49 protein-coding genes and 1 other RNA gene (1 of these 50 running past the window's edge) are annotated in these 57,068 nt (G+C 72.0%); 35 read left to right on the top strand and 15 right to left on the bottom strand.

What is annotated here, in order from left to right; translation table 11 throughout:
* The 3 genes in view from EIY87_RS07915 to EIY87_RS07905 are tightly spaced (at most 31 nt apart) and all read right to left on the bottom strand, a layout consistent with a single transcriptional unit that may run on beyond the window.
* Positions 1-53, bottom strand: the beginning of a protein-coding gene (locus tag EIY87_RS07915) for an AAA family ATPase (RefSeq protein ID WP_125307010.1). The gene continues 2,734 nt to the left of window position 1, outside the view; only the first 53 of its 2,787 coding nucleotides appear in the window; it begins with the start codon at positions 51-53; the stop codon falls past the left edge of the window.
* A 31-nt stretch (positions 54-84) separates the two neighbouring features.
* A complete protein-coding gene (locus tag EIY87_RS07910) occupies positions 85-414 on the bottom strand; it encodes a hypothetical protein (protein ID WP_125307009.1) in 330 nt (109 codons plus the stop codon).
* On the bottom strand, positions 411-977 hold the full coding sequence (locus EIY87_RS07905; protein WP_125307008.1) for a sigma-70 family RNA polymerase sigma factor: 567 nt from the start codon (positions 975-977) through the stop codon (positions 411-413). Before EIY87_RS07905 ends, EIY87_RS07910 begins: the two co-directional genes overlap by 4 nt.
* A 216-nt stretch (positions 978-1,193) precedes the next feature.
* Between EIY87_RS07905 and EIY87_RS07900 the strand changes: the two genes are divergently transcribed.
* The 13 genes from EIY87_RS07900 (at position 1,194) to EIY87_RS07840 (ending at position 16,142) form a co-directional block, all read left to right on the top strand.
* Positions 1,194-1,862: a DUF4142 domain-containing protein gene (locus EIY87_RS07900; protein WP_125307007.1), complete on the top strand. Its 669-nt coding sequence runs from the start codon at positions 1,194-1,196 to the stop codon at positions 1,860-1,862.
* 7 nt (positions 1,863-1,869) lie between these two features.
* Entirely contained in the window at positions 1,870-2,670 is an 801-nt protein-coding gene (locus EIY87_RS07895) for a ferredoxin (protein WP_125307006.1), read from the top strand.
* Entirely contained in the window at positions 2,667-3,878 is a 1,212-nt protein-coding gene (locus EIY87_RS07890) for an NAD(P)/FAD-dependent oxidoreductase (protein WP_125307005.1), read from the top strand. Before EIY87_RS07895 ends, EIY87_RS07890 begins: the two co-directional genes overlap by 4 nt.
* A gap of 20 nt (positions 3,879-3,898) precedes the next feature.
* Positions 3,899-4,294, top strand: an RNA gene (gene rnpB, locus EIY87_RS07885) — RNase P RNA component class A.
* Between the two features lie 66 nt (positions 4,295-4,360).
* On the top strand, positions 4,361-5,215 hold the full coding sequence (locus EIY87_RS07880; protein WP_125307004.1) for an SCO6745 family protein: 855 nt from the start codon (positions 4,361-4,363) through the stop codon (positions 5,213-5,215).
* Between the two features lie 453 nt (positions 5,216-5,668).
* Complete coding sequence (locus tag EIY87_RS07875) at positions 5,669-5,935, top strand: hypothetical protein (protein ID WP_125307003.1); 267 nt, start codon at positions 5,669-5,671, stop codon at positions 5,933-5,935.
* Positions 5,936-5,947: 12 nt separating this feature from the next.
* Positions 5,948-6,475: a hypothetical protein gene (locus tag EIY87_RS07870; protein WP_125307002.1), complete on the top strand. Its 528-nt coding sequence runs from the start codon at positions 5,948-5,950 to the stop codon at positions 6,473-6,475.
* 3 nt (positions 6,476-6,478) lie between these two features.
* Entirely contained in the window at positions 6,479-9,436 is a 2,958-nt protein-coding gene (locus EIY87_RS07865; protein WP_125307001.1) for an ATP-binding protein, read from the top strand.
* Positions 9,433-11,517 carry a magnesium transporter gene (locus EIY87_RS07860; RefSeq protein ID WP_125307000.1) on the top strand — a complete coding sequence of 695 codons (2,085 nt, stop codon included), beginning with the start codon at positions 9,433-9,435 and terminating at the stop codon, positions 11,515-11,517. Before EIY87_RS07865 ends, EIY87_RS07860 begins: the two co-directional genes overlap by 4 nt.
* Positions 11,518-11,520: 3 nt before the next feature.
* Entirely contained in the window at positions 11,521-12,120 is a 600-nt protein-coding gene (locus EIY87_RS07855; protein WP_125306999.1) for a hypothetical protein, read from the top strand.
* 2 nt (positions 12,121-12,122) lie between these two features.
* Complete coding sequence (locus tag EIY87_RS07850) at positions 12,123-13,124, top strand: C40 family peptidase (protein ID WP_125306998.1); 1,002 nt, start codon at positions 12,123-12,125, stop codon at positions 13,122-13,124.
* A 2,594-nt stretch (positions 13,125-15,718) separates the two neighbouring features.
* A complete protein-coding gene (locus EIY87_RS48295) occupies positions 15,719-15,925 on the top strand; it encodes a hypothetical protein (RefSeq protein ID WP_225439812.1) in 207 nt (68 codons plus the stop codon).
* A 31-nt stretch (positions 15,926-15,956) separates the two neighbouring features.
* Entirely contained in the window at positions 15,957-16,142 is a 186-nt protein-coding gene (locus EIY87_RS07840; protein ID WP_125306997.1) for a hypothetical protein, read from the top strand.
* Here the strand turns inward: EIY87_RS07840 and EIY87_RS07835 are convergent.
* Positions 16,139-17,083, bottom strand: coding sequence for an ATP-binding protein (locus EIY87_RS07835; RefSeq protein ID WP_125306996.1), 945 nt, complete (start codon positions 17,081-17,083; stop codon positions 16,139-16,141). The two genes, EIY87_RS07840 and EIY87_RS07835, sit on opposite strands and share 4 nt — an antisense overlap.
* A gap of 131 nt (positions 17,084-17,214) precedes the next feature.
* Here EIY87_RS07835 and EIY87_RS07830 point away from each other — a divergent pair, with 131 nt between their 5' ends.
* Both EIY87_RS07830 and EIY87_RS07825 read left to right on the top strand, forming a co-directional pair.
* Positions 17,215-18,615, top strand: coding sequence for an RNB domain-containing ribonuclease (locus EIY87_RS07830; protein ID WP_125306995.1), 1,401 nt, complete (start codon positions 17,215-17,217; stop codon positions 18,613-18,615).
* Positions 18,612-19,379 carry a helical backbone metal receptor gene (locus tag EIY87_RS07825; RefSeq protein ID WP_125306994.1) on the top strand — a complete coding sequence of 256 codons (768 nt, stop codon included), beginning with the start codon at positions 18,612-18,614 and terminating at the stop codon, positions 19,377-19,379. Before EIY87_RS07830 ends, EIY87_RS07825 begins: the two co-directional genes overlap by 4 nt.
* Here EIY87_RS07825 and EIY87_RS07820 read toward each other — a convergent pair.
* Positions 19,376-19,873 carry a hypothetical protein gene (locus tag EIY87_RS07820; RefSeq protein ID WP_125306993.1) on the bottom strand — a complete coding sequence of 166 codons (498 nt, stop codon included), beginning with the start codon at positions 19,871-19,873 and terminating at the stop codon, positions 19,376-19,378. The genes EIY87_RS07825 and EIY87_RS07820 overlap by 4 nt on opposite strands.
* 74 nt (positions 19,874-19,947) lie before the next feature.
* Between EIY87_RS07820 and EIY87_RS07815 the strand changes: the two genes are divergently transcribed.
* The gene (locus EIY87_RS07815; RefSeq protein ID WP_125306992.1) at positions 19,948-20,655 is read left to right on the top strand and encodes an MBL fold metallo-hydrolase; all 708 of its coding nucleotides are present in this window, start codon (positions 19,948-19,950) and stop codon (positions 20,653-20,655) included.
* A 1-nt stretch (position 20,656) separates the two neighbouring features.
* On the opposite strand, the gene EIY87_RS07810 is transcribed toward EIY87_RS07815, so the two are convergent.
* The gene (locus EIY87_RS07810) at positions 20,657-22,084 is read right to left on the bottom strand and encodes an aldehyde dehydrogenase family protein (RefSeq protein ID WP_125306991.1); all 1,428 of its coding nucleotides are present in this window, start codon (positions 22,082-22,084) and stop codon (positions 20,657-20,659) included.
* A complete protein-coding gene (gabT, locus tag EIY87_RS07805) occupies positions 22,081-23,436 on the bottom strand; it encodes a 4-aminobutyrate--2-oxoglutarate transaminase (protein ID WP_125306990.1) in 1,356 nt (451 codons plus the stop codon). Before gabT ends, EIY87_RS07810 begins: the two co-directional genes overlap by 4 nt.
* 102 nt (positions 23,437-23,538) lie before the next feature.
* Between gabT and EIY87_RS07800 the strand changes: the two genes are divergently transcribed.
* Positions 23,539-24,978, top strand: coding sequence for a PucR family transcriptional regulator (locus tag EIY87_RS07800; RefSeq protein WP_125306989.1), 1,440 nt, complete (start codon positions 23,539-23,541; stop codon positions 24,976-24,978).
* Positions 24,979-25,069: 91 nt separating this feature from the next.
* On the opposite strand, the gene EIY87_RS07795 is transcribed toward EIY87_RS07800, so the two are convergent.
* Both EIY87_RS07795 and EIY87_RS07790 read right to left on the bottom strand, forming a co-directional pair.
* Positions 25,070-25,783 (bottom strand): cache domain-containing protein, encoded by a 714-nt coding sequence (locus tag EIY87_RS07795; protein ID WP_125306988.1) that lies wholly within the window; start codon positions 25,781-25,783, stop codon positions 25,070-25,072.
* 33 nt (positions 25,784-25,816) lie between these two features.
* The gene (locus EIY87_RS07790) at positions 25,817-26,551 is read right to left on the bottom strand and encodes a FadR/GntR family transcriptional regulator (protein WP_125306987.1); all 735 of its coding nucleotides are present in this window, start codon (positions 26,549-26,551) and stop codon (positions 25,817-25,819) included.
* Positions 26,552-26,662: 111 nt separating this feature from the next.
* On the opposite strand from EIY87_RS07790, the gene EIY87_RS07785 reads away from it, so the two are divergent.
* Genes EIY87_RS07785 through EIY87_RS07765 form a run of 5 tightly spaced genes read left to right on the top strand, consistent with a single transcriptional unit; the run spans position 26,663 to position 32,015 of the window.
* Positions 26,663-28,084, top strand: a complete 1,422-nt coding sequence (locus EIY87_RS07785) for a gamma-aminobutyraldehyde dehydrogenase (protein WP_125306986.1) — start codon at positions 26,663-26,665, stop codon at positions 28,082-28,084.
* An 8-nt stretch (positions 28,085-28,092) separates the two neighbouring features.
* Positions 28,093-29,157 carry an ABC transporter ATP-binding protein gene (locus tag EIY87_RS07780; RefSeq protein WP_191984006.1) on the top strand — a complete coding sequence of 355 codons (1,065 nt, stop codon included), beginning with the start codon at positions 28,093-28,095 and terminating at the stop codon, positions 29,155-29,157.
* Positions 29,158-29,174: 17 nt separating this feature from the next.
* Positions 29,175-30,377, top strand: a complete 1,203-nt coding sequence (locus tag EIY87_RS07775; protein WP_125306984.1) for an ABC transporter substrate-binding protein — start codon at positions 29,175-29,177, stop codon at positions 30,375-30,377.
* Between the two features lies 1 nt (position 30,378).
* Positions 30,379-31,218, top strand: coding sequence for an ABC transporter permease (locus tag EIY87_RS07770; RefSeq protein ID WP_191984005.1), 840 nt, complete (start codon positions 30,379-30,381; stop codon positions 31,216-31,218).
* Between the two features lie 8 nt (positions 31,219-31,226).
* Positions 31,227-32,015 carry an ABC transporter permease gene (locus tag EIY87_RS07765; RefSeq protein WP_125306983.1) on the top strand — a complete coding sequence of 263 codons (789 nt, stop codon included), beginning with the start codon at positions 31,227-31,229 and terminating at the stop codon, positions 32,013-32,015.
* Between the two features lie 27 nt (positions 32,016-32,042).
* On the opposite strand, the gene pip is transcribed toward EIY87_RS07765, so the two are convergent.
* Positions 32,043-32,987 (bottom strand): prolyl aminopeptidase, encoded by a 945-nt coding sequence (gene pip, locus EIY87_RS07760; RefSeq protein ID WP_125306982.1) that lies wholly within the window; start codon positions 32,985-32,987, stop codon positions 32,043-32,045.
* Positions 32,988-33,375: 388 nt separating this feature from the next.
* Between pip and EIY87_RS07755 the strand changes: the two genes are divergently transcribed.
* A complete protein-coding gene (locus EIY87_RS07755) occupies positions 33,376-34,305 on the top strand; it encodes an undecaprenyl-diphosphate phosphatase (RefSeq protein WP_125306981.1) in 930 nt (309 codons plus the stop codon).
* 1 nt (position 34,306) lies between these two features.
* Complete coding sequence (locus EIY87_RS07750) at positions 34,307-35,149, top strand: cytochrome c oxidase assembly protein (protein WP_125306980.1); 843 nt, start codon at positions 34,307-34,309, stop codon at positions 35,147-35,149.
* Here the strand turns inward: EIY87_RS07750 and panB are convergent.
* A complete protein-coding gene (gene panB, locus EIY87_RS07745; protein ID WP_125306979.1) occupies positions 35,146-36,021 on the bottom strand; it encodes a 3-methyl-2-oxobutanoate hydroxymethyltransferase in 876 nt (291 codons plus the stop codon). The two genes, EIY87_RS07750 and panB, sit on opposite strands and share 4 nt — an antisense overlap.
* Positions 36,022-36,465: 444 nt before the next feature.
* On the opposite strand from panB, the gene lysX reads away from it, so the two are divergent.
* The 3 genes from lysX to EIY87_RS07730 all read left to right on the top strand — a co-directional run bounded on the left by lysX (position 36,466) and on the right by EIY87_RS07730 (position 41,073).
* A complete protein-coding gene (lysX, locus tag EIY87_RS07740) occupies positions 36,466-39,789 on the top strand; it encodes a bifunctional lysylphosphatidylglycerol synthetase/lysine--tRNA ligase LysX (RefSeq protein ID WP_125306978.1) in 3,324 nt (1,107 codons plus the stop codon).
* Positions 39,790-39,852: 63 nt separating this feature from the next.
* Positions 39,853-40,422, top strand: a complete 570-nt coding sequence (locus EIY87_RS07735) for a hypothetical protein (RefSeq protein ID WP_225439771.1) — start codon at positions 39,853-39,855, stop codon at positions 40,420-40,422.
* Between the two features lie 72 nt (positions 40,423-40,494).
* On the top strand, positions 40,495-41,073 hold the full coding sequence (locus EIY87_RS07730; protein ID WP_125306977.1) for a DinB family protein: 579 nt from the start codon (positions 40,495-40,497) through the stop codon (positions 41,071-41,073).
* Between the two features lie 6 nt (positions 41,074-41,079).
* On the opposite strand, the gene EIY87_RS07725 is transcribed toward EIY87_RS07730, so the two are convergent.
* Positions 41,080-41,610, bottom strand: a complete 531-nt coding sequence (locus EIY87_RS07725; protein WP_125306976.1) for a methylated-DNA--[protein]-cysteine S-methyltransferase — start codon at positions 41,608-41,610, stop codon at positions 41,080-41,082.
* An 82-nt stretch (positions 41,611-41,692) separates the two neighbouring features.
* Here EIY87_RS07725 and EIY87_RS07720 point away from each other — a divergent pair, with 82 nt between their 5' ends.
* Together EIY87_RS07720 and EIY87_RS07715 are read left to right on the top strand one after the other, a co-directional pair.
* Positions 41,693-43,030, top strand: a complete 1,338-nt coding sequence (locus EIY87_RS07720) for a S8 family peptidase (protein ID WP_225439769.1) — start codon at positions 41,693-41,695, stop codon at positions 43,028-43,030.
* A gap of 7 nt (positions 43,031-43,037) precedes the next feature.
* Positions 43,038-43,652: a VOC family protein gene (locus EIY87_RS07715; protein WP_125306975.1), complete on the top strand. Its 615-nt coding sequence runs from the start codon at positions 43,038-43,040 to the stop codon at positions 43,650-43,652.
* Positions 43,653-43,709: 57 nt separating this feature from the next.
* Here the strand turns inward: EIY87_RS07715 and EIY87_RS07710 are convergent, their stop codons facing one another.
* Complete coding sequence (locus EIY87_RS07710) at positions 43,710-45,431, bottom strand: NAD+ synthase (protein WP_125306974.1); 1,722 nt, start codon at positions 45,429-45,431, stop codon at positions 43,710-43,712.
* 117 nt (positions 45,432-45,548) lie between these two features.
* On the opposite strand from EIY87_RS07710, the gene EIY87_RS07705 reads away from it, so the two are divergent.
* A complete protein-coding gene (locus EIY87_RS07705) occupies positions 45,549-46,007 on the top strand; it encodes a hypothetical protein (protein WP_125306973.1) in 459 nt (152 codons plus the stop codon).
* A gap of 34 nt (positions 46,008-46,041) precedes the next feature.
* Here EIY87_RS07705 and secA2 read toward each other — a convergent pair whose 3' ends face one another.
* Positions 46,042-48,381 (bottom strand): accessory Sec system translocase SecA2, encoded by a 2,340-nt coding sequence (gene secA2, locus EIY87_RS07700; protein ID WP_125306972.1) that lies wholly within the window; start codon positions 48,379-48,381, stop codon positions 46,042-46,044.
* Between the two features lie 156 nt (positions 48,382-48,537).
* Here secA2 and EIY87_RS07695 point away from each other — a divergent pair, with 156 nt between their 5' ends.
* A complete protein-coding gene (locus EIY87_RS07695) occupies positions 48,538-50,100 on the top strand; it encodes an alpha/beta hydrolase (RefSeq protein WP_125306971.1) in 1,563 nt (520 codons plus the stop codon).
* Positions 50,085-51,548 (top strand): alpha/beta hydrolase, encoded by a 1,464-nt coding sequence (locus tag EIY87_RS07690; protein WP_225439766.1) that lies wholly within the window; start codon positions 50,085-50,087, stop codon positions 51,546-51,548. Before EIY87_RS07695 ends, EIY87_RS07690 begins: the two co-directional genes overlap by 16 nt.
* Here the strand turns inward: EIY87_RS07690 and EIY87_RS07685 are convergent.
* Entirely contained in the window at positions 51,545-52,201 is a 657-nt protein-coding gene (locus EIY87_RS07685; protein ID WP_125306970.1) for an LppX_LprAFG lipoprotein, read from the bottom strand. The two genes, EIY87_RS07690 and EIY87_RS07685, sit on opposite strands and share 4 nt — an antisense overlap.
* Before the next feature lie 87 nt (positions 52,202-52,288).
* Between EIY87_RS07685 and EIY87_RS07680 the strand changes: the two genes are divergently transcribed.
* The 3 genes from EIY87_RS07680 (at position 52,289) to EIY87_RS07670 (ending at position 56,678) form a co-directional block, all read left to right on the top strand.
* Positions 52,289-53,569 carry an MFS transporter gene (locus tag EIY87_RS07680; RefSeq protein WP_125306969.1) on the top strand — a complete coding sequence of 427 codons (1,281 nt, stop codon included), beginning with the start codon at positions 52,289-52,291 and terminating at the stop codon, positions 53,567-53,569.
* A 212-nt stretch (positions 53,570-53,781) separates the two neighbouring features.
* A complete protein-coding gene (gene glnA, locus EIY87_RS07675) occupies positions 53,782-55,125 on the top strand; it encodes a type I glutamate--ammonia ligase (RefSeq protein WP_125306968.1) in 1,344 nt (447 codons plus the stop codon).
* Positions 55,125-56,678, top strand: coding sequence for an amidase (locus EIY87_RS07670; protein WP_125306967.1), 1,554 nt, complete (start codon positions 55,125-55,127; stop codon positions 56,676-56,678). The genes glnA and EIY87_RS07670 overlap by 1 nt, the downstream gene beginning before the upstream one ends.
* The last annotated feature ends 390 nt before the right edge of the window (positions 56,679-57,068 follow it).

Raw genomic sequence — 57,068 nt, 5'->3', positions numbered from 1 at the left:
TTCGGTACCGAAGCCCCGCTGACGGGGTGCTCGGGATTTACTTCGGTATCCACCGTAAGGACTTTCATGTTGGGTTGGGGCAGACTACTGGAATCCGGCCGACCAGGGGAGATCCCGCGGAGCGCGGCCGGAACCGGCCACGACACGAGCGGGGGAGACGATGGACGCAGCCGATGCGAACCGGTCCGCCCCGCCCGCCGGCCCCCCGACGGGCAGCGGGTAGCCGGGACCGGCCGAGCCGCCGCGAGGCAGGTACCCGAGCCGGTCCGCCTCCGCCAGCGCGTCGCCCACCGAGCGGAACCCGGCGACCGCGACCCGGCAGCGGGCGCAGTCCCGCAAATGCGCTGCGAACTCCGCCGGGTCGTCCAGGACGCCGAGCGCGTGCGCCGCGGCGTCCCGGTGCTTCCCCCTCATCGCGCCGCCACTTCCCCGAGCGCCTTCCGCAATTGCCGCATCGCCGTGTACAACCGCGATTTCACGGTTCCCTCCGGAATTCCCAGAATTTCCGCCGCGCGCCGGACGGTGTTTCCGGCGAGGTACGTCTCGTGGATGACCGACTGGTATTTCGCGTCCAGTTCTCCCAATGCCCGAGTAATCGTTAGTGCGGCTAACGAACTGTCCGCGCGATCGGCGGACTCGGCGTTTTCCGGGATCTCCAGAGCGACCTCCTGCGGGCGGACGCGGCGATTTCTCCAGCCGTCGATGACGATCCGGCGGGCCACCGTGAGCAGCCAGCCGCGCAGCATTCCGGGCTCGCGTTCGAGGGTGTCCGAGTGCTGCCACGCGCGGATCATGGTCTCCTGCACCACGTCTTCGGTCCACTGCCGGTCGTGGTTGGTCAGGGCCAGTACCTGCGAAAACAGCGTGGCGCGGAAGTCCTTGTAGAGCAACGGGACGAGATCGTCCGCCGGGCTGGGCGCGACGGCGGACGAGGCGTAGCGGACGGGGCCGCGACTTTCTCTGCCCAGTGCTTCCATAAAGCTCGCAACCTCACCTGACTGGCGGACCGTGGGGCCATCGGAGCGTAGCGCAAAAGCACTTAATGGGCCATATGCATTAGTTTGCGTGCCCTATTGGTTCAGAATGTGTCTTGTGATGCACGTCACAGGTCACTAAAAGGTGACGGCGAGAACCGGAAGGCACCTTTCTCCCGTAGCTCCCGGTGAGGACTCCATCGCGAAGGGACAACGGGGATGCCGCTCCGATTCGTGGCGCTGCTGGCCGCCGCGGCCGCATTCGCGCTCGGCTGCGCGCTCCCGGCGTCCGCCGGCGAACTGCAGCAGACCGACCGCGCGCTGCTGACCCGGCTGAAGCAGCACACGCTGTGGGCCGGGCCGTCGAGCAGGCTCGCCGCCGAGCGGGCCACCAACCGCCGGGTCCGCGCCGTCGCCGTCCGCATCGCCGACGACCAGGCTCGCCTCGACGTCGCCCTGCGCGCGGTCGCCGACCGGCTCGCGATCACCCTGCCGGGGGAGCCGACCGGCCAGGAACGCGCCTGGGCCGACGAAATCGGCGCGGACTCCGGCGACGCGTTCGACCGCGCCTACGTCAACCGGCTGCGCGCCGAGTACGGCAGCCTCTTCGCGCTCGCCTCCGACGTCCGCGCCGGCACCCGCGACGACGACGTCCGCGCGTTCGCCCAGACCGCCGTGGACACCGCGCTCGGGCACCTGACGCTCCTGGAGAGCACCGGGCTCGCCGAGACCACGTCCCTGCTCGTTTCCGCCACCGAAGCCGACACCCTCGGCGCCGGCGACTTCACCGCCGGCGCCGTTCTCGTGGCCCTCGCCGCCGCGGCCACGTTCGGCCTGCTCCGCCTGCTCGGAACTCCCGGCAGGACCCCGCCGCGCCCCCGGAGGTAAGCCGCCCATGTCCCCCTCAGCCGCGCTGGTCCCGGTGTCGCCGCACGACACCGGGATCGCCGAGGCGGCCGCGCTGTCCGGCCGGCTCACCTACCTCTGCATGTGCCTCACCCTGTGCTGGGGCGTGCTCGCCGCCACCGGGTGGGTCCGCCGCTTCAGCGGCCAGGACGCGCTGCGCACCGGGCACGTGCTGCTCGCCGCGTTCACCCTCGCCACCGGCACCGTGCACGGGCTGACGTTCCTCTTCCTCGAGGACGACCCGTTCGGCGTCGCGGACCTGCTGCTCCCGTTCTACGACGGCGTCCCGCGGCACGCCATCGGCATCGCCGGCCTCGAGCTGGTGCTCGCCGTGTCCGTGACGGCGGGGCTGCGCCGCGGCGCGCGCGAAGCCCGCTGGCTGCGCTTCCACCAGGCCGGCTACCTCGCCGTCGGCCTGCTCGCCGTGCACGCCTGGCTCGGCGCCGTCTCGAGCGGGCACCTCGCCGTCGTCTGGCTCGCCGGGATCACCCTGCTCGTCCCGCCGGTGCTGCTGTCGGTGCTGCGGGTGCTGCCCGCCGCGGTGCTCGCCCGCGCCGGGCTGGTCACCCCGCCCGAGGCGGAGCCGTCGGCCCTGCGCGTGGACGTCGACAGCCACCGCTGCCACGCCTACGGCGTCTGCCAAAGCGAGGCCCCGCAGGTGTTCCAGCTCGGTCAGGACGGCCGGCTCGAGTACGAGGAACGCCCGGAGGCGGGGGAGGTCCCGAACGTCCGCGCCGCCGCGCGCGCCTGTCCCATGCGCGCCATCCACCTGCTGGGAGCGACCAGATGACCGAACGCATCGTCATCGCCGGAGCCGGGCTGGCCGGCCTGCGCGCCGCCGAACGGCTGCGCGAACTCGGGTTCGACGGCGAAGTCGTCGTGCTCGGCGCCGAACCCGGCATCGCCTACCACCGCCCGGCGCTGTCCAAGCAGCTGCTCACCGGCGCGGTCAGCCGCGCCGACACCCTCCTCGCCGACCCCCTCGAAGTCGACGCCGAATGGCGGTTCGACACCCCGGTCACGGCGCTGTCCCCGCACCGGCAGGTCGTCCACCTCCGCGACGAGGAACTCCGCTACGACGGCTTGATCATCGCCACCGGCGTCGAACCCCGCCGCATGCCGGGCGCGCCGCACGGCCACCCGCGCGTGGTCGTCGTCCGCACCCTCGCCGACACCGTCGCCCTCCAGCGCGCCCTGGCGGGCAACCCCGGCCCGGTCGCGGTGATCGGCGACGGCTTCATCGGCTGCGAAGTCGCTTCGAGCCTCCGCGAGACCGGCCGCGGGGTCGTCCTCTTCGGACGGTCGCGCCCACTGCTGGCCGACGTCCTCGGCCCGGACATCGGCGACTGGCTCACCGCGCTGCACACCGCCCGCGGCGTCCAGTTCGAACCCGGCACGACGATCCGCCGCTGGCGGCCGGGCCCGCGGTCGGTCGGGCTCGAGTTCGCCGACGGCCGCGCGCTCGACGTCGCGTGCGTCGTCGTCGCGGTCGGCAGCGTGCCGGCGGTGTCGTGGCTGCGCGGCGCCAAGCTGCCCCTCGACGACGGCGTCGTCTGCGAACCCACCTGCCACGTCGTCGGCTCGTCCACGATCGTCGCGGCCGGCGACGTCGCCCGCTGGCCCAACCTCCGCTACGACCCGGCGCCGCGGCGCGACGAACACTGGCTCAACGCCGTGGAGATGAGCCGCGCGGCCGCGGAGAACCTCCTCACCGGCCCGCGGGACGCCCGGCCGTACACGCCGGTGCCGCGCTACTGGTCCGAGCAGCACGGCGTCCGCATCCAGGTCGCCGGCCGCCCCGCGCTCGGCACCGACACGGTCCTGCTGGAGAGCCCGGTCCCCGGCACCCGCCCGATCACCGGCTTCGTCCGCCACGGCAAGCTGATCGGGCTCATCGGCCTCGACAGCCCCGCCGCCGTCCTGCACTGGACGGCCGAACTGGCCCGCCAGCACCCGGCACCGGCCCGCCACCACACCGAGGCGGCGGCCGGCTACTGAGCTACCATCCAGCCTGCGGACGAGCTGGCAGGGCGGTCGCGGGCCGGGGCGACCCGGCCCGAGGAAAGTCCGGACTCCACAGGGCAGGGTGGTTGCTAACGGCAACCCGGGGCGACCCGCGGGAAAGTGCCACAGAAAACAGACCGCCCCCGCTTCCGGGCGGGGGTAAGGGTGAAACGGTGGTGTAAGAGACCACCAGCGTCCCGGGTGACCGGGACGGCTAGGTAAACCCCACCCGGAGCAAGGCCAAGAGGGAGCTCACGAGCTCCTGCGCAGGCGTTCGAGGACGGCCCGTCCGAGCCTGCGGGTAGGCCGCTGGAGCCTGCCGGCGACGGCAGGCCGAGATGGATGACCGCCGCCCCGGCAGCCGCGAGGCGACCGGGGAACAGGATCCGGCTTACATGCCAGCTCGTCCGCCTCTTGGTCCCGCTGCGCGCGCAGAGCGGTACCGCGCCTGGGTTACCCGGTAGTAGGGTGCCGCTATGGCGGGTGACGAGAAGCGGTTCAAGTCGGCGTTCGATTCCTTGCACGCCCTGGCGTACTTCGCTCCCGAGGTGGACGAAGCGCTCACCGGGATCGGCCTCCGGCCCGGGCGGATGCCGTACTTCGCCGGGCGGTCCGCGGCCATGGGTGTCGTCGGGCCCGAGGTCGTCGCGGCCACCTTCTACAACTTCAACCCCGACGTCGTCGCCCGCGTGATCCCGCGCGCCTGGACCCTGGCGTCACCCGAACAGGTCCTCGAAGCCCGCGTCGACGGCGTCGACAAGGCGCTGACCCGGCTGCTCGGCGACCACGTGAAGAGCGACGAGGTCGCCGAAGCCGCGGAGCTCGCGCGCGAAGCCGCCGCCGGGTGCACCGCCGAAGGCCGGCCGCTCTACGCCGCGCACGCCGGGCTCGGCTGGCCGGGGGAGCCGCACCTCGTGCTCTGGCACGCCGTCACCCTGATCCGCGAGTACCGCGGGGACGGCCACATCGCCGCGCTGGTCCTCAACGGGCTGAGCGGCCTCGAAGCCCTCGTCACCCACGTGGCCACCGGCCGCGGGTTCCTCACCGCCACCGCCAAGCTGACCCGCGGCTGGAGCGACGAGCAGTGGGCCGCCGCCGAGGCGCGGCTGCGCGAACGCGGGCTGCTCGACGCCGAGAGCCTGCTGACCGAAGCGGGCAACGCCCTCCGCGACCGCGTCGAGGTAGCCACCGAGGCCGCCGCGCGGGGGCCGTGGGAGCGCCTCGGGCCCGAGCGGACCGCCCGGCTCGAAGAACTGGGCCGCGGGCTCAGCCGCCGCGTCGTCGAGGCCGGCGCCTTCCCGGAGGGCGTTTTCGCCCAGCGTCGCCCCTAGCGCTCAAGATCACGCTATGTAGTGAAAAACCTGTTAAGTCCGGAGCGCCCTGTGACGGACGGCGGGCGGGTTCAAGATCGACATGGCCGCCGACCGGCGGAGCGCTCGTCACAGAACGGACTCGCGCGACACGGCCGTTCGGGTCATGTCACACTGTTCCAGGCCGCACAACGGCCACGGTGCCAGTACCCACAGTGAGCAAATCCCGGGCATTGGGGTGAGTTCGTCAGCACACTGAGAAGTATGGGTGGCCGGGGTTCAACCCGAGGGCCCTTGCCGCGATGATGGTGGGCGTGGAGTTTTCGTGTGCCACGCGCACCACACCGGTTGAAGAGGCAGCCGGCATTCACGCAGCGCGCTTTGACCACTACCCCTCGTAGCCCCCATGATGTTGTTCGAAGCACCGCCTGAGCCAGAACCGCGCGGCCCCCACCGCGCACCGGGAGTATCGCGATGACGACCTTGACCACCCTCGACACGCTGGCCGCCGGCGAGCTGGGCACGGGAAACGTGCGCACCTGGCTGATCGACAACATCATTCCGCTGGTGCTGCTGGCCGTAGCGCTCCTCCTGCTCTGGCTCGGCGGCGGCAAGGGCGACAACGCCGGTGTCATGCGGCGGCTCGCCGGCGTGGTCATCGCGCTCGCCATCATCGGACTCGCGGTCAGTGGCGCCGGCGTCAACGTGGGCCAGTGGATCGCCGGCCTGTTCACCGGCTGAGGCGGGGCCCGCGTGCGCATCAGGACGGATGACGAGGTCTACCGGGTCGACGCCGTGTGGCTCGGCCCGCCGAAAGCGACTTTTCCCTGGAGAGCCCGGTACGTCGCCTGGCTCATCGGCATCCCGACGTTCTTCGTCGTGCTCGGCGTCGAGCGCTGGGCGGGGTGGAGCTTCGGGTTCTTTTCGACGGCGTGGGCGTTCGTCGCCACCATCGTCATCACCCGGCTGCTGACCGCCAAGATCAGCCACGAGCGCCCGCTCGGCGCCGTGGTCGCGATGGCGGGGCGCGAGCTCAACACCCCGAGAGAACGGACCACGGGCACGGGCGGCGCGGTGAGCGCCAGCCGGGTCCGGGTGCGGGCCGAGCGCCCGTTGCCGAAGCACCGCCGGAGGCGGCAGTACCAGCACCACGGCGGCCAGCCGGGTGCGGCTCCGCCGCTGCCACCCTCGTCGGGGGCGCGCCGCGCCACCGCGCCGGTTCACCAGGGAGCACCACGAGCGCGCCGGGGCCGCGGCAACGCGGCCCGGGCCGGGAGGTAGTCGTTGTTCGGTCGCGGCGATAGCCGAGGAAAACGGGGTCGGGACGCACACTCGGGCGCGTGGCAACCGCCCGAGCAGGTCCGCGCGCCGCGGAACGGTTCGGGCGGCAAGGGCCGGCGCCTGACCGGGGAGCAGGCGATTCCCGCGTATACCCCGTCGATCGCGGTGCGAAGCATCGACGGGCACCTGGTCCGCACCGGGTTCGAGGTCTACGCCTGGTACCGGCTCGCGCCGCAGCGCTGGTCGTTCCGCTCGGACTCGCAGCGGCGCGACCTGATCGCGGCCATCGCCGGCCAGTACGCCGAGCTGCAGGGCCGCTGGCTGCACCTGCGCGTGACGAACCGGCCGTACCCGATCCGGATGTGGGCCGAGGCGCACGTCTACAACGCCCACAACCGCCCCCAGGACGTGCCGGGCGCGATGTCGTTCGACGACTACCTGATCGGCGAGCAGCAGCAGCTCATGGGCCGCTCGATGGCCGAAAAAGAGGTCTACCTCGGGGTCCAGGTGCAGACCCGGCGGATGGTCGACCGCGCGGTCGAGCGCGCCGCGCCGGTGCTGCGCAAGATCCTGCCCGAGGCCGTCGACGCCGAGCTGACCGCGCTGGACTCCGAGGTCGAGCACCTCGACCAGGTCATCGGCAGCGCCGGGCTGGAAGGCCGTCCGGTGCACGCCGAGGAGATGTCCTGGCTGATGCACCGCTCGTGCTCGCTCGGCCTGCCCGCGCCGCGGAACATGCCCGCCGTGCCGGGTGCCGCCTGGGAGCCGGAGGACCTGGCCAGCTTCACCGACGCGGCCGACTTCTACGCCGAGCCGTACGCGCCGACGGTGACCGTCCGCGGCCGCACCGGCTCCAACGCCGGCGTCTCGCGGCACCTGGCGGTGCTGACCGTCGGGCAGATGCACGGCCTGCAGATCCCCGAGGTCGACGACCCGTGGATCCAGCACGCCGACCGCCTGCCGGCCGCGGTCGAAGTGTCCGCGCGCATCTACGTCCGGCGACCCGAAGAGGTCGCCGGCGAGCTGCAGCGGCAGATGAACAAGGTCCGCTCGCAGGTCAAGCACTACACCGACGAGCACGAGCTGGAGCCGCCGCAGTCGCTGTCCCGGCAGGCCGGGCGCGTGCTGGAGATCGACGACGAGATGACGTCGGGCTTCACCGCGCTCGCCACCCGCGTGCGCTCCTGGTGGCGGCTGGCGGTGTCCGGCCCGACTGAGCGCGATGCGCTGCGCCTGGCCCAGCAGCTGCTCGACCTGTACAAGCCGAAGATCGCCATCGAGCACCCCGAAGCCCAGTACGCGCTGGCCAGGGAGTTCATCCCGGGCGAGCCGCTGGCCTCGGCGGCGTACATGCGCCGCGGCTCGGTGGTCTGGAGCGCTTCGGCGGTCCCGACGGCGACCGCGGAGGTCGGCGACCGCCGCGGCATCCTGCTCGGCGAGACGTGCACGGCCACGCGCCGCCCGGTGGCCTGGGACCCGTGGATGGCCCAGGAGATCCGCGACGGCTCGGGCCTGACGGCGATGGTCGCCGGCCTGGGTGGTGGCAAGTCGTTCCTCGGCGGCGGCATCGTCTACAAGACGCTGCGCGCGGGGGCGAACTGGACGATCCTCGACCCGTCCGGCCCGCTGTCGCGGTTGTGCGACCTGCCGGAGCTGCGCCCGTACGCGCGGCCGATCAACCTGCTCAACGCCCAGCCGGGGATCCTCAACCCGTACCGGGTGGTCGCCGAGCCGCTGATCGAGCACTTCATGGACGAGGACGACCCCGAGCGTTCCTGGCGCCGCGAGAAGGCCCTCGCGGGCGCGACGCGGCGGCGTCTGGTGCTGGACGTGCTGACCGGTGTCCTGCCGTACGAGGTCTCGCGGATGGCCCAGACCCGGATCGTGCTGCTGCGCGCGGTGCGAGCCGTGGGTGGCCGCTTCGACGCGGACCCCGGGCAGGTGATCGACGCGCTGCGGCGGGATTCGTCGGAGCACCACGAGCACGCGGGCGTCGTCGCGGACTTCCTCGACGAGATGCGCGAGCGGATGGCGCTGCTGATCCCGGAGTCCGACGCGGACCCGTACTCGGAGACGCGCGACGACCGCCTGACGGTCCTGACGATGGCCGGGCTGACCCTGCCGAAGGACGGCGTCCCGCGCGAGTACTGGACGGACGCGGAGTCCCTCGGTGTCGAGATGCTGAACCTGGCGGCGTGGCTGACCCAGCGGTCGGTGTACGAGAAGCCGAAGGAGATGCGCAAGGGCGTCTGGATCGACGAGGCGTTCTTCCTCTCCGAGGTCCCGACCGGGCGCGTGCTGATGAACCGCTTCGCGCGTGACTCGCGGAAGTGGAACGTCAGGGTCCTGCTGTCCTCGCAGATCCCGGCGGACTTCCTGAAGATCCAGGGTTTCGTGGCCCTGCTGGACTCGGTGTTCGTCGGCCGTCTCGACGACGACGACGCCCAGGCCGACGCCCTGCGCCTGCTGAAGGTCCCGGTCGGCGTCGGTTACGAGCAGGTCGTCGCTGCTCTGGGCCGTCGTCCGGGCGCCCAGCGGGATCTTCAGCGGGACGTGGAGCCCCGCCAGTTCATCTTCGGCGACGGTGCCGGTGGTGTGGAGCGCATCCGCGTCGACTTCTCCGGCCCGCACCTGGACCACCTGCGCGCGGTCATGGACACGACCCCGGGTTCCAAGGACGCGGCCTCGCCGTCGCGGCGCCCGGGCAACGAGCTGGCGCTGCCCGCGGAGGAGAAGAAGCCGTACGTAGCGGTCCCGCCGGAGGACGACATCGAGCTGGAGCAGGACTTCGAGCTGGCGGCGGAACTGGAGGTCGGCCTCGCCGACGAGAGCCTCCTGGGCGCGCCGGACCCGCTGGCGTCCGAGACCGGGGAAGTGGAGGGCGGGGTGCAGCCGTCCAACGGGCAGCAGCAACACGCCCGCACGGGTGGAAAGGGCGGCACCGGCCGGGACGCCGCATGAACACCGTGCTGACGCTCGCGGTCCTGCTGACGGTGGCCGCGGGATGGCACTCGCTCAAGCGGCGCATCAAGGAAGGCCCGCGGCCGGGCCGTCGCGTGCCCGGACGCAAGGCGACGATGTTCGCCGTCATGCTCGTGCTGGGCCTCCAGGCAATCGCGACGGCACCGGCGGCAAGCGCGGCGGCCTGCGGGGAAGCCCCCAACCCGGAACGCCCGGGCGCGGGCATGGTCGGGGCGATCGACCCCGCCGAAGGCCACGGTGAGGCGGGCAGCGCGTACGTCGACTACAGCTACGCCGGCTTCGTCTGGAACACCTTCGAGACGAACTGCTCCGGGCTGAACCTGACGCCGCCGGGCTCGACGCTCGACACCTGGGGTGGCAACCAGCTGTTCAACCTGGGCAAGAACATCGTCGGCGCGACGAACTCGCTGCACTACACCGTGCTCGAGGGCGGCCTGCTCAACCCGATCTACAGCGCGGTGAAGTCGGGCGCGGAGAAGGTCTACAACAACATCTACGCCCAGCTGTTCGGGCTGGTCGCGCTGGTCATGTCGATCATGCTGTTCCGCAACATCTGGCGCGGTGACCTCGCCGCCGTCAGCAAACGGGCGCTGTACGCACTGGCGGGCGTCTGGCTCGCCGCGTCGTCGCTGGCGATGCTGCGGTACTTCGACCCGATCGACAAAGCGATCGTCCAGACCACGACGAACATCCAAGCCGGGTTCGTCGACGACTCCGACAACCGGGTCATCCGGCACGTGCTGCCGACGAACCTGCACAACGAGATCGTCTACAAGAACTGGGTGCGCGGGGAGTTCGGTTCGCCGACCGCGCCGCAGGCCGAGCAGTTCGGCCGACCGCTGCTGGACGCGCAGGCCTTCACCTGGGCGCAGCTGCGCAACGGCGACGACGGCAACCAGGCCGTCATCGACGGCAAGAAGAACGCCTACAAGGACATCTCCACCAAGCTCGGCCCCGCCACCGGATACTTCACCGGCGAGGCCGGCGGCCGCACCGGCGCGGGCTTCCTCTCCCTCGGCCAGGCCCTCGTCTACTCCCTCTTCCAGCTCCTCGCCAAGGCAAGTGTCCTCCTCGCCCAGGTCCTGATCCGCCTCTTCGCGCTCACCGCGCCGCTGATCGGGCTCATCGCCCTGCTGCACCCGGAGATCCTGCGCCGCGTGCTCAAGGTCGCCGGCGGGGTCGCGTTCAACCTGGTCGTGCTCTCCGTGCTCGCCGGTGTGCACGCCCTTCTGCTGCAAGCCATCTTCGACGCCGGCAACTCGCTCAACATGCTCACGCAGATGGTGCTCGCCGGGCTGATCACCGTGCTGCTGTTCATGGTCGGACGCCCCGTCCGCCGCCTGTGGCAGATGGTCGAGATGTCGGTCAGCATGGTCGGCGCCGCCGTGCCATCACCCGGGGGCGGGATCTTCTCCCGCTTCAAGCGCAACAAGAACGGGCCGACGCCGCAGGACGAGTTCTGGCAGAACGTGCGGGACACCGACGACGTCGTCGACGGGGAGCAGCGCGGGCCGCTCGGGGCGACTGCCGGGGGTGGGCGGTTCCGGCCGGAGGCCACGATCTTCGCCAACGCCCAGCGGCTCGACAACGCTTCGGGCGCCGCCCGCCCGGCCGCGGCCTGGTCCGGTGCTTGGCCGGGCGCCGTAGGAGGCGGTGGTGCCGCGGGCGCGCTGCCCGCGGGCGGCCGCGCCGGCTCGCCGGTGTTCGGCCAGTACAACCCCGCCAACGGCGACCCGGGCGACTACGTCGTCGTCGGGGCCAACGGGCGGCCGACCACCCGGGAAGAAAGCCGGCGCGTCGACACCTCGCCGGTGGCCGACCGGCGGTGGAACGACGAGCCCGAGCCCGTCGTCGTGCCGTCCGACCTGCGCGCGCCCGAATCCGGGTTCAGCGACTACCCGGCGCAGGACGCGCCCCGGACGCCGGGGGTGCGGGCCCAGCCGCGGCGCGTCGATCCGGAAGTCGTCGCCGGCAAGCCGGTGTTCGTGCTGTACCGGCCTTCGCGGGGCATCGAGGTTCGCGAGGAACCGCGGGACACCGACCAAGTCATGGGGCGGTGACGGATGCCGATCCGCACCAACCGCGGCCGCGCCGCGGTCTACCGGCGCCTGTGGGGCTGGCCGCTGCGCTCGCCGCGGCACCTCATCGGCGCGCTCGTGTTCCTCGCGATCCTCATCACCGCGCTCGGCATCGTGCTGCCCAAGGTCGTCGGCAAGCCGCAGGCGAAGGCGTCGCCCACCACCGGGACCACGACGTCGGTGACCACGACCCCGCCGGGCGTCGCCGCGCCGGTGCCGACGTCGAACCTGCCGACGCGGCTGTCCACGCCGCTGGCCACGCCGACCCCGGCCCCGCCGAACGCCGACGCCATCCGCGTCGCGAAGGAGTGGGCCGCGGCCTGGGTGAACCACCCGGCGGGCATCACGTCCGACCAGTGGCTCGCGCAGCTGAAGCCGTTCACCACCGAGGAGTACCTGCCGGTGATGGGCACGGTCGACCCGGCGAACATCCCGGCGACGAAGGTGACCGGTGAGCCGGTCGTCGGCACGTCCTACCCGAACTCGGTGCAGCTCACCATCCCGACCGACGGGCCCAAGCTCGCGATCACGGTCGTCAGCACCAACGCCGGCTGGCGCGTCGCCGACTACGACCAGGCGAGCTGAGCGTGCGGCGCCTGGGGTTGTGGCTGGGGCTGATCGTGTTCGTCGCGATCGGCGCCCTGGTCGTGACCGCGGTCGCCGCGAAGGTCGTCATCGACAACCAGCAGGCCCAGGCGGGGGGCATGTCGCTGATGAGCTGCGACGCCTCGGTCGGGCCGACCCAGCCCGGCCAGGGCGAGCGCGGCACGGTCGACGCGTCGAAGCTCGACGACGAGCAGCGCGGCATCGTCGCGGTGATCATCTCGGTCGGCAAGCAGCGGTCGCTGGCGCCGCGCGCGTGGCAGGTCGCGATCCAGGCCGGGATGACCGAGTCCGGGCTGCACAACCTCACCTACGGCGACCGCGACTCCCAGGGCATCTTCCAGATGCGCCCGTCGATGGGCTGGGGCTCGGTCGCGCAGATCACCGACCCGAACTACGCGGTCAACAAGTTCTACGACGTCCTGCTCGCGGTGCCGGACTGGGAAAACAAGCGCCCGGGCGACGCGGCGCAGGCGGTCGAGCGGTCGGGCTTCCCGGACCGCTACCACAAGTGGGAACCGATGGCGGCGACGCTGGTGGAGAACGTCGGCCAGGTCGTCGACGTCGTCGCCTGCGGCACCGGCCTCGGTCAGCTGCTGCCGCCGAGCCAGGCGGCGGCGAAGGCGATCAGTTTCGCGCTGGGCGAGCAGGGTAAGCCGTACGTGTGGGGCGCCACGGGCCCGAACTCGTACGACTGTTCGGGGCTGATGCTCCGCGCGTACGAGTCGGCCGGGATCATCCTGCCGCGCGTGTCCCGCGACCAGTACCACGCCGGCGCGTTGCTGCCGGTCCGCGAGGCGCAGCCCGGTGACCTGATCTTCCTGGCCACGGATCCGTCGGACCCGAACAGCATCCACCACGTGATGATGTACCTGGGCGACGGCAAGGTCGTGGAAGCCCAGCAGACCGGCGTGCCGGTGCACACGAGGCCGTTCGAGTTCGACGAGGCGGAAGTGGTTCCGCAGGCGGTCCGCCCCGGCGTTTAGCATGGGTCGCAGAGGGCCTTGACACGAATCGGCCGATTCACCCGACGTCGCGGCGCTTTCCACGAGCAGGCGGCCGCGTACTGGCAGAGGATGAGCACGTGGGACGTAAATTCGGCAAGCGAGGCAAGTCCGGCGGCGGCGAGCCCCGGGACCCGGCGTCGCTGTTCGGCGCGCCCCAGCCACCCCGGCAGTCGGCGCGTCCCGCGTCCAGCACGCCCCTCGCCGACCAGCTGAGCCAGGGCTACCCGGGCGTGGACGCGGGCTACGTCGTGCTGCCCAGGTCGCTGGCGGAGGGCATGTCCCTGCCGTGGCAGCACCAGATGGCGGCGCTGCTGGCCCAGTTCCACGCGGAGCACGCGCGGCTGACCTGGCCGATCTACCGGGTCGTGCCCTCGCGGTACGAGAAGCTGGCGGACCTCGACGAGGAGCAGCTCGCGGAGGCGGGCTACCTGGTGGAGATGGACGCCGACGGGGAGATGGTGTACCGCGAGCGGAGCGGCCGGAAGGTCGAGGACCCGCTGAACACGACGGTGCTGGTGTCTTCCCTGGACCCGATTCCCAAGCCGGCGGCGCGTCCTGCCCCGCCACCGCCGGGGGCGCGTCCGGCGCCGGGGCAGGCGCCGGCGCCGATGAACATCGGTCCGGCGCCGGTTTGGCGGACGGTGCCCCATCCGCCTCCGGCGCCTTCGGTGCCGGGGACGCCGGAGCAGCAGGTGCCTTGGGGACGGCCGGAGGAGGGGGGCTCGGGGTCGGTTTCCGGTTCGGGGGCGGGCTTGGGCTCGGGCACGGCGGAGCAGTCTTCGGCTCGGCATGCGGCACCTTCGGCTGCTGCGGCGCCGCCTGCCGCTTCGTCTGCTGCGGAGGTGCGGCCTGCCGCCTCACTTCCCGCGGAGGCGCCGCTTGCCGCTTCGCCTGCCGTGGAGACGCGGCCGGTTCAGCCGGACTCGGAGGCTGGGCACGTTCGTGCAGAGGCTGCCGTTGGCCCTGAGGTCGCTGCGCCGTCGGCTCCGGCGGAGGCGCCGCAGGCTGTCGCGCGTCCTGACGTAGCTGCCTCGCCGGTTCGGACGGAGGCTGCCGTTGGTCCCGAGGTTGCCGCGCCGTCGGCTCCGGCGGAGGCGCCGCAGGCTGTCGCGCGTCCTGAAGTAGCTGCGCCGTCGGGTCGAGCGGAGGCGGCCGAGGGGGCTGTCCGTCCTGAGGAGCCCGCGCACGCAGCCGAGCCCCGGCCGGCTACTTCCGCGGCTGCGGAGGCCAAGCCGGTCCACCCGATCCCGCCCGACTTCCAGGCCGGGCCGCCGACCATGCCGGACGGTGTCGCGCAGCCGCAGCCGGAGGTGCCGCACGCACAGCCGGGGCTCCCGGTCGCGCCGGAACCCTCGTCGCAGGTGGCGGCGCAGCCCGTCACCTCGCCGACCTCCGCGCCCGAGCCGTCGGAGCAGCCGCAGGAGGCCGACCCGACCTCGGCTGCCGGTTCGGAGTCACCCGGGAGCGAGCCTGAAGTGATCCGCTCGCCGCCGAGCGAACCGGATGGTGCGGTCGCAGCGTCCGCTCCTGACCAGGGGCCGGCCGCTCCGCAGGAACAACCTGGCCCCGAAGAGGGGTCGGCTGCTGCCCGGGAGCCAGTTGCCGGGAGCGTCCCGCTGAACCGCGACCCGTTGCCGGGAACGACCAGTCCGGCTCCGACGCAGGCGCCCGGCCAGGCAGCACCCGCCGCGGCTCCGTCGGTGGGCCCTGCCTCGCAAGAACCGGCTGACTCGAGCCCGGCTGCCCCGTCGGCAACCACGCACGCCACTTCGCAGGGGCCGCTGCCCGCTCCGGTTTCGTCGCAGAGCGAAAGTCCTGCGGCCGCGCAAGGACCGGCCGACTCAAGCCCGGCTGCCCCGTCGGCAACCACGCACCCCACCTTCCACGGGCCGACGCACACCCCGGTTTCGTCGCCGGGCGAGTGGCTCAGCCCCGCGGCCGCACAAGGCCCAGCCGACCCCACCCCGGCCGCCCCGCCGGAGCCGTTCCCCGGATCGGCTCCGGCTCAAGTCGCCCCGCAAGGGCCGCCTTCGGGATCGGCTGCGGCGCAGGTGACCCCGCAAGGCCCGCCTTCGGGATCGGCTGCGGCGCAGGTGACCCCGCAGGTGCCGCCTTCGGGATCGGCTGCGGCGCAAGTCGCCCCGCAGGTGCCGCCTTCGGGATCGGCTGCGGCGCAGGTGACCCCGCAAGTGCCGCCGCCGGGATCGGCTGCGGCGCAAGTGACCCCGCAAGGCCCGCCCCCGGAACCGGCTCCGGCGCAAGCCGCCCCGCAAGTGCCGTCCCCAGGGTCGGCTCCCGCGCAAGTGACCCCGCAGGGGCCGGCCCCCGCGCAAGTCACCCCGCAAGGGCCGCTCCCGCCATCGACTCCGCCGCAAGCCACTCCCCACGCGCCGCTGCCCGGATCCACACCGGCGCACGTCACCCCCCAGAGCCCGCCGCCGCCACCCACCCCGCCTCAAGCGCCGAGCCCCACTCGCCCCAAGCCCGTCTTCCCGGGTCCGGAGTCCACCCCTCAGCCGTTCCCCACCCGGCACGCCGCCCCCGCGCGCCCCGTCTTCCCCGGGCCGGGCACCATGCCTCCCGCCCCGCCCGCCGGCGCGCGCCCGGTCTTCCCCGGCAAGGACACCCCGCTACCCCAACCCACCCGCCAGGAGCCCGAAACCCCACCCCGCGGCACCCCGCGCGGGTGGTTCGACGAGCACCCCGAACAGCAGGAAGAACCCCAGGACTTCGGCCCCACCGGCCAGCCGACCGAGATCCCCTACAAGTACAAGCGCTGACAGCCGGCCCGCCACCTGCCAGGCTGGGGACATGTCCAAAGACCCGAACCCGGACCAGGGGTGGTACTACAACACCCGCACCAACCAGGTCGAGCACCTCGAACGCAGCCGCAGCGTCGACCTGCTCGGGCCCTACCCGGACGAGGCCACCGCCCGGCGGGCGCTCGACATCGCGAGGGAACGGACCCGGCAGGCCGACGCCGCCGACGACGACTAGACCGGTAGCCGCGGGCCCAGGACGAAGTCGGGGTCCACCTGCGCGGCCAGGTCCGCGCCTGCCCAGGCGTGGGCGTTGCGCAGGTGGAACTCCACGGCCTGGCGCTGGTAGCGCGCCCAGTCGCGCTGCTCCGCGTCCACCGTCGTGAGCATCGACCGCAGGGTCGAGAGGTTGCGCGGTTCCAGCTCCGTGATCGGGCGGGCCGTGCCGCGCTCCGCCGCGCGGACGTGGCGGGAGGCCGACAGCCAGCCCAGCAGGGCGTCGCCGACCTGGTCCTGCAGGAACTCGACGTCCTCCGCGTCCGTCACCTTGTTGCCCACCACCACGAGGCGGACGCCGAAGTCGCGCGCGTAGTCCGCGTACTGGCGGTACACGCCGACGCTGCGCACCGTCGGTTCGCACACCAGGAACGTCACGTCGAACCGCGTGAACAGGCCCGAAGCGAACGCGTCCGCGCCCGCCGTCATGTCCATCACCACGTACTCGCCGTCCACGTCCACCAGGTGGTTGAGCAGCAGCTCCGCGGCTCCCACCTTCGAGTGGTAGCACTTGACGCCCAGGTCGTCCTCGTCGAACTGACCCGTCACACCCAGCCGCACGCCGCCCAGCCGGCGGAAGCACGTCGAAAAGACCGGGTTGTCCTCGAACGGCCGGACCAGGCGGGAGCCGCGGCCCGGCGGCGTCGTCTTGATCATCGACGCCGCGTCCGGGATGCGCGGGTTGTCGCCGCGCAGGTAGTCCTTGATGAGGGCCATGTTGTCGCCGAGCGTCGGCCAGGCCAGCGCTTCTTCCTCGGTCGCGCCGAGCGCCACGGCCAGGTGCTGGTTGATGTCGGCGTCGATCGCCAGCACCGGCAGGCAGGCGTCGGCGAGGTACGCGACGAACAGCGACGAGAGCGTGGTCTTGCCGCTGCCGCCCTTGCCGACGAACGCGATCTTCACTTGTCGGGCACCTTTCTGGAAACGAAGACGGTTTTCATTATTGCCGGACCCAACGTACACCCGACCGGCCCGCGCCCGATCGGGCGATCATCGGCCCCTTCCGGGGTTAGGGTTGGAGGGTGCCTCCCCTGGTGATCAGGACACACTCGGCGGGCGGGGACTTCGGACCCCTGCGCGCCGAGTTTTCGCTGCCGGAGTCGTTCGGGCCCGACGTGCTGGCCGAAGCGGAGGCGGCGGTGCTCGACCCGCTCGCCGAACCCCGCGAGGACGCGACCGGCCTGCCGTTCGTCACCATCGACCCGCCCGGGTCCAAGGACCTGGACCAGGCGATGGTCGTCGAGAAGACCGCGCACGGCTTCCGCGTGCACTACGCGATCGCCGACCTCGCCGCGTTCGTCCCGCCCGGCGGCGCCCTCGACCGCGAATCCCGCCTGCGCGGGCAGACGCTCTACCTGCCCGACGGGAACGTCCCGCTGCACCCGCCGGTGCTGTCGGAAGGTGCCGCGAGCCTGCTGCCCGGCGAGGTCCGGCCCGCGGTGCTCTGGACCATCGAGACCGACGAAGCCGGCGAGCCGACGTCCACGCGGGTGCGCCGCGCGCTGGTCCGGTCCACCGAGCAGTTCGACTACGAGACGGTGCAGGCCGCGCTCGACGCCGGGAACCCGCACCCGTCGGTGGCGGCGCTTCCCGAGCTGGGACGGCGGCGGCGCGAGTTGGCCGTGCGCCGCGGCGCGGTCGAGCTGCAGCTGCCGGAGCAGGAGATCAGCGGCGACCCGGACGGCGGCTGGGTGCTCGCGCGCCGGCCGCGGACGGTCGTCGACGCCTGGAACGCCGAAATCTCGCTGCTCACCGGAATGGCGGCGGCGCGGATCATGATCGACGCGCGGGTCGGCGTCCTGCGCACGCTGCCCGACCCGGAACCCGAGGCCGTGGACTGGCTGCGCCGGTCGGCCGACGCGCTGGGCATCGCGTGGGCGCCGGAAGCGACCGTCTCGGAGTTCCTGTCCGCGCTGGATCCCGGGCAGCCGGCCTCGATGGCGCTCTACGCCGACACGACGCGGCTCCTGCGCGGCGCGGGCTACACGGCGTTCGACGGCGAACTGCCGGCGCTGACCACGCACGCGGGCATCGGCGGCGCGTACGCGCACGTGACGGCGCCGATCCGGCGGCTGGTCGACCGGTTCGCCACGGAGATCTGCCTCGCCGTCTCGGCGGGCCGCGAGGTGCCGGCGTGGGTGCGGGAGGCGCTGGCGGACGTGCCGGAGCGGATGAGCGCGTCGGACACCCTGGCCGCGAAGGTCGAGCGGGCGTGCATCGACCAGGTCGAGGCGTGGGTGCTGGCCGAGCACGTCGGCCGCGAGTTCAGCGCGGTGGTGCTGCGCGCGGACGAGAACAAGGCGGAGATCCTCGTCGAAGACCCGACGGTGATGGCGAAGTGCGCGGGGGAGAAGCTGACCGCGGGGGAGCGGATCGCCGTGCGGCTGACCGCGGTGGACGTCGAGCAGCGGAAGGTGTCGTTCGAACGCGCATGACCATCGTCGACGACCTCGGGGAGCCGGTGCCGCTGGAAGGCCCGGCTTCGCGCGTGGTGTCGCTCGTCCCGTCGCTGACCGAAGCGGTCGAGGTGAGCGCGCCCGGACGGCTGGCCGGCGCCACCGACTACTGCACGCACCCGTCCACTTTGGACGTCCCGAGGGTGGGCGGGTCGAAGTACCCCAAGCTCGACCAGGTCCTCGACCTCGCGCCGGACCTGGTACTGGCCAACTCGGAGGAGAACCGCCCGGAGGACGTGGAACGCCTGCGCGCCAACGGGATCCCGGTCTGGGTGATGGCCGCGTCGGCGTCCGTGCCGGCCGCGCTGGGCTCGCTGCGCCGGATCCTCACCCAGGCCTTCGAGCTGGACGAGCCGGATTGGCTGGTGGCGGCGGAGGAGCTGTGGCGCGAGACCCGGCCGGTGCGCTTCCACGCGGTGGTCCCGGTCTGGCGCAAACCGTGGATCGTCCTGGGCCGCGACACCTTCGGCGGCGACGTCCTGCGCCGCGTCGGCGTGGCGAACGTCTACGCGGGGTCCGAGGAGCGCTACCCGCGGCCGAACGTCGAGGAGCTGCGGGCGCACCTGAGGGCGGACGCGGACCTGCTGGTGCTGCCGGACGAGCCGTACCTGTTCACCGCCGAGGACGGCCCGGACCACTTCCCGGACGCGCGGTACGTGCTGGTCTCGGGGCGGTACTTGACGTGGTACGGCCCGTCGCTGGTGGAGGCGCACGCGGCGCTGACGGCCGCCCTGGAGAGCTAAGCCCGCAGCCAGGCTTCGAGGCGGCCGAAGTGCTCGCCGGTCAGGCCGGTGTGCGCGTCGACCGGGATCAGCTCGGTGGGCAGGCCGGCGCGCCGGTCGAGGAACGCCTGCCGCGCGTCGGGGAACAGGTCGAAGTCGTCGTCGAACCAGGCCAGCGGCCGGCCCGCGGCGAACCGCGCCACCGGCCCGAACTTCCACGACGGCTGCGGCCCGGCGAACTCGACCACCGGCAGCGGCGGCAGCCCGATCGCCGGGCCCACCTGGCGGTTCGCCCGGTGCTCCCAGCTGGTCGCCCACGCCAGCTCGGCGTTCGCGGCGCCGGCCAGCGCGAGCAGCGCCGGGCCGTGCTCCGGGTTGAGCCAGATCCGCAGCCGCTTGCGGCTCCAGCGCGAGATCCGCAGCCGGTGCTCGACGTAGCCGGCGGGTTTCGCGTGGCGCGCCGCGGCCCACGGGCTCAGCGGGCCGTCGACGTCGAGCAGGATCAGCGGTCTCACCGCTGCTTGGTAGCCGATCCCGGCCCGGGGAGCAAGAGATTGCGCCGGGCGCGATCGCCTGACACGGTGGGCCGATGCTGAACGAGGTGGCCGACGGTGTCTGGGTGCGGCAGAGCGGATGGGTCTGGAGCAACACCACCGTGATCCGCACCGGCGACGGCCTGATCGTCGTCGACCCCGGCATCGGAGGCGCCGAACTGGACGAGCTCGCCGACGACCTCGACCGGCTCGGCGCTCCCGTCGTCGCCGGGTTCTGCACGCACCCGCACTGGGACCACCTGCTCTGGCACCCCCGCTTCGGCGACGTGCCGCGCTACGCCACCGCCGCCTGCGCCCGGATGGCCGGGGAGGTCCGCGAGCGGGCGCAAGCGATGGCGGCCGAGACCGCGACGGGCGTGCCGCTGGAACTGATCGGGCTCCTCACCCCGCTGCCTGCCGACGGCGGGCCCGTGCCCGGCGAGGTCGTCGAGCACGACGCGCACGCCGTCGGGCACGCCGCGGTCCTGCTCGCGGACCGCGGCGTCCTGCTCGCCGGCGACATGCTCTCCGACGTCCTGATCCCGCTCCTCGACCCCCGCCGCACCGGGCAGGAGGAGGCCTACGAAGCCTCGCTCGACCGGCTCGCCGAGGCCGCCGAGCACGTCGACGTCCTGATCCCGGGCCACGGTGCCGTGGCCAAGGGACCGGAGATCGCCGCCCGGTTCGCCACCGATCGCGCCTACCTCGAAGCGTTGCGGCGGGGCGAGGAACCGGACGACGAACGCTGGGGGAAGCGCCGGTAGCTCAGAGCGTCAGTCCGGTCAGGACGGTCACCCGCTCCTCGGTGAAGTCCGCCATCGCCGCCGCCGGGCCCTCGCGGCCGACGCCGGAGTCCTTCACCCCGCCGTAGGGCATCTGGTCCGCGCGGAAGCTCGGCACGTCGCCGACCAGCACGCCGCCGACCTTCAACGCGGCCGACACCTCGAACGCCGTCGGCAGGTCGCGCGTGAACACGCCCGCCTGCAAGCCGAAGCGCGAGGCGTTGATGCGGGAAACGCCCTCGGCGACCGAAGTCACCCGGACCAGCGAAACCACCGGCCCGAACACCTCCTCGGCCATCACCGACGCGTCCTCGGGGACGTCCGCCAGCACCGTCGGCTCCACGGTGGCACCCGAGCGCCCGCCGCCGGTGAGCAGGCGGCCGCCCGCGGCCACGGCGGACGAGACCCACGACTCGACCCGCGAAGCCGCGGCTTCGTTGATCAGCGGGCCGACGTCGACGCCGTCGGCCCGCGGGTCCCCGGTGCGCAGCGCCTTGACCTGTTCCAGCACCTTCTCGGCCAGCGCGTCGAAGACCGAGGCGTGCGCGTAGACCCGCTGCACGGAGATGCACGACTGGCCGGCCTGGTACATCGCGAAGGTGGCGATCCGCTGCGCCGCGAAGTCGAGGTCCGTCCAATCGGGACAGACGAGGACCGCGCCGTTGCCGCCCAGCTCCAGTGCCACGTGCTTGCGCGGGACGCGGTCGCGGATGGCCCAGCCGACCGGGACCGAGCCGGTGAACGACACCACCGGCAGCCGCGGGTCCTCGACCAGCCGCGACGACGTCTCGTTGTCCACCGGAAGGATCGACCACGACCCCGCCGGGAGGTCCGTCTCCGCCAGGATCTCGCCCAGCAGCAACGCCGTCAGCGGCGTCGCGGGCGCGGGCTTGAGCACGACCGGCGCGCCCACCGCGATCGCCGGGGCGACCTTGTGCGCCACCAGGTTGAGCGGGAAGTTGAACGGCGTGATGCCCAGCACCGGCCCGCGCGGCACGCGCCGGACCAGGGCGAGCCGTCCGGTGCCGCCGGGGTCGGTGTCGAGGCGCTGCAGCTCGCCGGAGAACCGGCGGGCTTCCTCGGCCGCCCAGCGGAACGTCGAGACCGCGCGGCCGACCTCGCCGCGCGCCCACTTCAGCGGCTTGCCGGACTCGGCCGTGATCACCGCGGCGATCTCCTCGGCCCGCTTGCCCAGCGCGCGGGACACGTGGTCCAGCGCGCCGGCGCGGACGTGCGCGGGCAGCGTCGCGAACTCGTCGGCGACGTCGTGCGCGGCCTGCACCGCGGCTTCGACGTCCGACGGCGACGGGACGAAGTGCGACCCGGCGGAGGACCCGTCGTAGGAGTGCTGGATGGGGGCGGTCGCGCCGCCGGTCACCGGCTTTCCGGCGACCCAGAAGGGGTAAGTCATGCGAGAGCCTCCGTGCGGACAGCGTGTTCGAGGACCGAGAGGCCCTCGTCGAGCAGGTCGTTGGACAGGGACAGCGGCGGCAGCAGCCGGACGACGTTGCCGTAGGTGCCGCAGGTCAGCACCACGACACCGGCGCGGTGGCAGGCCGCCGCGACGCGCTTGGTGAGGTCGGCGTCCGGTTCCGAAGAACCGGGCTTCACGAACTCCGCGGCCAGCATGGCGCCGCGTCCGCGGACGTCGCCGATCACGCCCGTCTCGGTGGCCAGCGCGCGCAGCCGCGGCAGGACGACGCCCTCGATGCGCTTCGCCGACTCCGCGAGGTTTTCCGCCTTCATCGTCTCGATCGAGCCGAGCGCGGCGGCGCAGGCGATGGGGTTACCGCCGTACGTGCCCCCCAATCCGCCAGGCGCCACCACATCCAGGAGTTCGGCGCGGCCGGTGACGGCGGACAGCGGCAGGCCGCCCGCGATGCCCTTGGCCGTCGCGATGAGGTCGGGGACGACGTCCTCGTCGGTGGACGCGAACCAGGATCCGGTGCGGCAGAAGCCGGTCTGGACCTCGTCGGCGACGAACACGACGCCGTTTTCGCGGCACCACGCGGAAATCGCGGGGAGGAAGCCGCGGGCGGGCTCGATGAAGCCGCCTTCGCCCTGGATCGGCTCGAGGACGACCGCGGCGACCTGGTCGCCGCCGATCTGCTTCTCGATCCGGTCGATGGCCAGCGCGGCCGCCTCCGGACCGGAAAGGCCGTCGCGGTACGGGTACGAGCCCGGCACGCGGTAGACCTCGGGCGCGAACGGGCCGAAGCCGTGCTTGTAGGGCACGGACTTCGCGGTCATGCCCATCGTCAGGTTGGTGCGGCCGTGGTAGGCGTGGTCGAACACGACGACGGCCTGGCGCCCGGTCGCCGTGCGCGCGATCTTCACGGCGTTCTCGACGGCTTCGGCGCCGGAGTTGAACAGCACGGACTTCTTCGCGTGGTCGCCCGGCGTCAGCTCGGCCAGCGCTTCGCAGACCTCGACGTAGCCCTCGTACGGCGTGACCATGAAACAGGTGTGGGTGAACCAGCACGCCTGCTTGCGGACGCGGTCGACGACCGCGGGCGCCGAGTGCCCGACGTTGGTCACCGCGATGCCGGAGCCGAAGTCGATCAGGACGTTGCCGTCGGCGTCGGTGAGCAGGCCGCCGCTGGCCTCGGTGACGTAGACGGGCAGCACCGAGCTGACCCCGGCGGCGACGGCGTTCGCGCGGCGCTCCTGCAGCTCGCGCGAGACGGGGCCGGGGATCTCGGTGCGCAGCCTGCGCTGCCGCGGGGACGGTGCCTGCGGCTCGGCGGTGGTGCTTGCGGTCACGGCGTGCTCCTGGGGAAGTCGGGGGACGTCCTCAGGATGAGTGGTTACCGGACGGTCGTCAGGTGGCCGACTTGTCGATTTGTGGGCGTAGAATTGGCCGTTATGGCACTCACGTTGGCCGGATTGGCCGCCGACCGCCCGCTGGGTCTGCGGGTGCTGACCGGCGACGACGTCCTGGATCGCCCGATCGGGTGGGTGCACCCGACGGAGCTGACGGACCCGCAGGCGTTCCTCGAAGGCGGCGAGCTGCTGCTGACCACCGGGCTGGCCCTGGACGAGGAGACGTCACCGGCCTACGTGCACCGCCTGGTGGCTGCCGGGGTCGCCGGGCTCGGCTTCGGCGTCGGGCTGAGCCACGCCGGCGTCCCGCGCTCGCTGGTGGCGACGGCGGCGTCGGTGGGGCTCCCGGTGCTGGAGGTGCCGCGCGAGACGCCGTTCATCGCCATCACGCGCGCGGTCTCGCGGGCGGTGGCGGCCGACGAGTACGCGGCGACGGTCCGGATCGGGCGTGCCCAGCAGGAGCTGACGCGCACGGCGGTCGGCAAGGGCGGGCCGCCGGGGGTGCTGCGCAAGCTGGCGAAGCTCGTCGACGGCTGGGTGCTGCTCTTCGAACGCACCACGGTCGTCGAAGCCGCTCCGGCGAGCGCGCGGGCGTACGGCGCTTCGCTGCGCGAGGAACTGGAGCGCCTTCGCACGGGCACGCGGGTTGTCGTCCTCGACGAGCAGGAAGTCGTGCTGCAGACGCTCGACACGAGCACGCGCCGGGTGCTCGCCGTCGGGGCGTCGCTCGACACGGCGGGGCACCACATCGTCACCGCCGCGGTGTCGGTGCTTTCCCTGGCGCTGGAACAGGATCGCGCGCAGGCCGCGGCGCGCCAGGCGTTGCGCACGGGGGTGCTGGAGCTGCTCGCCGGCGGCCAGGCCGACCTGGCGCTGCGGGTGCTGACCGAGTCCGGGGCCGAGACGCCGCCCGCGCCGTGGCCGGTGCTGGCGTTCACGGGCGCGCCCGCCGCGCGGCGCAAGCTGCTCGGCGCGCTGGAGAACGAGCCGGTCTTCGCGGCCCGCCGGGGTTCGTCGGTGGTCGCGTTCGGCCCGGCCGACACCGTGACGGAGGCGGCCCGGCGGATCGGCGGCCTGCACGGCGGCCTGGCCGGCCCGGTGTCCCCAGCCGACTTCGCGGCCGGCCTGGAGCAGGCGGAGCTGGCGGCCGGGGTGGCGGCGGCGGAGGGCAAGCTCCTGGTGTCGGCGGCGGAGCACACCGGCCGCGGCCTGCTGTCGCTGATCGAACCCGCGGTGGCGCAAGCGTTTGCGCGCGGAGTGCTGGCCTCGTTGCGGGAGCACGACGCGACCGGTCGCGGCGACCTCGTGGAGTCGTTGCGCTGCTGGCTGGAACACCACGGCCACTGGGACACCGCGGCGGCACGGCTCGGCGTCCACCGCCACACGCTGCGGAACCGGATCAAGAAGGCGGAGGACCTGCTCGGCCGCGACCTGGATTCCCCGGGCGTGCGCGCGGAACTGTGGGTCGCGCTGCAGGCTTGAGCCCCAAGCGCCCCAAGGTGGCCTTCGGTGCGTCAGACGCACCGAAGGCCACCTTGGGTGCGTCAGACGCAACCAAGGCCACCTTGGGGCGCTAGGTGCCCGTCACCAGCACGATCGGCGAGTCACCGCAACGCCGCAGCGCCGGGCCGGGTTCCGCGCCCGCCGACCACCACGCCGGGACGTCGGCCTCCCGCACCAGCGAGCCCGTCGGCTGCCGCACGCTGTTCGACACGATCACCCGCCCCTGCGCGTTCAGCAACGCCGCCCCGCGGCCCAGCGCCCGCAGCCGCGGCCGCACCGCACGCTCGAACTCGCGCACGTACACGTCCGCTCCCACCACGCCCGCGAAGGAGCCGGAAAGCAGCACCGGGATCGTGAACGTCAGCGTGTACTCGTCGGTGCACAGGTAATCCACGTACGGGCCGTTGATGTGCCGCCGCCCGGTGTCGCGCGGGACCGTGAACCACGACTGGCGCGTGTAGTCGAGGAAGTTCTCGCTCCCCGGGTCGAGGCTGATGAACAGCTGGGACGGCGCGTCCGACGCGGATCCGGTCCACCACTCGAAGCCGAACTCGGAATCGGTGAGCACGCGCGGGGCGCTGACGAAGCCCGCGCCGACGATCAGGCCGCCCAGTGCTTCGGTGACCTGCGGGCGGATCCGGTGCAGGGCCGCCGCCGACGGGGACTCCGCCAGGACCGATTCGGCCGCCGCCAGCAGGGGCTTCAGGCGTTCGAAGACCCCCTCCACCAACGCCGAGACCTGCTCGACGACCTCGTCGCCGGCCAGCGTGCGGGTGTCGTTCACGGTGCTCACCTCGATACGCGGAGTAGGGGGAGTTTACGGGGCGAGCAGGCCTAGATGCACGTCCGCGAGCCGGTCGAGGGCGCCGAGGAGGTGTTCCTCGGTGAGCTTGCGGGCCAGTTCGCCGTCGGCCGCGTCGATCGCCGCGGTGATCGCCGCGTGCTCTTCGCAGGAGTGTGCCCCAGGCTCGAACGGCAGCCACAGCAGGCCGCCCAGTTCGCTCTGCAGGTGGACTTCTTCGTGCGTCAGCCGCGGGGACTGCGCGGCCGCCGCGACCTCCAGGTGGAACTGCCGCTCCGCCCGCGTGAAGTCGATGCCGTGTGCCGTGCGGAGGTCGTCGGTCGCCAGCCGCAGCCGGGCGATGTCTTCGGGGGAGCTGCGTTCGGCGGCCAGCTTCGCGGCGGCGCCGGCGATCGCGAGGTAGTGGTCGCCGACGTCGCGCAGCTCCGACAGCGACACCTCGCGCAGCCGCGCGCGCCAGGCGTCCGACGGCGGGTCGGCCGGCGCGCGGACGAAGCTGCCGCCGCTGCGGCCCCGGCGCGTCTCGACGAGCCCTTGCTGCCGCAGCGCCACGAGCGCTTCCCGGACCGTCACGGTCGAGACGCCGAACTGCGCGGCCAGGTCGGCTTCGCTCGGTAACTGCTCCTGGTCGGCCAGGAAGCCCAGCGTGATGGCGTCGACCAGCCGCGCCGCCACCGCTTCCGCCCGCCCGACCTGGCCGAGCGGCGCGAACATGGCGGACCGCGCGCTGTGCGACATGCCCTTGCGCATCGTGACCCTTCGCGTCGGCGATTACCCGTTCGCACCAATCTTGCCTGATCCCCTTGTCCTATTACATATGAACTCATATGTTTTAGCTCCCGCCAGCACCGAGGAGACACCGTGCAGGAGCTGAAGCACTACATCGGTGGCGCGTACGTCGAGTCCAAGTCGGGCCGGACGGCCGAGATCGCCGACCCGGTCACCGGGCGGCCCTACTGCACCGCGCCGATCGCCGGACCCGAGGACGTCGACCACGCGCTGCAGGTCGCCGCGACCGCGTTCGAAACCTGGCGCGAGACGACCCCGGCCCAGCGCCAGCTCGCGCTGCTCAAGATCGCCGACGCGCTCGAAGCCCGCGCCGAGGAGATCGTCCGCGTCGAGTCCGCGAACACCGGCAAGCCGATCGCGCTGACCCTGGCCGAAGAAATCCCCATGGTCCTCGACCAGGTCCGCTTCTTCGCCGGAGCCGCGCGCGTGCTCGAAGGCCGTTCGGCCGGCGAATACATGGAAGGCCACACGTCGTTCGTCCGCCGCGAGCCCGTCGGGGTCTGCGCGCAGGTCACGCCGTGGAACTACCCGCTGCTGATGGCCATCTGGAAGATCGCGCCCGCGCTCGCCGCCGGCAACACGATCGTGCTCAAGCCGTCCGACACCACGCCGGCGTCGACGCTGCTGCTCGCCGAGATCGCCGGCGAGTTCCTGCCGCCGGGCGTGTTCAACGTGCTCTGCGGCGACCGCGACACCGGGCGCGCGCTGGTCGAGCACGACATCCCGGCGATGGTGTCGATCACCGGCTCGGTCCGCGCCGGCATCGAAGTCGCGAAGTCCGCCGCCAACGACGTCAAGCGCGTGCACCTCGAACTCGGCGGCAAGGCGCCGGTCATCGTCTTCGGCGACGCCGACCTCGAAGCCGCCGCCGAAGCCATCGCCGTCGCGGGCTACTTCAACGCGGGCCAGGACTGCACCGCCGCCACCCGCGTCCTGGTCGCCGACGACGTCCACGACACGTTCGTCGCCGCCCTCACCCGCCAGGCCGAGGCGGCGAAGACCGGCAAGCCCGACGACGAAGACGTCGCCTTCGGCCCGCTCAACAACGCGGCGCAGCTGGAGAAGGTGTCCGGGTTCATCGAGCGGCTCCCGGACCACGCGACCGTCCACTGCGGCGGGCACCGCGTCGGCGACGAGGGCTACTTCTTCGAAGCCACGGTCGTCTCCGGGCTCCGGCAGGACGACGAGATCAGCCAGAACGAGATCTTCGGCCCGGTCATCACCGTCCAGCGCTTCACCGGCGAAGCCGAAGCGCTGAAGGCCGCCAACGCCGTCCAGTACGGCCTGGCTTCCTCGGTCTGGACCCGCGACCACCAGCGCGCCATGCGCGTCTCGGCGAAGCTCGACTTCGGCTGCGTCTGGATCAACACGCACATCCCCCTGGTCGCCGAGATGCCGCACGGCGGGTTCAAGAAGTCCGGCTACGGCAAGGACCTATCGCTCTACGGCCTCGAGGACTACACCCGCGTCAAGCACGTGATGAGCGCACTGTGAGGCTCGCGATGCCCAACCAAGCACCGTCCGAGACGCGGGAAGAGCCCGCGGCGCCGGAAAGCACGCGCCCGGCGATCCGGCTTTCCGGGCTGCGCAAGCACTTCGGCGACGTCCACGCGGTCGACGGCGTCGACCTCGACATCCCGCCCGGCGAGTTCTTCTCCATGCTCGGCCCGTCCGGCTCCGGCAAGACGACGGTGCTGCGCATGATCGCCGGCTTCGAGCTGCCCACCGCGGGCACGATCGAGCTGGACGGCCGGGACGTGAGCCGCCTGGCGCCGTTCGAGCGCGACGTCAACACGGTGTTCCAGGACTACGCGCTGTTCCCGCACATGACCGTGCAGCAGAACGTCGAGTACGGCCTGAAGGTCAAGCGCGTCCCGAAGCAGCAACGCCGGGAGCGCGCGCTCGAAGCGCTGAAGACCGTGCGGCTGGCGGACTACGGCGCGCGCAAGCCCGCGCAGCTGTCCGGCGGGCAACGCCAGCGCGTCGCGCTCGCCCGCGCGCTGGTCAACCGGCCCAAGGTGCTGCTGCTCGACGAACCGCTCGGCGCGCTGGACCTCAAGCTGCGGCAGACGATGCAGCTCGAGCTCAAGCAGATCCAGCGCGACGTCGGCATCACGTTCGTCTTCGTCACCCACGACCAGGACGAAGCCCTCACCATGAGCGACCGCATCGCGGTGTTCAACGACGGCAAGATCGAGCAGGTCGGGCCGCCCGAGGAGGTTTACGAGCGTCCGGCCAGCGCGTTCGTGGCCGGCTTCGTCGGGACGTCGAACCTGCTCGGCGGGCGCGGTGCCGAGTCCGTGATCGGCAGGCCGGGCCTGTTCAGCATCCGGCCGGAGAAGATCCGCATCGACGGCGAGCTGTCCGAGCCCGCCGCGGTGGGGGACACCAGCGCGACCGGCACGGTCACCGACGTCGTGTACGCCGGGGCGACCGTGCGGTACGCCGTCGCGCTCGACGCAGGGGGACAGCTCTCGGTCGTCCGGCAGAACACCGACGACACGGCGTTCGCCGACGGGCGCGTCCGGCTGAGCTGGCGCGACGAACACAGCTTCCAGGTCCAGTAGTACTCAGAAGGGTTGCCATGAAGAACAGGAAGACGCGGCTTGCCGGGATCCTCGGCGCCAGCCTGCTGTTGGCTGCATGTGGCACGTCGGGCTCGAACTCGTCCGCGCCGCCCGGCGCGCAGGGGTTCACCCCGCCGAAGCTCGAAGCGCTCAAGGCGCTCGGGCAGCCGGAGGGCCAGCTGAACGTGCTGGCCTGGCCGGGGTACGCGGAGAACGGCTCGAACGACCCGAAGGTCAACTGGGTGACGCCGTTCGAGCAGCAGACCGGCTGCAAGGTGAACGTCAAGCCGTTCGGCACGTCCGACGAAGCCGTGACGCTGATGAAGACCGGGCAGTACGACGTCGTGTCCGCCTCGGGTGACGCGTCGCTGCGGCTGGTCGCCTCCGGGGACGCCGAGCCGGTGAACACCGCGCTGGTGCCGAACTACGCCGACGTCCAGCCGTTCCTCAAGGACAAGTCGTGGAACAGCGTCGGCGGCGTCTCCTACGGCATCCCGCACGGCTGGGGCGCGAACCTGCTGACCTGGCGCACCGACAAGGTGAGGCCGGCGCCGGCGTCGTGGTCGGTGATGTTCGACGCGAACTCGCCGTACAAGGGCAAGGTGATCGCCTACGACTCGCCGATCTACATCGCCGACGCGGCCCTGTACCTGATGGCGCACCAGCCGGACCTCGGTATCAAGAACCCGTACTCCCTGGACGACAAGCAGTTCACCGCCGCGGTCAACCTGCTGAAGCAGCAGCGGCCGCTGGTGAGTGAGTACTGGTCGGACTACCTCAAGGAGTCGCAGGCGCTGAAGAACGGCGACGCCGTCGTCGGGACCGCCTGGCAGGTCACGGTCAACCTGACCAAGGGCGAAGGCGCGCCGCTGGAGGCCGCCGTGCCGAGCGAGGGCGCGACCGGGTGGTCGGACACCTGGATGGTCGCGGCGAAGTCGCCGCACAAGACGTGCGCGTACAAGTGGCTCGACTACATCGTCAGCCCCAAGGTCAACGCCCAGGTCGCCGAGTACTTCGGCGAGGCGCCGGCGAACCCCAAGGCGTGCGCGGAGATGACCGACAAGACGCTCTGCGACACCTACCACGCCAACGACGCCGGGTACGCCTCGAAGATCGCGTACTGGACCACGCCGATCCAGCAGTGCCTCGACGGCCGCACGGACGTCAAGTGCAAGGACTACGGCGAGTGGACCAAGGCCTGGACCGAGATCAAGGGCTGACATGACCGCCTTGTCGGCTTTCTTCTACAGGAAGCCCAGGCTGCGCTTGGGCTTCCTGCTCTCGGCCCCGCTGCTCTGGCTGGGCCTGGCGTACCTGGGCGCGCTCGCCGCGCTGTTCGTCACGGCGTTCTGGCACACCGACGCGTTCACCGGCCAGGTCGTCATCGAGTGGTCGCTGGACAACTTCAAGACGTTGTTCACCGACGCGGTCTACCGCACGATCACCTTCCGCACGGTCGGGATCGCCGCGCTGGTCACGGTGATCGACGCCGTCATCGCGTTCCCGATGGCGTACGCGATGGCCAAGCTCGCTTCGCCGCGGGCGCAGCGGATCCTGGTGATCGCGGTGATGACGCCGCTGTGGGCCAGCTATCTGGTGAAGGCGTACGCGTGGCGCTCGATGCTGTCGGGCAACGGCGCGCTGAGCTGGCTTTCGCCGGGGTACGGCGTCACGGCCACGATCATCACGCTGTCCTACCTCTGGCTGCCGTACATGATCCTGCCGATCTACGCGGGCCTCGACCGGCTGCCGGATTCTCTTGTGGACGCTTCGGGCGACCTGGGCGCTAAGTCGCTGAGGACGTTCCGCTCGGTGATCCTGCCGCTGACGTTCCCGGCGATCGTGGCCGGCTCGATCTTCACGTTCTCGCTGTCGCTGGGCGACTACATCGCGGTGAAGATCGTCGGCGGCACGTCGCAGATGCTCGGCAACGTCGTCTACGACAACATCGGCGCCGCCAACAACCTCCCGTTCGCGGCGACGGTGGCGACCGTGCCGGTCGTGATCATGCTCGGGTACCTGGCCGCCGTGCGCCGCACCGGCGCACTGGACAACCTCTAGGAACGCTCATGCGAACGCTGTTGTGGACGGCGCTGGGGCTCGGTCTCGCGGTGATCTACTTCCCGCTGGTGGTGGTGCTGCTCAACTCCTTCAACGCGGACACGACGTTCGGCTTCCCGCCGACCCGGTTCACGCTGGAGTGGTGGAGCCGCGCCGCTTCGAACGACGGCGCGCTGCACGCGCTGTGGACGAGCGTCGAGGCCGGCCTGGCCGCGACGGCGATCGCGCTGGTGCTCGGCACGATGGCCGCGTTCGCGTTGCAGCGCTACCGGTTCTTCGGTCGCAACCCGGTGTCGCTGCTGATCATCCTGCCGATCGCGCTGCCGGGGATCGTCACGGGCATCGCGCTGAACAACGCGTTCCGGACGATCCTGGGCGTCGACCTCGGCCTGCTGACGGCGATCGTCGCGCACGCCACGTTCTGCATCGTGGTGGTGTTCAACAACGTCGTCGCGCGGCTGCGCCGGATGGGCGGGAACCTCGAGGAAGCGTCGATGGACCTCGGCGCGACCGGCCTCACGACGTTCCGGCTAGTGACGTTCCCGATGCTGCGCTCGGCGCTGCTGGCCGGCGGGCTGCTGGCGTTCGCGCTGTCGTTCGACGAGATCATCGTGACGACGTTCACCCTGGGCACGGGCATGGAGACGCTGCCGATCTGGATCTACAACAACCTGTTCCGCCCCAACCAGGCCCCGATCGTCAACGTCGTCGCGGCGGTGCTGATCGTGGCTTCGACGGTCCCGGTCTACCTGGCCCAGCGCCTCTCGGGCGACACGGCTTCCGGCGGCCGCCTCTGACCGAGAGGCGTAGCTTTCACGTGAAAGCTACGGCCGGAACGAGTCCGTCGCGGCACGCAGGGCCGCCAGCATGCCCGGGTCGGTCACCGCGTGCCCGGCGCCCTCGATGAGCTTCAGCTCCGACCCCGGCCAGTTGCGGTGCAGCTCGTACGCCGTGATCGGCGGGCACACCGCATCGTAGCGGCCCTGCACGATGACGCCGGGGATGCCGGCGAGCTTGCCCGCGTCGCGGACCAGCTGGCCGTCGGCGAGCCACGCGCCGTGGCGGAAGTAGTGGACCGCGAGGCGGGCGAAGGTCAGCGCGAACGCCGGTTCGGCGTACTGGCGGACGAAGGACTCCTGCGGGACCACCGAAACCGTCGCGCCCTCCCAGGTGCTCCACGCGACCGCGGCCCGGTGCCGGACCTCCTCCGACGGGTCTTCGAGCAGCTCGGCGTACGCCGCCAGCGGGTCGTGCCGCAGGGAAACCGGGATCGGCGCCAGGAAGGCTTCCCACTCGCGCGGGAAGAGGTTGGCCGCGCCGCCGCGGTAGATCCAGTCCAGCTCGCTCGGCCGGACGGTGAACACGCCGCGCAGGATGATTTCGCTGACGCGCGAAGGGTGCGTCTCGGCGTAGGCGAGGGCGAGCGTCGCGCCCCACGAGCCGCCGAAGAGCTGCCAGCGGTCGATGCCGAGCCGTTCGCGCAGGAGTTCCATGTCGGCGACCAGGTGCCACAGGGTGTTGGCGCGCAGGTCGTCCGCGCCCGGCGTCGACTGCCCGGATCCGCGCTGGTCGAACAGGACGATCCGGTACGCCGCGGGGTCGAAGTGCCGTCGCGCCATCGGCGCGATCCCGCTGCCGGGCCCGCCGTGCAGCACCACCACCGGCTTGCCGTCCGGGTTGCCCGCCTCCTGGCACCGGATCCGGTGGCCGTCGCCGACGTCCAGGAACCCTTCGGCACGCGGGGGAATCGGCGGGTAGAGCTCGTCCATGCCGTCACTTTGCCGCACGGGACCCGGCCGTCGTCCCGGCACCCCGCCGCCAGGGACCGGAACGACGGCCGGAGAAGGTGGGAGCCCGCCCCCGCCGCCGGGCTGAGCGGGCTCCCGGATCGAGGGGCGTCAGCCGCCGGGGGAGCGGGAGAACCGCGCACGCATTTCCCGTCCTCCTCGTCGAGGTTCGTTCCTTCGCGTCGTGGCGGCGACGGGCTAAACGCTAAGCCACAAGTCGAACACCAGTCAAGAACATGACTGATGTTCATGGATGTGAACGCCCGCTGTGAGGACGCTGAGTGGCCCCGTCCCCCTTGCCCGGCGTTAACGAATGGCGCGGTACTTTCCGGTGTCGGCGGTGCTGGAAAAGGGTTCGGAAAGGCACGGAATGTCCGCGGTGACCTATGTCGAGGCGATTGTCGTCGGCGCCTTGCAAGGGGTGTCGGAATTGTTTCCGGTGTCCAGTCTCGGCCACAGCATCCTGCTGCCGGCCTGGCTCGGCGGCCAGTGGCAGCGGGACCTGAGCATCGGGAAGGACTCGCCGTACCTCGCGGTGCTCGTCGCGATGCACGTCGCCACCGCGCTCGCGCTCGTCCTGTTCTTCCGCAAGGACTGGGTCCGGATCATCGGCGGCCTGTGGACGTCGATCCGCCACCGCGAGGTCCGCACCCCCGACCAGCGGCTCGCGTGGCTGCTCGTGCTCGCCACGATCCCGGTCGGGCTGGCCGGCCTGCTGTTCGAGGGGTTGCTGCGCGACTTCCTGGGCAAGCCGGTGCCCGCGGCGATCTTCCTCGCGCTCAATGGCGGTGTGCTCTACGCCGCCGAGAAGTTCTCGCGACCCAGCAAGAAGGCGGCCGAAGAGGACACAGTGGACTTCTCGGCCGAGGACACGTTGGTGCTGCGGGCGGTCACCGTCGAAGAGGCCACCGACGTCCGGCTGGCGAAGCTGCGCGTGGGTGAGGCGGTGCTGATCGGCGCGGCGCAGATCCTCGCGCTGCTGCCCGGCATCAGCCGCTCGGGCATCACGATGGTCGCCGGCCTGCGCCGCGGCCTGGGGCACGAGGACGCGGCGCGGTTCGCGTTCCTGCTCGCCACGCCGGTGATCCTCGCCGCGGGCGTGCTCAAGATGCCGACGCTGTTCGCCCCGGAAAACCACGCGTCGCTCGGCCCGGCGCTGGTCGGCAGCGTCATCGCCGGGATCGCTTCGTACATTTCTGTCCGGTTCCTCACTGGATACTTCGAAACGCGCACTCTGACCCCGTTCGCCATTTACTGCGTGGTCGCCGGAATCGGCAGCCTCGTCTTCTTCGCGGTCTGACGTGCTCGACGTCCCGGCGCTCCTCGTCGTGCTCGTCCTCGGCACGCTCTACGTCCGCGCGGCCCGCGGCCGGGGCTGGCCGCCGGGCCGGACGACGGCGTTCCTCGCCGGGCTGGCGACGATCGTGGTGGTGACGTGCTCACCGCTGGCGGTCTACGACACGACGTACTTCTGGGTCCGCGCGGTCCAGACGGTCACGCTGCTGATGATCACGCCGCTGCTGCTGGCCCTGGGCGCCCCGATCCGGCTCCTGCTCGACACGCGGCCCGCGGTCTGGCTGCGGCGCCACGGCCGCGGCAAGGTGGCCCGCGCGCTGACCTTCCCGCCGGTCGTCACGCTGGCGCTGGTCGTGCCGGTGCTCGTGCTCTACCTGACCCCGCTCTACGACCTCGTGCTGCGGTCGCCGGTCGCCGACGGCCTGGTCCGGGTGGTGCTCGTCCTGGCCGGGTTCACGTACTTTTGGACCCGCCTGGGCCTCGACCCGACCCCGCGGCAGGACCCGCACCTGGTGTCGGTGTGGATCGCGTTCACCGAGGTGATCTTCGACGGCGCCCTCGGCCTGGTCCTGTGGCTCGGCCAGCTGCTGGCGCCCGCGCACTACGCGGCCGCCCACCCGGGCCACGGCCCGGACCCCCGCACCGACCAGATCATCGGCGCGGGGGTGCTGTGGATCGGCGGTGACGTCGCCGGCCTGCCGTTCGTCGTCGCGTTGTTCGTGCGGTGGGCCCGCGACGACGAACGGCGCGCGAAGCAGCTCGACGTCCAGCTGGACGAAGCCCCCGCGACAGGGTTGTGGTGGGAGAACGACCCGGCGCTCGCCGAGCGGTTCCGGAACCGGGGTTAGTCGTGGAAAGCGTGTTCCGGCGCCGGGAACTCGCCGCGGCGGACGTCCTCCGCGAACGCCGTCGCCGCGTCCTGCAGCACCGTCGCCACGTCGGCGTACCGCTTCACGAACCGCGGTGCCTTCCCTCGCCGCAGGCCGGCCATGTCCTGCCAGACGAGCACCTGCGCGTCGCAGTCCGGGCCCGCGCCGATGCCGACGGTCGGGATCTTCAGCTCCGCCGTGACGCGCTTCGCGGCTTCGGCGGGCACCATCTCCATCACCACCGCGAACGCCCCGGCCTCCTGCAGGGCCAGCGCGTCGGCGAGCAGCGCGTCCGCTGCTTCGCCGCGCCCCTGCACCCGGTAGCCACCGAGGTTGTGCTCGCTCTGCGGGGTGAAGCCGATGTGGCCCATCACCGGCACGCCCGCCGACGTCAGCGCCTCGACGTGCGCGGCGAATCGCCGCCCGCCTTCGAGCTTCACGGCGTGCGCGCGGCCCTCCTTCATGAACCGCACCGACGTCTCCAGCGCCTGCTGCGGCGACAGCTGGTAGGAGCCGAACGGCAGGTCGGCGACCACGAGGGCCCGCTTGACCGACCGGGTGACCGCCCGTACCAGCGGCAGCAGCTCGTCGACCGTGACCGGCAGCGACGTGTCGTAACCGAACACGTTGTTGGCCGCGGAGTCGCCGACGAGCAGCACGGGGATCCCGGCTTCGTCGAACAAGGCGGCGGTGTACATGTCGTAGGCGGTGAGCATCGGCCACGGCTCGCCGCGCTCCTTCAGCTCACGCAAGTGGTGCACGCGGACTTTCCGGCCCGTCGCCGGCTTGGTGCCGGGTCCGGTGCCGTAGGGGGCCGCCTCTTCGGCGGGCCCGTTCGCGGGGGCAGACATCGTCGTCGACCGTCCTTCCCTCGAGGCCTCCGCGGAGGTCCCCGGGTCGTGGAGCAGGGGCGTCTCAGAGCGTGGCACGCGCGCGGGCGGGCCCCCAACCTCCTGGGACCAGCTTCACACCCTCGGGGACCAGGGTCCCGGCAAAGTCGCGGCGGTTTGCCCGGCGGCGGCTTCGCCGACGTCTTGAATGACTCATTCAGGTCTTCGGAGGTCCTGAATGACTCATTCAAGACACCACAGGGCCGCCCGGCGCCACTCGCCGCGGCCGGCGCCGGTCGGTTCAGATCGAGCGGTCGGCCCTCGGCGACTTTGCCGGAGCCACACCCTCGGGGACTACGCACCGTCAGCCTTCAGGTTGATGCCCGGGGACAACCAACCTGTGTTCACTGACGTCAAGAAGACGGCATGCGCACCGATCGGCCGCGAAAGGCGACGAAAGCAACGATGGGAACCCTCGCGAGCACACGCCCGCGCCTCCCGAAGTGGAAGGCGAAGGCGGGCGGCATCGTCGCCACCGTGGTCCAGCTGGCCGCGGTGTTTTCGGTGATCCTGCTCTTCACGAACGGCCCGCGCGGGCGCCTGCTCAACGGCATCGACATGGCGTTCTCCGGCCTGAGCGTGCCGACCAGTTCGAGCCTGGTCATGGTGCTGCTGCTGGTCGTGCTCGGCGGGGCGCTGCGGCGGCGCAAGGCGGCGGCGCTGTACACGCTGGTGCTGTTCCAGGTCGGCGGCCTGGTGCTCACCCTGGCCCTGCAGGCGACGCTGCTGTGGTCGCCCGAGCTGCTGACCCTCGGCCCGAAGCAGGTCCGGCACATCCCGGCCCAGCTGTGGGTGCTGACCATCGCCGACGTCGTTTCGATCGCGCTGATCGTGTTCCTGCTCGCGCTGCGCCCGGCCTTCCCGGCCCGGCTCGCGCCGAGCGCCTGGCGCGACGGCCTGACCGCGCTGTTCGGCGGGTTCGCCGTGGTCATCCTGGTCGGCTGGGGGCTCGCGGAAGCGTTTCCCGGGCACCTCGGTGACACGTGGGAGCGCTTCGCCTGGGTCGTGAACCACGCCACCGGCGAGAACCTCCAGCTGCGCCGGATCGGCGTCGGCGAAGGGCCCGCCTGGCTGGACGTCTTCATCGACCTCAGCGCGACGGCGGTCGCCACCGCGGCGCTGTACCTGCTCTTCCGCGGCGTCCGCAGCCGCCGCCTGCGCACCGACGAAGAGGAGCTGCGCGTGCGCAAGCTCCTGGCCGAGCACGGCGAGGACGACTCCCTCGGCTACTTCGCGACCCGGCGCGACAAGAGCGTCGTCTTCGCGCCGAACGGCCGCGCCGCGGTGACCTACCGCGTGCTCGGCGGCACCAGCGTCGCCAGCGCCGACCCCATCGGCGACCCCGAGGCGTGGCCGGACGCGGTCCGCGCGTGGCTCGACGAGACGCGCACGTACGGCTGGACCCCCGGCGTGCTCGGGGCGAGCGAGAGCGGCGCGAAGGCGTACACCGACGCCGGTCTGCGGGCGCTGGAAATCGGCGACGAAGCGGTGCTCGACGTCCGCGAGTTCAGCCTCGCCGGGCCGGAGCGGCGCTCGGTCCGCCAGGCCGTCAAGCGCATCGAGCGCGCCGGCTACACCTCGCGGGTCCGCCGCCACGGCGAAATCCCGGACGAGGAGATGGCCGACCTGCTGGCCAGGGCCCAGGCCTGGCGCGGCGCCGAGACCGAACGCGGGTTCTCGATGGCGCTGGGACGCCTCGGCGACGCCAGCGACGGCCGCAGCGTGATGGTCGAGGCCTACGACGCCCGCGGCGACCTGCGCGGCCTGCTGTCGTTCGTCCCGTGGGGCCGCCGCGGCCTCTCCCTCGACCTCATGCGCCGCGACCGCGACGCCGAGAACGGCCTCAACGAGTACATGATCGCCGAGGTCGTCGCGGCCGCCCAGCACCTCGGCGCGCAGCGGATCTCGCTCAACTTCGCGATGTTCCGCGCGGTGTTCTCCGAGGGCGAGCGCATCGGCGCCGGCCCGGTCCTGCGGGCCTGGCGCGGCATCCTGAGCGTCTTCTCGCGCTTCTTCCAGCTCGAGTCGCTGTACCGGTCCAACGCCAAGTACGGCCCGGACTGGGTGCCGCGGTTCCTCTGCTACTCCTCGGCCCGGCGGCTGCCGCGCGTCGGCATCGTCGCGGGCGCGCTCGAAGGGTTCGTCCCGACCGGGCGGTCGCGGTCGCTGCGGCTGGAGACGGTCGGCGACGACTTCGTCGCCCGCGCGAAGGAGATCGAGGAGTCGGCGGCGGTGCCGGCCCCGAAGCAGGTGCGGCGCCCCGAGCAGGTCCGCGTCCGCATGGCCAAGCTCGGCAAGCTGCGCGAGGCCGGCATCGACCCGTACCCGGTCGGGTTCCGCCGCGACGACCACATCGGCGACGTCGTGAAGAAGTTCAGCGACCTGGCCCCGGACACGGCCACCGGCCACCGGGTCCGGATCGCCGGGCGCGTGCTGAACCTGCGCATCCTCGGCGGGCTGTGCTTCGCCCGCGTCAAGGACTTCAGCGGCGAGATCCAGCTGATGCTGGAGGCGGGCGAGCTCGACCTCGCCCGCTGGCGGACCGGCGTCGACCTCGGCGACCACGTCGGCGTCAGCGGCCAGGTCGTGACGTCGAAGCGCGGCGAGCTCTCGGTGCTCGTCGACGAGTGGACGGTCACCGCGAAGTGCCTGCACCCGTTGCCGGACAAGCGGAAGGGCCTCACCGACCCGGAGACCCGCGTCCGGCAGCGCTACCTCGACCTCGCCGTCAACCCGGACTCGACGAACATGCTGCGGCTGCGCTCGACGGTGGTCCGCGCGGTGCGCGACCGGCTGCACCACGCCGACTACCTCGAAGTCGAGACGCCGATGCTGCAGACGGTGCACGGCGGCGCCAACGCGCGCCCGTTCGTCACCCACATCAACGCCTACGACATGCGGATGTACCTGCGGATCGCGCCCGAGCTGTACCTCAAGCGGCTGTGCGTCGCCGGGGTCGAGCGGGTCTTCGAGCTGAACCGCAACTTCCGCAACGAAGGCGTCGACGCGACCCACAACCCCGAGTTCACGATGCTCGAGGCGTACCAGGCGTACGCGGACTACGACACGATGCGGACGCTGACCCGCGAGCTGGTCCAGCACGCGGCCGAAGCGGCGTACGGCGCCCAGGTGGTGCGGCGGCCGGACGAGAGCGGGAAGCTCGTCGAGTACGACATCTCCGGGGACTGGCCGGTGGTGCCGGTGCACGAAGCCGTCTCCGCGGTCTTCGGCGAGCGGATCGACTCGGGGACGTCGGTGGCCGAGCTGCGCCGCCTGTGCGCCGCGGCCGGGGTGCCGGTGGCGGAGGACCCGAGCCACGGCGACCTCGTGCTCAAGGCGTTCGAGCACCTCGTCGAGGGCGCGACCGTGCTGCCGACCTTCTACACCGACTACCCGACCGACGTCTCGCCGCTGACCCGCCAGCACCGCGAGGACCCGCGGCTGGCCGAGCGCTGGGACCTCATCGCGTTCGGCTCCGAGGTCGGCACCGCCTACACGGAGCTGACCGACCCGGTCGAGCAGCGCCGGCGGCTGGAAGCGCAGTCCCTGCGCGCGGCCAGCGGCGACGTCGAGGCGATGGAGCTGGACGAAGACTTCCTGCTCGCCCTGGAGCACGGCATGCCGCCGACCGGCGGCCTCGGCCTGGGCGTCGACCGGCTGCTGATGATGCTCACCGGCGCGTCGATCCGCCAGACGGTCCTGTTCCCGTTCGTCCGCCCGCACGCGTAACGAGTCAGCCGACAGGCAAGCGTCACACCGCCAGGACGCGGCCGTTCGCTTACTGTGTGCCTCGTGCGCACGGCTCGGATCGCCTCGGCCCTCCTGATGGGGGTGGCCGTCCTCGGGTATTCGGGGTGGCTGCTGGAGTTCTTCCTCCCGACGGGCGTCTCGCCGGTCCACGACCCGGTCGAGGCGCTGCCGACGGCCGGACCACCGGTCTTCCGGATCCTGCTGGCCGTCTCGGGGGCCGCGTTCCTGCTCGCCGGCCCGCCGCTGAACCGCCTCGGCCCGGTCCACTGGACGGCGCGGCTCAGCTCCGTCTCGGTCAGCGCGTTCGGCCTGGTCGTGCTCGTCCAGGCCGCGTACCCGGAACGCGGCGACCTGCTTTCGTCAGTGCTCAGCGTGGTTCTGGTGGCCGGCGTGATCAGCCTGATCCTGTGGTGGCCACCGGGCTGGCGCGCGGTCGCGGTCGCCGGGCTGGTCGTGGTGATGGCGACCTGGCTGGCCGTGGTGCTGTCGCGGCAGCTGGACGCCTACGAAGGTGTCTTCACGCGGGTCCAACTGGTGGTGCGGGCCGCGCTCTACGGCGTCGGCGGCGTGTACGCCTTCGTGAAGCCCGCGCCCCGGCACGCGCACCGATAGCGCGGTTTCCGCCCGGAATGTCGGTGCCCGGTGGCACGATCCCCGCAGGAGTCCCTTTGCGGAAGGATCGACATGGCGGGAAACGTGCGCCCGGTGGCCGACGAGCGTGACGGGCTGCTGAGCTTCCTGGAGCAGCAGCGGTACGTGCTCAAGTTGGCGGCACACGGGTTGACGGACGAGCAGGCGAGAACCGCGTCGACGAAGAGCTCGCTGTCGGTGGGCGGGCTGATCAAGCACGCCGCGGCCACCGAGGACAGCTGGCTGGACACGATCCTGCAGGTGCCGCAGAAGCCGTTCGCGGAAAGCATCGCCGAGTACCAGTCGGCGCACACCCTGCTCCCGGACGAGACGCTGGCGGGCGTGCTGGCCCGCTACGACGAGGTCGCGGCGCGCACGGCCGAGGTCATCGGCGGGATCGCCGACCTCGGACAGGCGGTCCCGGTGCCGAAGGACGTGCCGTGGTTCCCGAAGGACGTCGACGCCTGGTCGGTCCGCTGGGTCCTGCTGCACCTGATCCAGGAGACGGCCCGGCACGCGGGCCACGCGGACATCATCCGCGAGCACATCGACGGCGGCACCGCGATGCCCCTGATGGCGGCGGCCGAGGGCTGGCCGGAGTCCCCGTTCATCAAGCCGTGGCAGCCTGCCTGAGCACTTTCAGAACAGGGTGGGCTCGTCGGCCAGCGCGCCTTCGATCACGAGCATCCGGCGTTTCGTTTCGACGCCGCCGCGGGCGGAGAAGCCGCCGTCCTTGCCGCCCGCGGCCAGGACCCGGTGGCACGGCACGATGATCGGGAAGGGGTTGTGCCCCATCGCCTGCCCGACGGCCTGCGCCGACCCGGGCTGCCCGAGCCGGTGCGCGATGTCGCCGTAGGTCAGCGTCTTGCCCGGCGGGATCGTCCGCGCGACCTCGTACGCCCGGCGGTTGAACTCCGGCACCGCCGAGAAGTCCAGCGGGATCGACGTCAGGTCCGGGCGCGCGCCGCCCAGCAAGGCCACGATCCCGTCCACCGCCGCTTGAACCGCGGCCGGCGGCGTCCCCTCGACGGCGTCCGGGAAGCGCTTGAGCAGCCAGGCGCAGGTGCGCGCCTGGCTGCCTTCGGGCAGCGACGTGCCGACCACGACGTCGTCGCGCCAGGCGAGCCCGCACACACCGATCGCCGTGTCGAACACCGTGAAGCCGGTCATCCCGCCAGCCTACGACTGAAGAGGGGTACCGCCGCGGCAATTGATCGCTAAGTTCGGTTTGGGCGGATCCGGAGGAGGCAGCGTGCGGCGACTGGTCTTGGTGACGGCACTCCTGCTCGGCCTCATCGCCACCCCGGCGGCGGCGGATCCGCTGGTCATGCCGCACGTCGTCGTCACGCACCACACGGGGTGGGCCGAGCAGGTCGTCCGGCACGCCGGCGGCACCGTCGTCGCGAGCTACCCGCAGATCGGCGTCGTCGTCGCGTACACCGCGAAGGACGACTTCGCCGCGAAGGTCCGTGCGACGCCGGGCATCGACGCCGTCGGCGCGACGCGCACCGCGAAGATCCCGAAGGAGTTCTTCGCGCCCCGCAAGGACGTCCGCTACGCCGGCCCGAACTCGCCGAACTCCGGCCTGGTCCCGCCCGAGGGCACCGCGTGGGACGTCCCGGCGCTGCACCTCCCCGAAGCGCACGAGGTCACCGACGGCAGCAGGCGCACCGTCGTCGGCGTGCTCGACGTCGGCGTCGACGACACCCACCCCGACCTGGCCGGCGCCTTCGACCGCGGGGATTCGGTGTCCTGCCTGTCCGGCTGGGCCGACCGGAGCCCCGGCGCCTGGCGGCCGACGCTCGACGGCCACGGCACGCACGTCGCGGGCACGATCGCCGCGGCCCGCAACGGAACCGGCGTCGTCGGGGTCGCGCCCGGCGTCCGGATCGCCGCCGTCAAGCTGGCCGAACTGGACGACACCGAGACCGCCGAGAGCATGGTCTGCGGCTTCGTCTGGGCCGCCGAGCACGGGTTCGCCGTGACCAACAACAGCTACCGCTCGATCCCGTGGCGCTACAACTGCGACGACCAGCCGGACCAGGCCGCGGCGAAGCTCGCCGTTGGCCGGGCGGTCGCCTACGCCCAGCGCCGGAACGTCCTCGTCGTCGCGTCGGCCGGCAACGCCGGGATCAACCTCGACACCCGCTCGATCGACCGCGAAAGCCCGGCCGACAGCACCCCGGTGGACCGCGCGATCGACCCGACCTGCACCCGGCTGCCGCACGAGCTGCCCGGCGTCGTCGGCACCGGCGCGCTCGACGAAAAGCTGGTCAAGGCGACCTTCTCGAACTACTCGGCGTCCTGGATCAGCGTGGCCGCGCCCGGCGCGCGCGTCTGGTCGACGTGGCCGAACGGCGAATACCGGTCGGCGAGCGGGACGTCGATGGCCGCGCCGCACGCCAGCGGCGTCGCCGCGCTGATCGCGAGCGAGCACCCGCGCTGGAGCGCCGAGCGCGTCAAGCGGGCCCTGTACGAGACGGCGGCACCGCTGCCGTGCCCGGACGCCGTGTGCGTGCCCACGCCGAGCGGCACGACGTACTACGGCCACGGGGTGGTCGATGCGGCGCGCGCGGTCGGCGCGGGATGATGGCGCCGTGCTCGATCACCTCGTCTACGCCGGCCCCGACCTCGCCGCCGCCGTCGCCCGCGTCGCCGACCTGACCGGGGTGACCCCGGCGCCGGGCGGCAGCCACGTCGGCCTCGGCACCGCCAACCACCTCGCCGACCTCGGCGCGGGGATGTACCTGGAGGTGATCGGCCCGGACCCGGCCCAGCCGGACCCGGACGTCCCGCGCCCCTTCGGCATCGACGACCTCACCGAGCCCGCGCTGGTCGCGTGGGCGGTCCGCACGACCGACCTCGACGCGACGATCGCGCGGGCCCGCGCCCACGGCTTCGACCCGGGCGACGCGCGTGAGATGTCCCGCGCCACGGCCGACGGCGAAACGCTGCGCTGGCGCCTGACCCCGCCCAGCGCGCCGGGCACGCTCCGCCCGTTCCTGATCGACTGGGGCAGCACCCCGCACCCGACCACGCGCGCCCTGCCGTCCCTGCCGCTGCTGATGGTGACGGCCACCCACCCGGACCCGGCGTCCGTCCACACGGCGACGGACGCGCTCGGCCTGGAGTTCCTGGTCCGCCGCACGGAAAAGCCCACCCTCACGGCCGCCCTCCGCACCCCCGACGGCCGCCAGGTCGCGCTCAGCTGAAAGCCGTGAAGGCCACCTTGAGGAAGTTCAAGTTCCTCAAGGTGGCCTTCACGAAGGTCAGGCCTTGCCCTCGCGCCACAGGTTGGTCATCGGGAGCCGCCGGTCGCGGCCGAAGGCCTTGAACGTGATCTTCGTGCCCGGCGGGTACTGGCGCCGCTTGTACTCGGCCTTGTCGACCATCCGCACCACGCGGTCGATGGTCTCCGCGTCGAACCCGGCCTCGATCAGGTCGGCGTACCCGCGGTCGCCCTCGACGTAGTCGTCGAGGATGTCGTCGAGCAGCGCGTAGTCCGGCAGCGAATCGGTGTCGACCTGCCCGGGCCGCAGCTCGGCCGACGGCGGCTTCGAAATCGAGTTCTCCGGGATCGGCGGGGTCTCGCCGTTCTTCACCGCTTCGGCGTTGCGCCAGCGGGCCAGCTGCCACACGTGCGTCTTGAAGACGTCCTTGATCGGGGCGAACGCACCGACCGCGTCCCCGTAGATCGTCGAGTACCCGACGGCCAGCTCGGTCTTGTTGCCGGTCGCGAGCACCAGGTGACCGTCCAGGTTGGACAGTGCCATCAGGAGCATGCCCCGCGTCCGCGCCTGGATGTTCTCCTCCGCCAGCCCGGTCAGCGCGAGCTGGTCGACGTACACCCGCACCATGTCCTCGACCGGCTCGACGCGGTAGTGCGCCCCGATCCGCCGTGCCAGGTCGGCCGCGTCGTCCTTCGAGTGGCCCGAGGAGTACTTCGACGGCATCGAGACGCCGTAGACGTTGTTGCCGCCCAGCGCGTCCGCCGCCAGCGCCGCGCAGACCGCCGAGTCGATGCCGCCGGAGAAGCCGAAGGTCACCGACGAGAAGCCGTTCTTGTGCACGTAGTCGCGCAAGCCCACGACGAGCGCGTGCCACACCTCGGCCTCGTCCGAAAGCGGTTCGCTGATCACCGGCTCGGCCGTCGGCTCGTAGGCCGGCAGCGGCTCGTCGCTCAGCACGCGGCGCCGGACCTCCAGGCCCTCGTACGCACCGTCGCCCGCGTACCCGGTCTTCGGCAGGTCCATGTCCAGCACGAGCAGGTGCTCGACGAACTGCGGCGCGCGCGCCACGACCGCGCCGTCCGCGGCGACGACGAGCGAGTCGCCGTCGAACACGAGGTCGTCCTGCCCGCCGATCTGGTTGGTGTAGACCAGCGGCGCCCCGGCTTCGGCCGCGCGGCGGGCGATCAGCGGCAGCCGCTGCTCGTCCTTCGAGCGTTCGTACGGCGACGCGTTCGGCGCCACGACGAGGTCGACCCCCGCGCGGCCGAGCGCCGAGATCGGGCCGCCGTCCTGCCAGATGTCCTCGCAGATGACCATGCCGATGTCGAGCCCGTGGAACCGGACGACGTCGAGCGTGGTGCCCGGCTTGAACCAGCGGTGCTCGTCGAACACGCCGTAGTTGGGCAGGTGGTGCTTGAACTGCCGCGCGACGACCTCGCCGCGGTAGAGCGCCGCCGCCGCGTCTCGCGGGCCCACCTCGTCGACGTCGAGGTAACCGACGTAGGTCAGCACCTCACCGCACCCGGCTTCGTCGAGGCGGCGCGCCAGCGACTCGACGCCCTGGCGGGAGGCCTCGGCGAAGGTGCGGCGCAGCGAAAGGTCCTCGACGGGGTAGCCGGTCAGGGACATCTCGGGGAAGACCACCACGTGGGCGCCGGCTTCGGCGGCCCGGCGGGTCCAGTCGACGTGCAGGTCGGCGTTGCCGTCGAGGTCCCCGACCGTGGGGTTGACCTGGGCGAGCGCGATGCGCAGTTGCGGCATGCCGCCATTCTGTCCCACGGCCACCCGCCCGGCCGAGCGAATGTGGGCGAAACGCCACGTGGGGTGCGGATCGCCGGGTACGTTGCGCTGACCGGACGAACCGGACGAGGGAGAGCCATGACGTACCCGCGGGCGAAGAAGGGCAACGGCCTGCTCGTCGGCCTGCTCGCCGCGGGCGGCGCCCTGCTGGTGGTGGTCTTCCTGATCACCGGGTTCGTCGCGCCGGGCTTCCTGGTCTCCCGCGACGACCAGCCGAGACCGCCGGTCGGCCCGCCGCTCGACCTCAACGCGGGGAGCGTCGCCGCCGGCAAGTTCATCCTGGCGGTCCTCGGCGACGACGAAGCGCAGGCGCGCGAAGCGTCGTGCTCGTCGAACGCGGAAATCGTCGCCGAATCGGCGAAGCTGCTCGGCAGCGAGAACGCGCACCTGACCGCCGGGACACCGACGCAGACCGGCCCGAACGAAATGAGCGTCCCGCTCGAAGGCAACGTCGGCAGCCGGTCCGTGGAAGGCGCGCTGCGGGTGCGGCGCAGCGAAGGGGCCTACTGCATCTCCGGCGTCACGACGCCGCACTGACCCGGGGCCCCGCGCGGGGGCCCCGGTGCCGGTGTCACTTCCGCTTGATCATGCTCCGGACCTTCTTGATGGTCTGCTCGAAGTCCGAGTCGAACGGGTTGTCGTGCACGAGGTACGTCCACGTCGTGTTCGCCCGCCGGACCCCGGCCTCGCCGAGGTCGATGCCCTCGTCGGTCAGCTCCGCCTCTTCGAGGGTCTTCGCCGCCCGCGAGTCGGCCTCGCCGATGATCTTGTGGAACTCCGGGATCGCCGCGCGGTGGAACTCGTCCAGCGGCGTCTCCCGGGCCAGCGCCCGCAGGTGGATGCTCTCCCGGACGTCGGTCAGGTACGCCAGGTGGTCCGACCACAGCTGGTCGATGTGGAACAGCAGCACCTCGCGGCACATCTGCTCCAGCTTCTCCTGGTCGTCGAGCTTCTCCTTCAGCTCGCCGAACTTCTCCGGGTGCGCCTTCTCGAGCTGCTCCGCCGCGTACGCGGTGCGAAGCACCTTGTCGCGGTGCACCAGCAGGTCACGCCGCTGCCGTTCGATCAGCCGCGTGTAGCGCCAGGTGTTGCGGTGGATCTCCAGGTCGACGCCCTCGGCCACGCGCTGGGCGTGGTTGAGCTGCCGCAGCGCCGCCGGGTCGGTGATCTCGCCGGTCTCCTCATCGTCGACGATGCCCTCGGGCACGTCCGGCGCGTTCGACAGCACGAGCTCGTCGTTCAGGCTGGCGAAGAAGATCGCGCTGCCCGGGTCGCCCTGGCGGCCGGAGCGGCCGCGCAGCTGGCCGTCGAGCCGGCTCGACGGGTACCGCGCGGTGCCGATGACGTGCAGCCCGCCCAGCTCGACGACCTCTTCGCGGGTCGCGCCGTCGGTGCCGCCCAGCCGGATGTCGGTACCGCGACCGGCCATCTGCGTGGACACGGTGACCGCGCCCTTCTTGCCGGCCTCGGCGATGATCGCGGCCTCTTCGGCGTCGTTGCGCGCGTTGAGCACGACGCATTCGAGGTCGACCTTCGCCAGCTTCTCGGCCAGCTCTTCGGACTCGGCGACGTCCTGGGTGCCGACGAGGATCGGCCGCCCGGTCTCGTGCACCGTGCGGATCTCCTCCTCGATCGCGCGCAGCTTCTGCGACGGCGAAGCGAAGATCCGGTCCTCGAGGTCCTCGCGGATGTTCGGGGTGTTCGGCGGGATGACCGCGACCTCGAGCTCGTAGAACTCGCGCAGCTGCTCGGCGACGGCGACGGCGGTACCGGTCATGCCGGCGACCTCCGGGTAGCGCGCCAGCAGCGCCTGGACGGTGATCGAGTCCAGGATCTCGCCGCGGTCGGTCGCGGTGACCTGCTCCTTCGCTTCGACGGCGGCCTGGAGGCCGTCCGGCCAGCGCTGCAGCTCGGCGACGCGGCCGCGGGCGGCGTTGATGAGCTGCACCTTGCCGTCGCGGACCAGGTAGTCGACGTCGCGGGTGAGCAGCGCGTGCGCGTGCAGGGCGACGTTCACCGCGGGCAGCCGGTCCGAAGCCGTCTCGCCGTAGAGGTCGTCGACCTCCAGGCCGAGCGACTTCGCGACGACGGACGCGCCGGCGTCGGTCAGCCAGGCGTTGCGGCCCTCGCTGTCCGTTTCGTAGTGCAGGTTGAGCCGCAGCCGCCGGACGACCTTCGCGACCTCTTCGTCGGCGTCGGTGTGGTCGATCGAGCCGGCCATCACCAGCGGGACGCGGGCCTCGTCGACCAGCACCGAGTCCGCCTCGTCGACGATCGCGACCTCGGGGTCGGGCTGGACGAGGTCGTCGACCGAAGTGACCAGTCGGTCGCGAAGCACGTCGAAGCCGATCTCGGCGACGGCGCCGTACGTGACGTCCTTGGCGTAGGCCTCACGGCGCTCTTCGCGCGAGTGCGCGGGCTCGACCCAGCCGACCGACACGCCGAGCAGGGCGTACACCGGGCCCATCCACTCGGCGTCGCGGCGGGCCAGGTAGTCGTTGACCGTGACGACGTGAACGCGCTTTCCGCGGATCGCGTAGCCGGCCGCGGCCAGCGCGCCGGCGAGCGTCTTGCCCTCACCGGTCTCCATCTGCACGACGTGCTTGGTGAGCAGGCCCATCGTGCCGAGGATCTGGACGTCGAACGCGCGCTCGCCGAGCGCCCGCCGCGCGGCCTCGCGGCCCAGCGCGCACACCTCGACCAGCTGGTCGTCGCCGAACGCGGTGTCCTTCAGCTTCTCGCGGAGCTCGCCCGCCCGCTCGGTCAGCTCCGCGTCGGAGAGCTTCTCGAGCTCGGGTTCGAGCTTCTCGACCGCGGGCAGCAGTGCTTCGTAGCGGGTCAGCTCGACGCTGCCCGGCCGCTGGATGATCCGGCGGAGCTTCTTGCCCACCCGGCTGATCAGTGCTGCCACCCCTGGTCTCCCGTTCTCTCTCGCTCGACCGGCCTTCCACCACCCAACGCGACGGTGGTGCGTTCGAGTTCCGCGGCCGGATGGGACGATCCAACCGTGTTCCCTCATCCCAGCGCCAGGTCCGGTCGTCGCCGGATCACCGCAATTGCGACATCCGTGCTGATCGCGGCCTCGCTGGCCGCCTGCACGTCCTCCGGCAAGCCGGCGCCGGTCGCGCCGACGACGGAGTCGCACCCGCCGTCCGGGCCGGTGCCGGCCGGGCTGGAGCGGTTCTACGGCCAGAGCCTGTCCTGGGCCGATTGCGCACCTTACGCGACGTCGGAGGACTCGCGGTCGGCGTTCCAGGCGAAAGACGTCCAGTGCGCCCGGCTGACCGTGCCGCTGGACTACGCGAAGCCGGCGGGGGACACCATCACGCTGGGCCTGCTCCGGCACAAGGCCTCGGACGCCGGCTCCCGGATCGGGGCGCTGGTCGTCAACCCGGGCGGGCCGGGCGCCTCGGGCATGGTCGCGGCCGCCGGGCTGGTCAAGCCGGCCACGAGCAGCGGCCTGGCCAAGCGCTTCGACCTGGTCGGCTTCGACCCGCGCGGCATCGGCGCGAGCCAGCCGGCCATCCACTGCCTGACCGACTCCGAGCGGGACGCCGACCGCGCCGACGACAGCGAGACCGACGGCTCGCCCGCCGGGGTGCTCAAGCAGGAAGCGCAGGAAAAGGACTTCGCCGCGAAGTGCGCCCAGCGCACCGACGACGGCGCCGGGATGCTGGCGAACGTCGGCACCCGGGACGTCGTGAAGGACCTGGACGTCCTGCGCTCGGTCCTCGGCGACGAAAAGTTGACCTATTTGGGCTACTCCTACGGCACCCGGATCGGGTCGGCCTACGCGGAGGCGTTCCCCAAGAACGTCCGCGCGATGATCCTCGACGGCGCGGTCGACCCCGAGCAGGACGCCGTCGAGTCGCTGGTCGCGCAGGGCCAGGGCTTCGGTACGGCGTTCACCGAGTTCGCGAAGTGGTGCGCCGCCCAGCAGGACTGCGCGCTCGGCGGTGACCCGAACGGCGCGGTCACAGCGTTCCAGAACCTCGTCCGGCCGCTGATCGACTTCCCGGTGCCGGTCGGGGACGGCCGCAAGCTCTCCTACGAGGACGCCACCACCGGCGTCATCCAGGCGCTCTACCAGCAGAGCCTCTGGGACACCCTCAACTCCGGCCTCAACGAGCTGAAGCAGCAGCGCGGCGCGACGCTGGAGAAGCTCGCGGACATCTACAACGAGCGCGACACCGACGGCAAGTACGGCACCACGCAGGACGCCTTCACCGCGATCCGCTGCGTCGACGACCCGCGCGTCACCGACCCGGCCGTCATCCTCAAGGCGCAGGAGGAGTACGTGAAGGTGGCACCGTTCCTCGACGACGGCCGCCCGGCTTCGGCGGCCCGCGACGCGTGCGCGTTCTGGCCGGTGCCCAACACGTCCGAGCCGCACGTGCCGAACGTCGAGGGCCTGGCGAAGACGCTGGTCATCTCGACGACCAACGACCCGGCGACGCCGTACCAGGCCGGCGTCAACCTCGCGAAGGGCCTGAAGGGCGCGCTGCTGACCTTCGAGGGCACCCAGCACACGGTGTTCCTCCAGGGCGTGAAGTGCGTGGACGAGGCGGGCGTGGACTACCTCGTCGACGGCACGGTGCCGCCGGACGGGACCCGGTGCTCCGGGCAGTAGCGGCGCTGGCGCCGGTCCTGCTGCTGGCGGCGTGCACGAGTGCGCCGGCACCCGCGCCGCCGCCACCACCGCCCCCCGACCTGGGGAAGTTCACCTCGCAGCAGCTGGCGTGGACACCGTGCGGGCAGGGGCTGGACTGCGCGCACCTGACCGTGCCGCTGGACTACGCCAAGCCGTCCGGGGAAACGGTGCGCGTGGGCCTGCTCCGGCACAAGGCGGCGAAGCAGCGGATCGGGTCGCTGGTCGTCAACCCCGGCGGGCCGGGCGGTTCGGGGACGGCGACGGCCGCCTCGCTGGCGAAGTCGCCCGCCGCCGCGCCCCTGCTCGACCGGTTCGACCTGGTCGGGTTCGACCCGCGCGGCGTCGGCACCAGCGAGCCGCGGCTCACCTGCCGCACCGACGCCGAGCAGGACGCGGACCGCGCGTCGGACATCGAGAGCGATTCGTCGCCCGATGGAGTGAAAAAGCAGCTCGCCGAGACGACCGCGTACGGCGCGAAGTGCGCCGAAGCGACTAAGTACGGCAAGGAGTTCCTCGCCAACGCCGGCACCCGGGACGTCGTCCGCGACCTCGACGTCCTCCGCGCCGCGCTCGGCGACGAGAAGCTCACCTACCTCGGCTATTCGTACGGGACGCAGATCGGCGCGGCCTACGCCGAGGCGTACCCGCGCAACGTCCGCGCGCTGCTGCTCGACGGCGCCATCGACCCCGCGCAAAGCCTGGTCGACTCGCTGATCACGCAGGCCGCGGGCTTCCAGGACGCGCTGAACGAGTTCACGAAGTGGTGCGCGTGCCCGTTCGCGGGCAGCACCGAAGCGTTCCAACGGCTCGTGCGCCCCTTGGTCGCGAAGCCGCTCCCGGCGGGGGCCTGGAAGCTGTCGTTCGAGGACGCGATCACGGGCACGTTCGCCGGGCTCTACTCCCGCGGTGACTGGCCCGCCCTGAAAGCCGCGCTCGAGCAGGTGTCGAAGGGCAACGGCCGGACGCTGCTCGCTTTCGCCGACGACTACTACCAGCGCGACCCCGACGGCCACTACAGCGGCGCGATCGACGCGTACTTCGCCGTCCGCTGCGTCGACCACGCCCGCGTGACCGACCGGGCCGCGATCGACCGCGCGCACGGGGAGATGCTGGCCGGCGCGCCCTTCCTGACCGGCGGCACGCCCGACACGAGCGAGCTGGACATCTGCTCGACCTGGCCGGTTCCCCCGACGTCGGCCGAGCACCCGCCGCGCGCGCCCGGCCTGCCGAAACCGCTGGTCGTCTCCACCACCCACGACCCGGCGACACCGTACCGCCAAGGCGTGTCCCTCGCGAAGGACCTCGACGGCGTCCTGCTCACCTACGAAGGCGTCCAGCACACGGTGTTCCTGCAGGGCAACGCGTGCGTGGACCGCGCGGGCATCGCCTACCTGATCGGCGGCACCGCCGCGAGCACCCGCTGCTAGCCGAGGTCGACCGGCTCGTTCTGCCGGGTCAGCGACAGCTCGATCATCACCGGGCTGAGGTGGTCCCCGGCCGGCGGGATCTGCGCCCAGAGGCGGGCGAACCGCCGCGGCCCGTCGGCCGACACCCACACCTTGACGATGACGTCCTCGGTGACCTGCGGCAGCACCCCGTGCGCGACGGCCGCGGGCACCTTGCCGCCGACGCGCAGCGCCGCGGCGCCGTCGACGTTCTCCTTGCCTTCGGTCTTGGCGTCGGTCACGCCGTCCAGGAGCCGCTTCAGCCCGGCGGACGGCCCGAGGAACGCCCCCACGGTGTACATCTCCGGCAGGCGCCCGACGTCGGGATCCGTCGTGACCTCGTCCTTGCGCACGGTGAAGCGGAACTCGGTGTGCCCGTCGCCGTCCTGGACGTCGGCCGTGCCGGTCGCGCCGCTGCCGCCGTCGAGGGTCGCGTCGCCCTCGATCTGCCGGAGCGGGAAGCCCGGGAGCACGCCGTTGACGCCGGCCGCGAAGTGCACGCTCCGGACCGCGGCGAACGACGTCGCGGCGTCGCGGACCAGGTCGCCGCCCGCGGGGAAGGGCCCTCGCGTGTCCGGTGATCCGGTGCAGCCGGCGGTCAGCAGGAGCACGAGCAGCAGGGCGAAGCGGGGCATGCCGCGAGAGTAGTCGTGGCCCGATCCTTGCGGATGATGTCCTCTCGGCCACTTTCGGCCTCTCACGCGCGCGGTGAAACTGCGTAGGTGACTGTTGAGACCCGTCCCGCCCCGAAGCTGCACCGCGCCTGGCCCATCGCCGGTGCCGCCTTCGTCGCGCTGCTCGCTTCCGCCGGCTTCCGCGCCGCCCCCGGCGTCCTCATCGACCCGCTGCACCAGGAGTTCGGCTGGTCCACGGCCACGATCAGTTCGGCCGTCTCGGTCAACCTCGTGCTCTTCGGCCTCTTCGCGCCCTTCGCGGCCGCGTTGATGGAGCGCTTTGGCATCCGCCGCGTGTCGGCGACGGCGCTGTTCGTCATCGCCCTCGGCGCGGGCGGCACGGTGTTCATGACCGCGAGCTGGCAGCTCATCCTGTGCTGGGGCGTCCTGGTCGGCCTCGGCACCGGCTCGATGGCGATGGGCTTCGCGGCGATGGTCGCGGCCCGCTGGTTCGTCCGCAGCCGCGGCGTCGTCACCGGCGTCCTGACCGCCGCGGGCGCCACCGGCCAGCTGATCTTCCTCCCGCTCATCGCGAACCTGGCGGTGAGCTCCGGCTGGCGGACGGCGTCGCTGGTCATCGCGATCGCCGCGCTCGCCGTGGTCCCGGTGGTCCTGCTGGTCATCCGCGACCACCCGGCCGACATCGGCACCACGGCGTACGGCGCCCCCGCCGACGCGGAGGTCACGCGCCCGGCCCCGACGACCGGCTCGGTCCGCCGCGCGCTCTCGGTGCTGCGCCAGGCCGCCCGCACCCGCACGTTCTGGCTGCTGGCGGTCGGCTTCGCGATCTGCGGCGCGACGACGAACGGCCTGGTCGGCACCCACTTCGTCCCGGCCGCCCACGACCACGGCATGCCCCAGACGACCGCGGCGAGCCTGCTGGCACTGGTCGGCGTCTTCGACGTCGTCGGCACGATCTTCTCGGGCTGGCTCACCGACCGCGTCGACCCGCGCGTCCTGCTCGGCGTGTACTACGCGCTGCGCGGGTTGTCCCTGGCGCTGCTGCCGCAGCTGTTCACGGACTCGGTCCAGCCGAGCATGTGGGCGTTCATCCTGTTCTACGGCCTCGACTGGGTGGCCACGGTTCCCCCGACGGTCGCGCTCTGCGTCCGCGCGTTCGGCGACGCGGGCCCGATCGTGTTCGGCTGGGTCTTCGCCAGCCACCAGCTGGGCGCGGCGTTCGCCGCCTCGGCCGCCGGCCTGGTCCGCGACCAGCTCGGCAACTACAACGTGGCCTGGTACTCGGCGGCGGTACTGGCGGTCCTCGCGTCGGCGGCGTCGCTGGCCATCACGCGGGCGAAGAAGCCCGTCCCGGTGCTCGCGACCTGACTTCGTCACCCTCGGCGCACCTGGCGGCGGCTTCGCCGGTGTCTTGAATGACTCATTCAGGTCTTCGGAGGTCCTGAATGAGTCATTCAAGACCACCTCGGGCTGCCCGGCGCCGCTCGCCACGACCGGCGTTCCGGTGCTCGCCACCTGACTTCGTCACCCTCGGCGCGTCGTGAAACATCCCGTTAACACGCTGTCGTTAGGGTGCGGCCATGGATCGCCAGCAGGAATTCGTGCTCCGCACGCTCGAGGAGCGCGACATCCGTTTCGTCCGTCTCTGGTTCACCGATGTGCTGGGGTTCCTCAAGTCCGTCGCGGTCGCGCCGGCCGAACTCGAAGGCGCGTTCACCGAGGGGATCGGCTTCGACGGCTCCGCCATCGAGGGCTTCGCGCGCGTCTACGAATCGGACATGGTCGCCAAGCCCGACCCGGCCACCTTCCAGGTCCTGCCGTGGGAGACCCCCGACGGCGGCCCGTACTCGGCCCGCATGTTCTGCGACATCGCGATGCCGGACGGCTCGCCGTCGTGGGCCGACCCGCGGCACGTCCTCCGGCGTCAGCTGTCGAAGGCCGCCGAAGCGGGCTTCACCTGCTACGTGCACCCCGAGATCGAGTTCTTCCTCCTCGCCAACCTGCCCGACGACGGCAGCGAGCCGGAGCCCGCCGACAACGGCGGCTACTTCGACCAGGCCAGCCACGCGACGGCGACGCACTTCCGCCGGCACGCCATCGAGACCCTCGAGGCGATGGGCATCTCGGTCGAGTTCAGCCACCACGAAGGGGCACCGGGGCAGCAGGAGATCGACCTCCGTTACGCCGATGCGCTGACGATGGCCGACAACGTGATGACGTTCCGCTACGTCGTCAAGGAGGTCGCGCTGACCCAGGGCGTGCGCGCGACGTTCATGCCGAAGCCGTTCACCGACCAGCCCGGCTCGGGCATGCACACCCACATCAGCCTGTTCGAAGGCGATCGCAACGCCTTCTACGACGCCGAAGACCCGCACGAGCTGTCGGCGACCGGCAAGGCGTTCGTCGCCGGCCTGCTGCACCACGCCAAGGAGATCTCCGCGGTCACCAACCAGTGGGTGAACTCCTACAAACGCCTGATCAGCGGCAGTGAAGCGCCGACGACGGTCTCGTGGGGCCGCGCGAACCGCTCCGCGCTCGTCCGCGTCCCGATGTATTCACCCGGAAAGGCGTCATCCCGGCGGGTGGAGATCCGTACGCTGGACTCGGCGTGCAACCCGTACCTGGCGTACTCGGTGATCCTGGCCGCGGGGCTGAAGGGGATCGAGAAGGGCTACGAGCTGCCGCCACCGGCCGAGGACAACATCTGGCAGCTCAGCGACTCCGAACGGCGGGCCGCGGGGTACGCCCAGCTGCCGCAGAACCTGGGGGAGGCGCTGGCGGAGATGGAGAAGTCCGAACTCCTGCCGGAAGCGCTCGGCGAGCACGTCTACGACTTCTTCCTGCGGAACAAGCGCGTGGAGTGGGACAACTACCGCAGCGCGGTCACTCCGTACGAACTCCGGACGCTCCTCCCGGTGCTCTGATGGGGCGGCGGCCGGTGTTCCTCGCGATCCTGGCCGCCGCGCTCGCGCTCGTCACGAGCGCACCCGCGACAGCGGCCCCGCCGCGCTTCGACCTCGACACGGCCGACATCCCGGCGCTGCAGGCGCGGATGGCGTCCGGCCGGCTCACCGCGGTGGGCCTGACCAGCAGTTACCTCGACCGGATCCGCTGGGTCGACGGCAAGGTCAACGCGGTGCTGGCGCTCAACCCGGCGGCGTTGGGCCAGGCCGCCGCCAGCGACGCCCGGCGCCGCGCGCACCACCTGCGCGGCCCGCTCGACGGCATCCCGGTGCTGGTCAAGGACAACGTCGACACCCGCGACCAGTGGACGACGGCCGGCTCGCGCGCCCTGCGCAGCTTCCCGGCGAAGGACGCCACGCTGATCACCCGGTTGCGGGACGCCGGAGCGGTGATCCTCGGCAAGGCGAACCTGTCCGAATGGGCGAACTTCCGTGCCGCGAAGCCGACGTCCGGCTGGTCGGGCGTCGGGGGCCAGACGAACAACCCGTACGTGCTCGACCGCAACCCGTGCGGGTCGTCCGCCGGGTCCGCGGCCGGCGTCGCCGCGACGCTGGCGCAGGTCGCCATCGGCTCGGAGACCGACGGCTCGATCGTGTGCCCCGCCGGGATGACCGCGACCGTCGGCCACAAACCCAGCCTCGGCCTGGTCAGCCGCACCGGCGTGGTGCCGATCTCCGCCGAGCAGGACACCGCCGGCCCGATCGCCCGCAACGTCGTCGACGTCGCGATGACCCTGTCGGTCCTGCAGGGGCGCGACCCCGCGGACCCGGCGACGGCGGAGTACCCGCGCACCCAGCCGACGGACTACGCGAAGCTGCTCCGCCCGGGTGTCCTGCGCGGCGCGCGGATCGGCCTGTGGCGGCTGCCGGTGCTCGGCCCCGACACCGACAAGGTCATGACCTCCGCCCGGAACTCCCTGGTCAAGGCTGGTGCGACGGTCGTCGAGGTGACACCGCCGTACCAGGACCGGCTGCTCGAGCTCGAGTTCCCGGCGCTGCTCACGGAGTTCCACCGCGACATCGACGCCTACCTCGCGACCCGCCCGCAGGGCCCGCGGAACCTGGCCGAGCTGATCGCCTACAACCGCGCCGACCCGCTGGAGCAGACGTGCTTCGCCGGGCAGGAGCTGTTCGAGCAGGCGCTGGCCGCGCCGCCGCCGACCGACCCGGGTTACCTGGCCGGCCGCGCCGAGCTGTCCGACCTCGCCCGCCGCTCCCTCGACGAGACCCTGGCGAAGTACCACCTGGACGCGATCGCGTCGCCGACGAACCCGCCGGCGTGGCGGACCGACTGCGCGGTGGGCGACAACGACGTGATCCCGTCCTCGACCCCGGCCGCGGTGGCGGGCTACCCGGACGTGACCGTGCCCGCGGGGTTTGCCGGCCCCCTTCCGGTGGGTATCTCGTTCATGGGTGCCCGGTGGTCGGACGCCCGGGTGCTCGCCCTCGCGGCGGACTTCGAACGGGCCGCGCCGGCCCGCGTCCCGCCGCGGTACCTGCCAACCCTGCGCTGACCTGCGGCAATGGCGTTAAGTGACCCCCCTGTTTTGGGGTGGTTTCGAGGCATGTAATCTTCTCTTCGTCGCCAGGAACACCGGGTCACACCGGGGCCGCAAGCCCCGGAGGCCAGGCCGGGACGAGCGGGTTGACACCGCGGATCGGACCGGGTAATGTTCAGCGTCGGCCCACGAGCGGCCGCCGAATCCCTACGACTAACCTCGTAGGCTGAGGCATGCTCGACCAAAAGCTTGTGAATATCGCTTGGAACAACTGCCGAGGATATAGCCGCTGATAAGGCGGTGAGTCCAGAGTGTGTTGCTTGAGAACTCAACAGTGTGCTAGTGAACTAAGCCAGTAGAGCTTATATTTGAAACCCCCTCGTCGGGGTTTCCTTTGAGAGCAAG

The sequence above is a fragment of the Amycolatopsis eburnea genome (genome assembly GCF_003937945.1).
Lineage (GTDB): Bacteria > Actinomycetota > Actinomycetes > Mycobacteriales > Pseudonocardiaceae > Amycolatopsis > Amycolatopsis eburnea.
Note: the sequence above shows the minus strand (reverse complement) of the source record. Positions and strands in the feature narration are given on the sequence as shown.

Excerpts from the sequence above, each read along its gene's own strand:
- EIY87_RS07910 (WP_125307009.1), bottom strand. The coding sequence starts at position 414 with ATGAGGGGGAAGCACCGGGACGCCGCGGCGCACGCGCTCGGCGTCCTG.
- EIY87_RS07905 (WP_125307008.1), bottom strand. The coding sequence starts at position 977 with ATGGAAGCACTGGGCAGAGAAAGTCGCGGCCCCGTCCGCTACGCCTCG.
- EIY87_RS07900 (WP_125307007.1), top strand. The coding sequence starts at position 1,194 with ATGCCGCTCCGATTCGTGGCGCTGCTGGCCGCCGCGGCCGCATTCGCG.
- EIY87_RS07895 (WP_125307006.1), top strand. The coding sequence starts at position 1,870 with ATGTCCCCCTCAGCCGCGCTGGTCCCGGTGTCGCCGCACGACACCGGG.
- EIY87_RS07890 (WP_125307005.1), top strand. The coding sequence starts at position 2,667 with ATGACCGAACGCATCGTCATCGCCGGAGCCGGGCTGGCCGGCCTGCGC.
- EIY87_RS07880 (WP_125307004.1), top strand. The coding sequence starts at position 4,361 with ATGGCGGGTGACGAGAAGCGGTTCAAGTCGGCGTTCGATTCCTTGCAC.
- EIY87_RS07875 (WP_125307003.1), top strand. The coding sequence starts at position 5,669 with ATGACGACCTTGACCACCCTCGACACGCTGGCCGCCGGCGAGCTGGGC.
- EIY87_RS07860 (WP_125307000.1), top strand. The coding sequence starts at position 9,433 with ATGAACACCGTGCTGACGCTCGCGGTCCTGCTGACGGTGGCCGCGGGA.
- EIY87_RS07855 (WP_125306999.1), top strand. The coding sequence starts at position 11,521 with ATGCCGATCCGCACCAACCGCGGCCGCGCCGCGGTCTACCGGCGCCTG.
- EIY87_RS48295 (WP_225439812.1), top strand. The coding sequence starts at position 15,719 with ATGCCTCCCGCCCCGCCCGCCGGCGCGCGCCCGGTCTTCCCCGGCAAG.
- EIY87_RS07840 (WP_125306997.1), top strand. The coding sequence starts at position 15,957 with ATGTCCAAAGACCCGAACCCGGACCAGGGGTGGTACTACAACACCCGC.
- EIY87_RS07825 (WP_125306994.1), top strand. The coding sequence starts at position 18,612 with ATGACCATCGTCGACGACCTCGGGGAGCCGGTGCCGCTGGAAGGCCCG.
- EIY87_RS07815 (WP_125306992.1), top strand. The coding sequence starts at position 19,948 with ATGCTGAACGAGGTGGCCGACGGTGTCTGGGTGCGGCAGAGCGGATGG.
- EIY87_RS07810 (WP_125306991.1), bottom strand. The coding sequence starts at position 22,084 with ATGACTTACCCCTTCTGGGTCGCCGGAAAGCCGGTGACCGGCGGCGCG.
- EIY87_RS07800 (WP_125306989.1), top strand. The coding sequence starts at position 23,539 with ATGGCACTCACGTTGGCCGGATTGGCCGCCGACCGCCCGCTGGGTCTG.
- EIY87_RS07790 (WP_125306987.1), bottom strand. The coding sequence starts at position 26,551 with ATGCGCAAGGGCATGTCGCACAGCGCGCGGTCCGCCATGTTCGCGCCG.
- EIY87_RS07780 (WP_191984006.1), top strand. The coding sequence starts at position 28,093 with ATGCCCAACCAAGCACCGTCCGAGACGCGGGAAGAGCCCGCGGCGCCG.
- EIY87_RS07775 (WP_125306984.1), top strand. The coding sequence starts at position 29,175 with ATGAAGAACAGGAAGACGCGGCTTGCCGGGATCCTCGGCGCCAGCCTG.
- EIY87_RS07770 (WP_191984005.1), top strand. The coding sequence starts at position 30,379 with ATGACCGCCTTGTCGGCTTTCTTCTACAGGAAGCCCAGGCTGCGCTTG.
- EIY87_RS07765 (WP_125306983.1), top strand. The coding sequence starts at position 31,227 with ATGCGAACGCTGTTGTGGACGGCGCTGGGGCTCGGTCTCGCGGTGATC.
- pip (WP_125306982.1), bottom strand. The coding sequence starts at position 32,987 with ATGGACGAGCTCTACCCGCCGATTCCCCCGCGTGCCGAAGGGTTCCTG.
- EIY87_RS07755 (WP_125306981.1), top strand. The coding sequence starts at position 33,376 with ATGTCCGCGGTGACCTATGTCGAGGCGATTGTCGTCGGCGCCTTGCAA.
- panB (WP_125306979.1), bottom strand. The coding sequence starts at position 36,021 with ATGTCTGCCCCCGCGAACGGGCCCGCCGAAGAGGCGGCCCCCTACGGC.
- lysX (WP_125306978.1), top strand. The coding sequence starts at position 36,466 with ATGGGAACCCTCGCGAGCACACGCCCGCGCCTCCCGAAGTGGAAGGCG.
- EIY87_RS07730 (WP_125306977.1), top strand. The coding sequence starts at position 40,495 with ATGGCGGGAAACGTGCGCCCGGTGGCCGACGAGCGTGACGGGCTGCTG.
- EIY87_RS07725 (WP_125306976.1), bottom strand. The coding sequence starts at position 41,610 with ATGACCGGCTTCACGGTGTTCGACACGGCGATCGGTGTGTGCGGGCTC.
- EIY87_RS07710 (WP_125306974.1), bottom strand. The coding sequence starts at position 45,431 with ATGCCGCAACTGCGCATCGCGCTCGCCCAGGTCAACCCCACGGTCGGG.
- EIY87_RS07705 (WP_125306973.1), top strand. The coding sequence starts at position 45,549 with ATGACGTACCCGCGGGCGAAGAAGGGCAACGGCCTGCTCGTCGGCCTG.
- EIY87_RS07685 (WP_125306970.1), bottom strand. The coding sequence starts at position 52,201 with ATGCCCCGCTTCGCCCTGCTGCTCGTGCTCCTGCTGACCGCCGGCTGC.
- glnA (WP_125306968.1), top strand. The coding sequence starts at position 53,782 with ATGGATCGCCAGCAGGAATTCGTGCTCCGCACGCTCGAGGAGCGCGAC.
- EIY87_RS07670 (WP_125306967.1), top strand. The coding sequence starts at position 55,125 with ATGGGGCGGCGGCCGGTGTTCCTCGCGATCCTGGCCGCCGCGCTCGCG.